39 protein-coding genes are annotated in these 53773 nt (G+C 63.9%); 16 read left to right on the top strand and 23 right to left on the bottom strand.

The genetic code is table 11. The features are described from left to right. Positions 1-248 precede the first annotated feature (248 nt). From Q0687_RS02110 to Q0687_RS02080, 7 genes are all read left to right on the top strand, one after another. Positions 249-407 (top strand): hypothetical protein, encoded by a 159-nt coding sequence (locus Q0687_RS02110; protein ID WP_298871593.1) that lies wholly within the window; start codon positions 249-251, stop codon positions 405-407. Between the two features lie 11 nt (positions 408-418). Continuing rightward, complete coding sequence (locus tag Q0687_RS02105; RefSeq protein WP_035698142.1) at positions 419-508, top strand: K(+)-transporting ATPase subunit F; 90 nt, start codon at positions 419-421, stop codon at positions 506-508. A 112-nt stretch (positions 509-620) separates the two neighbouring features. Continuing rightward, positions 621-2324 carry a potassium-transporting ATPase subunit KdpA gene (kdpA, locus tag Q0687_RS02100; protein WP_298871591.1) on the top strand — a complete coding sequence of 568 codons (1704 nt, stop codon included), beginning with the start codon at positions 621-623 and terminating at the stop codon, positions 2322-2324. 19 nt (positions 2325-2343) lie between these two features. After that, positions 2344-4458 carry a potassium-transporting ATPase subunit KdpB gene (kdpB, locus tag Q0687_RS02095; protein WP_298871589.1) on the top strand — a complete coding sequence of 705 codons (2115 nt, stop codon included), beginning with the start codon at positions 2344-2346 and terminating at the stop codon, positions 4456-4458. Between the two features lie 158 nt (positions 4459-4616). Continuing rightward, on the top strand, positions 4617-5222 hold the full coding sequence (locus Q0687_RS02090) for a K(+)-transporting ATPase subunit C (RefSeq protein ID WP_298871586.1): 606 nt from the start codon (positions 4617-4619) through the stop codon (positions 5220-5222). Positions 5223-5261: 39 nt separating this feature from the next. After that, positions 5262-7985, top strand: a complete 2724-nt coding sequence (locus tag Q0687_RS02085; protein ID WP_298871583.1) for a sensor histidine kinase KdpD — start codon at positions 5262-5264, stop codon at positions 7983-7985. Then, entirely contained in the window at positions 7982-8671 is a 690-nt protein-coding gene (locus Q0687_RS02080) for a response regulator transcription factor (protein ID WP_298871581.1), read from the top strand. Before Q0687_RS02085 ends, Q0687_RS02080 begins: the two co-directional genes overlap by 4 nt. A 128-nt stretch (positions 8672-8799) precedes the next feature. On the opposite strand, the gene Q0687_RS02075 is transcribed toward Q0687_RS02080, so the two are convergent. Beyond that, entirely contained in the window at positions 8800-9684 is an 885-nt protein-coding gene (locus Q0687_RS02075; RefSeq protein WP_298871579.1) for a Ku protein, read from the bottom strand. A gap of 118 nt (positions 9685-9802) precedes the next feature. Between Q0687_RS02075 and ligD the strand changes: the two genes are divergently transcribed. Beyond that, entirely contained in the window at positions 9803-12466 is a 2664-nt protein-coding gene (gene ligD / locus Q0687_RS02070) for a DNA ligase D (protein ID WP_298871576.1), read from the top strand. A 128-nt stretch (positions 12467-12594) separates the two neighbouring features. On the opposite strand, the gene Q0687_RS02065 is transcribed toward ligD, so the two are convergent. Continuing rightward, positions 12595-12759 carry a DUF3309 family protein gene (locus tag Q0687_RS02065; RefSeq protein WP_018318514.1) on the bottom strand — a complete coding sequence of 55 codons (165 nt, stop codon included), beginning with the start codon at positions 12757-12759 and terminating at the stop codon, positions 12595-12597. 182 nt (positions 12760-12941) lie between these two features. Here Q0687_RS02065 and Q0687_RS02060 point away from each other — a divergent pair, with 182 nt between their 5' ends. Then, a complete protein-coding gene (locus Q0687_RS02060; RefSeq protein ID WP_298871546.1) occupies positions 12942-13259 on the top strand; it encodes a polyhydroxyalkanoic acid system family protein in 318 nt (105 codons plus the stop codon). Between the two features lie 3 nt (positions 13260-13262). Here Q0687_RS02060 and treY read toward each other — a convergent pair whose 3' ends face one another. From treY to Q0687_RS02030, 6 genes are read right to left on the bottom strand one after another with little or no spacing between them, the layout of a single operon-like run. Then, the gene (gene treY / locus Q0687_RS02055) at positions 13263-16046 is read right to left on the bottom strand and encodes a malto-oligosyltrehalose synthase (RefSeq protein ID WP_298871544.1); all 2784 of its coding nucleotides are present in this window, start codon (positions 16044-16046) and stop codon (positions 13263-13265) included. A gap of 2 nt (positions 16047-16048) precedes the next feature. Then, on the bottom strand, positions 16049-17803 hold the full coding sequence (treZ, locus tag Q0687_RS02050) for a malto-oligosyltrehalose trehalohydrolase (RefSeq protein WP_298871542.1): 1755 nt from the start codon (positions 17801-17803) through the stop codon (positions 16049-16051). Further along, a complete protein-coding gene (glgX, locus tag Q0687_RS02045; protein ID WP_298871540.1) occupies positions 17800-19878 on the bottom strand; it encodes a glycogen debranching protein GlgX in 2079 nt (692 codons plus the stop codon). The genes treZ and glgX overlap by 4 nt, the downstream gene beginning before the upstream one ends. 3 nt (positions 19879-19881) lie before the next feature. After that, the gene (gene glgB / locus Q0687_RS02040; RefSeq protein WP_298871537.1) at positions 19882-22029 is read right to left on the bottom strand and encodes a 1,4-alpha-glucan branching protein GlgB; all 2148 of its coding nucleotides are present in this window, start codon (positions 22027-22029) and stop codon (positions 19882-19884) included. Further along, positions 22022-25315, bottom strand: coding sequence for a maltose alpha-D-glucosyltransferase (gene treS / locus Q0687_RS02035; protein WP_298871535.1), 3294 nt, complete (start codon positions 25313-25315; stop codon positions 22022-22024). Before treS ends, glgB begins: the two co-directional genes overlap by 8 nt. Before the next feature lie 10 nt (positions 25316-25325). Further along, complete coding sequence (locus Q0687_RS02030; protein ID WP_298871532.1) at positions 25326-27284, bottom strand: maltotransferase domain-containing protein; 1959 nt, start codon at positions 27282-27284, stop codon at positions 25326-25328. 204 nt (positions 27285-27488) lie between these two features. Here Q0687_RS02030 and malQ point away from each other — a divergent pair, with 204 nt between their 5' ends. After that, complete coding sequence (gene malQ, locus Q0687_RS02025) at positions 27489-29465, top strand: 4-alpha-glucanotransferase (RefSeq protein ID WP_298871529.1); 1977 nt, start codon at positions 27489-27491, stop codon at positions 29463-29465. A gap of 30 nt (positions 29466-29495) precedes the next feature. Beyond that, on the top strand, positions 29496-31301 hold the full coding sequence (locus Q0687_RS02020) for a glycoside hydrolase family 15 protein (RefSeq protein ID WP_298871527.1): 1806 nt from the start codon (positions 29496-29498) through the stop codon (positions 31299-31301). Between the two features lie 41 nt (positions 31302-31342). Here the strand turns inward: Q0687_RS02020 and Q0687_RS02015 are convergent, their stop codons facing one another. Genes Q0687_RS02015 through Q0687_RS01990 form a run of 6 tightly spaced genes read right to left on the bottom strand, consistent with a single transcriptional unit; the run spans position 31343 to position 38835 of the window. Beyond that, on the bottom strand, positions 31343-32155 hold the full coding sequence (locus Q0687_RS02015) for an HAD family hydrolase (RefSeq protein WP_298871524.1): 813 nt from the start codon (positions 32153-32155) through the stop codon (positions 31343-31345). Then, the gene (locus tag Q0687_RS02010; RefSeq protein WP_298871521.1) at positions 32152-32694 is read right to left on the bottom strand and encodes a gluconokinase; all 543 of its coding nucleotides are present in this window, start codon (positions 32692-32694) and stop codon (positions 32152-32154) included. The genes Q0687_RS02015 and Q0687_RS02010 overlap by 4 nt, the downstream gene beginning before the upstream one ends. Then, a complete protein-coding gene (pgl, locus tag Q0687_RS02005) occupies positions 32681-33430 on the bottom strand; it encodes a 6-phosphogluconolactonase (RefSeq protein WP_298871516.1) in 750 nt (249 codons plus the stop codon). Before pgl ends, Q0687_RS02010 begins: the two co-directional genes overlap by 14 nt. Next, complete coding sequence (gene zwf / locus Q0687_RS02000) at positions 33430-34941, bottom strand: glucose-6-phosphate dehydrogenase (protein WP_298871513.1); 1512 nt, start codon at positions 34939-34941, stop codon at positions 33430-33432. Before zwf ends, pgl begins: the two co-directional genes overlap by 1 nt. A gap of 33 nt (positions 34942-34974) precedes the next feature. Then, positions 34975-35973, bottom strand: a complete 999-nt coding sequence (gene gnd / locus Q0687_RS01995; RefSeq protein WP_298871511.1) for a phosphogluconate dehydrogenase (NAD(+)-dependent, decarboxylating) — start codon at positions 35971-35973, stop codon at positions 34975-34977. A gap of 12 nt (positions 35974-35985) precedes the next feature. Continuing rightward, a complete protein-coding gene (locus Q0687_RS01990) occupies positions 35986-38835 on the bottom strand; it encodes a bifunctional transaldolase/phosoglucose isomerase (RefSeq protein WP_298871508.1) in 2850 nt (949 codons plus the stop codon). Positions 38836-39138: 303 nt separating this feature from the next. On the opposite strand from Q0687_RS01990, the gene Q0687_RS01985 reads away from it, so the two are divergent. The 4 genes from Q0687_RS01985 (at position 39139) to Q0687_RS01970 (ending at position 44889) form a co-directional block, all read left to right on the top strand. After that, positions 39139-39813 carry an STM3941 family protein gene (locus Q0687_RS01985; RefSeq protein WP_298871505.1) on the top strand — a complete coding sequence of 225 codons (675 nt, stop codon included), beginning with the start codon at positions 39139-39141 and terminating at the stop codon, positions 39811-39813. A 300-nt stretch (positions 39814-40113) separates the two neighbouring features. Continuing rightward, positions 40114-42057: a PrkA family serine protein kinase gene (locus Q0687_RS01980; protein WP_298871503.1), complete on the top strand. Its 1944-nt coding sequence runs from the start codon at positions 40114-40116 to the stop codon at positions 42055-42057. Positions 42058-42076: 19 nt separating this feature from the next. Beyond that, positions 42077-43354, top strand: a complete 1278-nt coding sequence (locus Q0687_RS01975) for a YeaH/YhbH family protein (RefSeq protein WP_298871595.1) — start codon at positions 42077-42079, stop codon at positions 43352-43354. After that, entirely contained in the window at positions 43351-44889 is a 1539-nt protein-coding gene (locus Q0687_RS01970; RefSeq protein WP_298871500.1) for a SpoVR family protein, read from the top strand. Before Q0687_RS01975 ends, Q0687_RS01970 begins: the two co-directional genes overlap by 4 nt. 178 nt (positions 44890-45067) lie before the next feature. Here Q0687_RS01970 and Q0687_RS01965 read toward each other — a convergent pair whose 3' ends face one another. The 6 genes from Q0687_RS01965 to Q0687_RS01940 form a co-directional block, all read right to left on the bottom strand. Further along, a complete protein-coding gene (locus Q0687_RS01965) occupies positions 45068-45493 on the bottom strand; it encodes a DUF1801 domain-containing protein (protein ID WP_298871497.1) in 426 nt (141 codons plus the stop codon). After that, on the bottom strand, positions 45490-45702 hold the full coding sequence (locus tag Q0687_RS01960; protein WP_298871495.1) for a hypothetical protein: 213 nt from the start codon (positions 45700-45702) through the stop codon (positions 45490-45492). The genes Q0687_RS01965 and Q0687_RS01960 overlap by 4 nt, the downstream gene beginning before the upstream one ends. 48 nt (positions 45703-45750) lie before the next feature. Beyond that, positions 45751-46182, bottom strand: a complete 432-nt coding sequence (locus tag Q0687_RS01955) for an SRPBCC domain-containing protein (RefSeq protein WP_298871492.1) — start codon at positions 46180-46182, stop codon at positions 45751-45753. Then, positions 46179-46502 (bottom strand): metalloregulator ArsR/SmtB family transcription factor, encoded by a 324-nt coding sequence (locus Q0687_RS01950; RefSeq protein WP_298871489.1) that lies wholly within the window; start codon positions 46500-46502, stop codon positions 46179-46181. The genes Q0687_RS01955 and Q0687_RS01950 overlap by 4 nt, the downstream gene beginning before the upstream one ends. A 160-nt stretch (positions 46503-46662) precedes the next feature. Further along, a complete protein-coding gene (locus tag Q0687_RS01945; protein WP_298871486.1) occupies positions 46663-47112 on the bottom strand; it encodes a DsrE family protein in 450 nt (149 codons plus the stop codon). A 106-nt stretch (positions 47113-47218) separates the two neighbouring features. Further along, complete coding sequence (locus tag Q0687_RS01940) at positions 47219-47839, bottom strand: hypothetical protein (protein ID WP_298871483.1); 621 nt, start codon at positions 47837-47839, stop codon at positions 47219-47221. Positions 47840-48005: 166 nt separating this feature from the next. Here Q0687_RS01940 and Q0687_RS01935 point away from each other — a divergent pair, with 166 nt between their 5' ends. Then, the gene (locus Q0687_RS01935; protein ID WP_298871480.1) at positions 48006-48524 is read left to right on the top strand and encodes an STM3941 family protein; all 519 of its coding nucleotides are present in this window, start codon (positions 48006-48008) and stop codon (positions 48522-48524) included. A gap of 65 nt (positions 48525-48589) precedes the next feature. On the opposite strand, the gene Q0687_RS01930 is transcribed toward Q0687_RS01935, so the two are convergent. The 3 genes from Q0687_RS01930 to Q0687_RS01920 form a co-directional block, all read right to left on the bottom strand. After that, on the bottom strand, positions 48590-49645 hold the full coding sequence (locus tag Q0687_RS01930; RefSeq protein ID WP_298871477.1) for a 2-oxoacid:ferredoxin oxidoreductase subunit beta: 1056 nt from the start codon (positions 49643-49645) through the stop codon (positions 48590-48592). A gap of 166 nt (positions 49646-49811) precedes the next feature. Beyond that, complete coding sequence (locus tag Q0687_RS01925; protein WP_298871474.1) at positions 49812-51659, bottom strand: 2-oxoacid:acceptor oxidoreductase subunit alpha; 1848 nt, start codon at positions 51657-51659, stop codon at positions 49812-49814. Next, positions 51629-53428 carry an FAD-dependent oxidoreductase gene (locus Q0687_RS01920; protein ID WP_298871471.1) on the bottom strand — a complete coding sequence of 600 codons (1800 nt, stop codon included), beginning with the start codon at positions 53426-53428 and terminating at the stop codon, positions 51629-51631. Before Q0687_RS01920 ends, Q0687_RS01925 begins: the two co-directional genes overlap by 31 nt. Positions 53429-53773: the final 345 nt, after the last annotated feature.

Below are 53773 nucleotides of genomic sequence, written 5' to 3'. Positions count from 1 at the left end.
CGCTTGATACCGTCGCCACAACCTCCGCCGTCGTCCCGGACAAGCGCGCCCTAAGCGCGCGCCGATCCGGGACCCATCACCACAGGGAGACGTTTGGCGAAGGCTCGAGTGACCGGAGCATCGCCCGCGAGTGCCCCCGGTCTTTATGAGATTCCTATAACTTCGCCATAGCCCTCGTCTCGAAAACCTATGGCGGCGATGGCACTTCCCCGGTGTGAAAATCCCGGTCGGCGCTACGTGGATCACTTTTGATCCACCGCAAGACGCTCGTCCAAAACTACGGAATAGTTGTGCCAGGACTTGGTGCAACGAGGAGCATCCCCATGATGGATATTCTCATGCTGGCGCTGGGCTTCGGCTTCTTCGCCCTTGCGATCGGCTACACCTACGCCTGCGAACGGCTGTAACGGAGCGGACCATGATCTTTGATTATGCGCTCGCCGGCGCCGTCTCGTTCGGCCTCCTGATCTACCTCACTTATGCGCTGCTGCGGCCGGAACGGTTCTGAGCCGTGCTGCTGCTTGTCGAATTGCTGCTGGCCGACGCTCTGCTCGTCGGCTGCCTGCTTGTGGTGTTCCTGCCGCTGCTGCGCCGGGCACCAAGCCTGAAGGGGTAATGCCATGACTGTGATCGGTTGGCTCCAGATCATTCTTTTCTGCGTCATCATCGTCGCGCTCACAAAGCCGCTCGGCTGGTACATGACGCGCGTGTTCAACGGCGAGAAGACGCTCCTGTCGCCGGTGCTGCGCCCGATCGAGGCGGGCATCTACTGGGTATCTGGCGTCGACGAGAAGCGCGAGCAGCATTGGCTGACCTACACGGTCGCCATGCTGCTGTTCCACGTCGGCGGCTTCCTGGTCATCTACGGCGTGATGCGCTTGCAGGCCGTGCTGCCTTTCAATCCGGCCGCGCAGGGCGCGGTTGCCGAGGATCTGTCCTTCAATACCGCGGTCTCATTCATCACCAACACCAACTGGCAGAACTACGGTGGCGAGAGCACGCTGTCCTATCTGGTGCAGATGCTTGGCCTGACGCACCAGAACTTCCTGTCGGCTGCGACCGGCATTGCGCTCGCCGTGGCGCTGATCCGCGGCTTTTCGCGCGCCTCGATGCGCACGGTTGGAAATTTCTGGGTCGATGTCACCCGCTGCACGCTCTATGTGCTGCTGCCGATCTGCGTCGTCTATTCGCTGTTCCTGGTCTGGCAGGGCATGCCGCAGACCCTCGGCGACTATGTCGAGGCTACGACGCTCGAGGGGGCCAAGCAGACCATCGCGGTCGGGCCGGTCGCCTCGCAGGTCGCGATCAAGATGTTAGGGACCAATGGCGGCGGCTTCTTCAACGCCAATGCCGCGCACCCGTTCGAGAACCCGACCGCGCTTTCGAACTTCGTGCAGATGCTGTCGATCTTTGCGCTCGGCGCTGCGCTGACCAACGTGTTCGGCCGCATGGTCGGCAACCAGCGCCAGGGTTGGGCGATCCTGTCCGTGATGGGCGTGCTGTTCATTGCAGGCGTCACTGTCACCTATTGGGCGGAGGCCCATGGCACCTCGATGCTCCAGGCACTCGGCCTGACCGGCGGCAACATGGAGGGCAAGGAAGTCCGCTTCGGCGTCGTTGCCTCCGCGCTGTTCGCCGTGATCACCACGGCCGCCTCCTGCGGCGCGGTCAATGCCATGCATGACAGCTTCACCGCGCTCGGCGGCATGATCCCGCTGATCAACATCGAACTCGGCGAAATCGTCGTCGGCGGCGTCGGCGCCGGCATGTACGGCATGCTGCTGTTCGTCATCCTGGCGATCTTCGTCGCCGGCCTGATGGTCGGCCGCACGCCCGAATATGTCGGCAAGAAGATCGAGGCGCGCGAGGTCAAGATGGCGATGCTGGCCATCCTGGTGCTGCCGCTGATGATCCTCGGCTGGACCGCCGTCGGCGTGGTCTATCCAGCGGCGGTTGCCTCCATGGCCAATGCCGGCCCGCACGGCTTCACCGAGGTGCTGTACGCCTACACCTCGGGAACCGGCAACAACGGCTCGGCTTTCGCCGGCCTCACCGGCAACACCTTCTTCTACAACCTCACGCTCGCTTGCGCGATGTTCGTTGGCCGCTTCTTCATGATCGTTCCGGCCATGGCGATCGCTGGTTCGCTTGCGGGCAAGAAATCGATCCCGCCGTCGACGGGCACGTTCCCGACCACGGGTGGGCTGTTCGTCGGCCTTGTCGTCGGCGTCATCCTGATCATGGGCGGCCTGACCTTCTTCCCGGCACTCGCGCTTGGCCCGATCGTCGAGCACCTCGCGATGAACGCCGGCAACCTCTTCTGATTTGTCTGGAGTGACCTCCATGGATACGATGAAACTGCAAAAGCGCGCGCCGATGTCGGCAATGCTCGATCCGAAGATCGTGCTGCCAGCGATCCGCGCCTCCTTCGCCAAGCTCGATCCGCGGCTGATGGTGAAAAACCCCGTCATGTTCGTGGTCGAGGTCGTGGCCTCGCTCACCACGGCGATCTTCCTGCGTGACCTCGTCACCGGTGGCGAGCATCTCGGCTTCACGTTCCAGATCATCCTCTGGCTCTGGTTCACGGTGCTGTTCGCCAACTTCGCCGAGGCGGTGGCCGAGGGGCGCGGCAAGGCGCAGGCGGAATCGCTGCGCAAGACCCGCACCGAAAGCCAGGCGAAGCTCCTGAGCGGCGCGGGCCGGGAGTTCAAGCTGGTGCCGGGCACGAGCCTCAAGGTCGGTGACATCGTGCTGGTCGAGGCGGGAGACACGATCCCGTCCGACGGCGAGGTGATCGAGGGCGTTGCCTCCGTCAACGAGGCCGCCATCACCGGCGAGTCCGCGCCTGTCATTCGCGAGTCCGGCGGCGATCGCTCGGCGGTCACGGGCGGCACACAGGTGCTGTCCGACTGGATCCGCGTCCGCATCACGGCGGCACAAGGCTCGACCTTCATCGATCGCATGATCAAGCTGGTCGAGGGCGCCGAGCGAGCCAAGACGCCGAACGAGATTGCACTCAACATCCTGCTCGCCGGTCTCACCATCATCTTCGTGTTCGCCACTGTCACGATTCCGAGCTACGCCGCCTATGCGGGCGGCTCGATCTCGGTGATCGTGCTGGTCGCATTGTTCGTGACGCTGATTCCGACCACGATCGGCGCTTTGCTGTCGGCGATCGGCATCGCCGGCATGGACCGCCTGGTGCGCTTCAACGTGCTCGCGATGTCCGGTCGCGCGGTCGAGGCCGCCGGCGACGTCGATACGCTATTGCTCGACAAGACCGGCACCATCACCCTCGGCAACCGCCAGGCGACGTCGTTCCGTCCCGTTCGCGGCGTGACCGAGCAGGAGCTCGCGGATGCCGCCCAGCTTGCCTCGCTCGCCGACGAGACACCGGAGGGCCGCTCCATCGTCGTGCTTGCCAAGGAAAAGTACGGCATCCGCGGCCGCGACATGGCCGAGCTCGGCGCCACCTTCGTTCCGTTCACGGCACAGACGCGCATGAGCGGCGTCGACGCCGGCGGCTCGTCGGTGCGCAAGGGCGCCGTCGACGCGATCCTCAATTACATCGGCGGAGGGACTGCACAGGCCGTTGCCTCCGGCAATGCCGTCCGCGCCATTCAGCCTTCACCGAGCTCCGAGACCGCTCGGGAAATTCAGTCGATTTCCGACGAGATCGCCAAGGCCGGTGGCACGCCGCTTGCGGTCGCCAAGGACGGCCGTCTGCTCGGCGTCATTCAGCTCAAGGACATCGTCAAAGGCGGCATCCGTGAGCGCTTTGCCGAGCTGCGCCGCATGGGCATCCGCACCATCATGATCACTGGCGACAACCCGATGACGGCGGCCGCGATCGCTGCGGAAGCGGGCGTCGATGACTTCCTGGCGCAGGCAACGCCCGAGGACAAGCTCAAGCTGATCCGCGACGAGCAGGCCAAGGGCAAGCTGGTCGCCATGTGTGGTGACGGCACCAACGACGCACCGGCGCTCGCCCAGGCCGACGTCGGCGTCGCCATGAACACCGGCACCCAGGCCGCCCGTGAGGCCGGCAACATGGTCGACCTCGATTCCAACCCGACCAAGCTGATCGAGGTGGTCGAGATCGGCAAGCAGCTGTTGATGACGCGCGGCGCGCTGACGACCTTCTCGATCGCCAACGACGTCGCAAAATACTTTGCGATCATCCCGGCGATGTTCCTGGCGTTCTACCCACAGCTCAACGTGATCAACGTCATGAACCTGTCGAGCCCGCAGAGCGCCATCCTGTCGGCGATCATCTTCAACGCGCTCGTCATCATCGGCCTGATCCCGCTGGCGCTGAAGGGCGTCGCCTATCGCGCGGTCGGTGCCGGGGCGCTGCTGCGGCGCAACCTCTTGATCTACGGCCTCGGCGGCATCGTCATTCCCTTCATCGGCATCAAGGCGATCGACCTCGTGGTTGTGGCCTTGCATTTGGCTTAACGCGGTCATGCGGACAGCAATTCTCTCCGTCATTCCGGGGCGCCTCGAAGAGGCGAACCCGGAATCTCGAGGTTCCGGGTTCGATGCTTCGCATCGCCCCGGAACGGCGGCAGGGATGCTTCGCTCCTCGCAGTGACGGCAGAAATTGGAGAAAACCCATGCTCAGAGAAATCCGCCCCGCTATCGTCCTGCTGCTGGTGCTTACCGCCATCACAGGCCTGGCCTATCCGCTCGCCATGACCGGCATTGCCGGTGCCCTATTTCCCGCCAAGGCGCAAGGCAGCCTGATCGAGAAGGACGGCAAGGTGATCGGCTCTGCCCTGATCGGGCAGGAGTTCAAGGACGACAAATATTTCCACGGCCGTCCCTCGGCGACGGTCGCGCCGGACCCTGATGATTCGACCAAGACGGTGTCTGCGCCCTACAACGCGGCCAATTCCGGCGGCTCCAATCTCGGCCCGACCAGCAAGGCGCTGGCCGACCGGCTGAAGGAGGATGTGGACAAGTTGAAGGCCGAAAACCCGAACGCCGCCGTTCCGGTCGATCTGGTCACGACCTCCGCCAGCGGGCTCGACCCCGACATTTCGCCTGAAGGCGCGCAATTCCAGGTGCCGCGCGTCGCCAAGGCGCGGAATATGTCGGAAGACCAGCTCAAGCAGCTCGTCGCCTCCAACACCGAAGGCCGCTGGCTCGGCCTGCTCGGCGAACCCAGGGTTAACGTTCTGGCGCTGAATCTCGCGCTGGATCGTGCCGCCGCGAAGTAGCGTCTAGGCCGACAATATCAGGATGATTATATTGGCCTGATGGTTCAGCAGCGCCGCGATCCCGAACAACGACCATCGCCCGAGGCGCTGCTGGAGGCTGCGCGCCGGGAGGAGAGCGCGAGCGGCAAGCTGAAGATCTTCGTCGGCGCCGCCCCCGGCGTCGGCAAGACCTACGAGATGCTGCAGAGCGCCCATGCCAGGCGCAAGGCCGGCATCGATGTCGTGGTCGGCTTCGTCGAGACCCACGGCCGCGGCGAGACCGAGGCGCTGGTGCGGGGACTGGAGGTCGTCCCGCGCAAGCGGCTTGAGTACCGCGGCCAGATCGTTGAGGAGATGGACCTCGACGCCGTGATTGCGCGGCGGCCGAAGATCGCGCTGGTCGACGAGCTCGCCCACACCAACGCAGCGGGCAGCCGCCACCCCAAGCGCTACCTCGACGTCGAGGAGCTGCTGTCCCACGGCATCGACGTCTATACCGCCGTCAACATCCAGCACATCGAGAGCCTGAACGACGTCGTCGCCCAGATCACTCATGTCCGGGTCCGCGAGACCGTGCCTGATTCGATCTTCGACCGCGCCGACGCGATCGAGCTGATCGACCTCACGCCGGACGACTTGATCCAGCGCCTGCGCGAGGGCAAGGTCTACGTCTCCAAGCAGGCCGAGCGGGCGCTGGAGCATTACTTCTCGCCGGGCAATCTGACCGCGCTGCGCGAGCTTGCGCTGCGGCGCACGGCAGAGCGGGTCGACGAGCAACTGCTCAATCACATGCAGGCGAACGCCATCGCCGGCCCTTGGGCCGCGGGCGAGCGCATCCTGGTCTGCGTCAGCGAGGATCCCCGCGCGGCTGGGCTCGTGCGCTACACCAAACGGCTGGCGGACCGGCTGCATGCGCCGTTCACCGCGATCTCGATCGAGACGCGGCGCTCGCTTCAGCTCTCGGACCAGGAGCGCGACCGGCTCGCCGATACGTTGCGGCTTGCCGAGTCGCTCGGCGGCGAGGCGCTGACCATTCCAGCGGTCGGCCGGCGCATTGCCGATGACGTCATCAACTTCGCGCAAGGCAACAATGTCACCCAGATCGTGATCGGCAAGACGACGCGTTCACGCTGGTTCGAGATGACGCGCGGCTCCGTCGTGCATGACCTGGTGCGACGCGCCGGCAATATCAGCGTTCACGTCATTCCCGGTGACGAGCTGCCGGACGAGGCGGCACCGAAGACGGCGGTGCAGACCGCGGCGCGGTCCGAACCGTTCAATCCGCTGCCCTATCTGAAATCGCTTGGCGTCGTGCTGGTCGGCCTCGGCGCCGCGGAGCTGCTGCAGCCGCGGTTCGGCATCGAGAACGTGGACCTCGTGCTGCTCACCGCGGTGGTCGCGGTCGCGGTGCGTTACGGCTTGTGGCCGTCGCTGCTCGCGAGCCTGGCTGCCTCACTCGCCTATAATTTCTTCTTCCTGCCGCCGGTCTACACCTTCACCATCACCGATCCGACCAACGTCGCGGCGTTCTTCTTCTTCATGCTGATCGCGATCCTGGTCTCGAATGTCGCCGCGCGCGTGCGCACGCAGGCCGACGCCGCGATCGGCCGCATCCGGACCACCGAGCAGCTCTATGCCTTCAGCCGCAAGCTCGCCGGCACGGCCACGCTCGACGACGTGCTGTGGGCCTCGGCCTATCAGATCGCGCTGATGCTGAAGGTCCGCGTGGTGCTGCTGCTGCCGGAGGACGGGCTGCTCACGGTGAAGTCAGGCTATCCGCCCGAGGATCAGCTCGACCAGGCCGACCTTGCCGCAGCCAACTGGGCCTGGAGCAATGATCGTTCCGCCGGCCGTGGTTCGGACACGCTGCCGGGCGCCAAGCGGCTGTTTCTGCCGATGCGCACCGGGCGCGGGCCGATCGGCGTGATCGGCATCGACAACGACCGCACCGGCCCGCTGCTGACGCCGGACCAGCGCCGGCTGCTGGACGCGCTGGTCGACCAGGGCGCGCTGGCGATCGAGCGCGTGCTCCTGGTCGAGGACATGGACCGCGTCAAACGGACCGTTGAATCCGAGCGGCTGCGGTCGGCGCTGCTGACCTCGATCTCGCATGATCTGAAGACACCGCTGGCCTCGGTGCTGGGGGCGGCCTCGACCATGCGCGATCTCGCGGGTGCACTGTCCGACACCGAGAAGCGCGATCTGCTTGCGACCGTGATCGACGAGTCCGAGCGGCTCAATCGCTTCATCGCCAATCTGCTCGACATGACCAAGCTCGAATCCGGCGCCATCGTGCCCAACACGGCTCTGCACGATCTCGGCGAAATCGTCGGCAGCGCGCTGCGGCGGGCCTCGAAGATCCTCACCGCACACAAGGTCGAGCTGGTGCTGGCGGCCGATCTGCCGATGCTCGAGCTCGACGCCGTGCTGTTCGAGCAGGTGCTGTTCAACCTGCTCGACAACGCCGCGAAATATTCATCGCCCGAAACCACGATTACGATCAGGAGCCGGCGCGAGCGCGATCATGTGGTGCTCGAGGTCGCTGACGAGGGGGACGGCATTCCGCCCGACGAGCTCGAGAGCGTGTTCGACAAGTTCTATCGTGCGCAGAAAGGCGATCATGTCCGTCCCGGCACCGGGCTCGGGCTGGCCATCTCCCGCGGCTTCGTCGAGGCGATGCGCGGCACGATCTCGGCGGCCAACCGCAGCGACCGGAGCGGCGCCATTCTCACCATCCACCTGCCGGTTCCGGCGCAGACCCACGCATTGGATACCGCCGCATGAGTGCTGCCCCGATCAAGGTTCTGGTCATCGACGACGAGCCGCCGATCCGCAAATTGCTGCGGATGGGGCTATCGACGCAAGGTTACGAGATCCTGGAGGCGTCGAACGGCAAGGTCGCGCTGGAGAAGCTAGGCGAAGAGCCCGCGCTGATCATCCTCGATCTCGGCCTGCCCGACATCCAGGGCCATGAGCTGCTCCGCACCATCCGCAGCCGCAATGAAAGCGTGCCGATCGTGGTGCTGTCGAGCCGCGGCGACGAGGCGGGTAAGGTGCAGGCGCTCGATCTCGGTGCCGATGACTATCTGACCAAACCGTTCGGCATGGACGAGCTGCTGGCGCGGCTGCGCGCGGCGCTGCGGCACCAACTGCAGGTGCAGGGCGAGCGTCCGGTGTTCCGCACCGGCGATCTCTCCGTCGATCTGGTGCGCCGCATCATCAAGCTCGGCGAGCGCGAGATCAAGCTGTCGCCGAAGGAATACGACCTGCTGCGCGTGCTGGTCCAGCACGCCGGCAAGGTGCTGACCCACAGATTCCTGCTCAAGGAGCTCTGGGACGAGCTGACCGACGCGCAATATCTGCGCGTCTATGTCCGCCAGCTCCGCCAGAAGATCGAAGCCGATCCGGAGCGGCCGCAATATGTGCTGACCGAAACGGGAATCGGGTACCGGCTGAAGGCGGGGGATTAACGGCCTCTTGGGACGCGATCCTCTGCCCACATCGTCATTGCGAGCGCAGCGAATCAATCCAGAGTGCCTCCGAGGAGGCAGTCTGGATTGCTTCGTCGCAAAAGCTCCTCGCAATGACGCTGGTGAGACTACCCTGCCTTCCGATGCCGCGCCGTCGAGCGGTGTGCCTTCTTCGCCGCACGATGCCGCCCTGTCGCCCGTCTTGCATGCGCCTTCGCCGCCGTCTTCTTCCCGCCGCGCCCCTTCAGGCTCTGTTTCAGCGCGTCCATCAGGCTGACGACGTTGCTGGGGCGCTCCTCGCGTTCGGGCAATTCGATGGTCTTGCCGCTCGCCTTGCGCTTCACCAGCGCCTTGAGCGCGGTCTCGTACTCGTCCTTGAATTTGCTCGGGTCGAAATGCGCCGCCTTGGTGTGCAGGATGTGTCCGGCCAGCTCGATCATGTCCTTACTGATTTTCGGGCTCTTGATGTCGTGGAAGAATTCGTCTTCGTCGCGCAGCTCGTAAGGAAAGCGCAGCGTGGTGCCGAGCAGGCCCTTGCCGAGCGGCTCGATCGCGATGATGTGCTCGCGGTTGGTCAGCACGATCTTGGCGAGCGCGACGCGGTCCTGGTCCTTCATGGCGTCGCGGATCACGGCAAAGGCGTCGATGGCGGCCTTGCCTTCGGGCGCGATGTAATAGGGATGGTTGAGATAGCGCTGGTCGATCTCATCGCTTGGGACAAAACTCTCGATGTCGATGGTGTGGTTGCTCTCGATCTGGACGGCCTCGAGCTCCTCCGGTTCGACCTCGACATATTTACCCTTGCGCAGCTGGTAGCCGCGGCCCTTCTGGTCGCTCTCGACGACATCGCCGGTCTCGGCATCCACCATCTGCTGCTTGAGCCGGTTGCCGGTTTCGCGGTTGATCATGTGAAACCGTGTCTTCTCGGCGGCCGTGGTCGCGGGATAGAGCACGACCGGGCAGCTCACCAGCGACAGCTTCAACGTTCCCTTCCAATAGGCGCGCGGGGCCATTCCATTCTCCAGTGATTTCAAGGCGTTTTGGAACCCCAACCGCCCGCCAGGGTTTTGGTTCCGGATGGGACTTTTGCCGTGATAGGCTTCAACGCGATTAGAGGATGTGGGACCAGTCGTGCTGCAAAAACTCTCCACTTATCGAAAGAAGCGTGATTTCGAAAAGACGCCCGAACCGTCAGGCAAGTCCGCCGTGGCGCCATCGAAGCAGCGGCGCTTCGTGATCCAGAAACACGATGCGACCCGGCTGCACTACGACCTCAGGCTTGAATTCGATGGCGTGTTCAAGTCCTGGGCGGTGACCAAGGGCCCCTCGCTCAATCCGCACGACAAGCGGCTGGCCGTCGAAGTCGAGGACCATCCGCTCGACTATGGCGATTTCGAAGGCACGATTCCCGAGGGGCAATATGGCGGCGGCACGGTAATGCTGTGGGACCGCGGCACCTGGGAATCCGATAACGCCGAAGCCGGCTTCAAAAAGGGCGACCTCAAATTCACCCTGCATGGCGACAAGCTGCATGGCAGCTGGGTGCTGGTGCGCATGCGCAACCGCGGCGGCGAGAAGCGCACCAACTGGCTGCTGATCAAGCACCGCGACGACTATGCCAGCGAGGACGAGGATATCTTGGCGGAAGACAAGTCCGTGGCATCTGGCCGCGCCATGGATCAGATCGCCGGCGGCAAGGGCCGCGCGCCGAAGCCGTTCATGCTGGAGAAGGGCGCCAAAGGCAAGGCGGATGCGGTCTGGCAATCCAACCGTGCCGAGGAGACCAAAGGGCGCACGGTCAAGCCGGCGCCTCGCACGGCGCTGAAGAGCGGCAAACCGTCGAAGAAGAAGGCGACGACCGCGACGACAGCCAAGAAAGTCTCGGCGATGCCTGATTTCGTGGAGCCGCAGCTGTGCACTCCCGTGGAGCGGCCGCCCGGGTCAGACGGCTGGTGCCATGAGATCAAGTTCGACGGCTACCGCGTCCAGCTGCGCATCGAGGACGGCGAGGCGAGCTTGAAGACCCGCAAGGGCCTCGACTGGACCGAAAAGTTCGCATCGATCGCCAAGGAGGCGGGTGACCTGCCTGATGCGTTGATCGACGGCGAGATCGTCGCACTCGACCATAACGGTGCGCCGAACTTTTCCTCCCTGCAGGCCGCTCTGTCGGATGGCAAGACCGAAGACCTGATCTTCTTCGCCTTCGACCTGCTGTTCGCCGAGGGCCTCGATTATCGCCGTCTGCCGCTCGGCGAGCGCAAGGAACGCCTCAAGAAGTTGCTGGGAGCGCGCAAGAAGAAGACGAGCCAGATCCGCTATGTCGAGCATTTCGAGAGCGGGGGCGAGGCGGTGCTGCAATCGGCCTGCAAGCTCGAGCTCGAGGGCGTGGTGTCGAAGAAGCTGGACGCGCCCTATCGCTCCGGCCGCACCGAGAGCTGGACCAAGGCAAAATGCCGGGCGGGCCATGAGGTCGTGATCGGCGGCTGGAAGACGACATCAGGAAAATTCCGCTCGCTGATGGCGGGTGTGCATCGGGGCGACCATCTCGCCTTTGTCGGCATGGTCGGGACCGGCTTTGGCGCCGACAAGGTCAAGCGCATCATGCCGTCGCTCAAAGCGATGGAGGCCAGGGAAAGCCCGTTCGGCGGCAAGAATGCGCCGAAGAAGACGCGTGACGTGCATTGGCTGAAGCCCGAGCTGGTCGCGGAGATCGAGTTCGCCGGCTTCACGGCCGACGGCAATATCCGTCAGGCTGCCTTCAAGGGCCTGCGGCAGGATAAGCCGGCCGAGGAGGTCGAGGCTGAAACGCCTGTCGATATCGAACTGGCAAAGCCCTCGGCGAGGAAGCGCGCGACACCGAAGACGGCCAAGTCGAAGAGCGCCGGCACAGCCGAAGTGATGGGCGTCGTCATCTCAAAGCCAGACAAGGAGCTCTGGCCCGACGGTGGCGACGGCGAGGGCGTCACCAAGCTCGATCTTGCGCGCTATTTCGAGGCGGTCGGCGCTTGGATGATCGAGCATCTCAAGGGCCGCCCCTGCTCGATCCTTCGTGCCCCTGACGGCATCGGCGGCGAAAAATTCTTCCAGCGCCATGCGATGCAGGGCACCTCGAACCTGCTCGAGCTCGCAAAGGTCTCCGGGGATCGCAAGCCGTATTTGCAGATCGACCGCGTCGAGGGGCTCGCCGCGGTCGCGCAGATCGGCGGCGTCGAACTGCATCCCTGGAATTGCGCGCCGGATGCCTATGACACGCCGGGCCGGCTGGTATTCGACCTCGATCCGGCACCGGACGTGACGTTCGCCGATGTCGTCGAAGCAGCGAAGGAGATGCGACAGCGGCTGACTGACGTTGGCATGGAAAGCTTCTGCAAGACCACCGGCGGCAAGGGCCTGCACGTGGTGGTCCCGCTGCTCCATGGCGCGCGCGACAAGGTGGACTGGAAGGAAGCCAAGGCGTTCGCGCAAGGCGTCTGCCAGTGGATGGCTGATGACGATCCCGAACGCTACCTGCTCAACATGTCGAAGAAACTGCGCAACGGGAAGATCTTCCTCGATTATCTGCGCAATGACCGCATGTCGACGGCGGTGGGCCCGCTGTCGCCACGCGCGCGCGATGGCGCGACGGTGTCGATGCCGCTGACCTGGGCGCAAGTGAAAAGCGATCTCGATCCGAAGCGCTACACGGTACGCACGGTGCCGGGCCTGCTGGCACGGTCGAAGGCCTGGGAGGGCTATGACGATGCGGCCTCGTCGATCAAGGCGGCGATAAAGAAGTTGGCGGGGAAGGTGAAGTAGGTGCGCGCTGATGCGCAACTCCCGTAGGGTGGGCAAAGCGAAGCGTGCCCACGATCTTGTTCGTCAGAGAGGAAAGGTGGGCACGGCGCAAGAGCGCCTTTGCCCACCCTACGCGATTGTTGCTGTCGTTAGATCCGGCCCATTAGCAGCAGGATCAGCAGAATGACGATGACGAGCCCGAGGCCGCCGCCGCCGTAATAGCCGGTGCCGTAGAACGGGCCACCGCCGATGCCGCTGAAGCCGCCGAGCAGCGCGATAACCAGGATGATCAGAATGATCGTACCGATAGACATGCGAATCTCCTCCAGCCCTTTGTCGAAAGGGTCGTTGCAACCTGTCCCGTTGTGCGGAGGGCAACTTGCCGCGGGATTTAAAGTTCCGGATTTGAAACAGGGTCGCAGCTGTAACTTGCATGGAACCTTTGCGTCTCCATCCGGCATGACTATGTGAGGATCAATCACCACGGGGCAGGATCATGTCAGCGCCGCTTGTTGTCTCCATTCCGCATCGCCTCGGTCGCGAGGAAGCCGTGCGCCGGCTCAAGACCGGGCTCGGCCGGGCCGCCGCCAGCATTCCCGTGATGCAGGTCGAGGAGGAGCGCTGGAGCGGCGACACCATGAACTTCCGCATCCGCGCGCTCGGCCAGATTGCGAGCGGGCAGGTCGACGTCGCCGACGACCACGTCAAGGTCGAGGTGGTGCTGCCGTGGCTGCTGCAGCGCTTTGCCGAGATGGCGCAGGCGACCATCCGCAAGCGCGGGCAATTGCTGCTGACCAAGGATGAGGGCAAGTAGGCCTCAGACGTCCACACGCTGCCGCCGCGGCCTGATGGCAGCGGCTGTGCGCGCGCCGATGACCGCGGCGGGAAAATCACCGAACGCGTGCGCGAGCGGCAATTCGTTGCCTGAAAGGCCCGGCGCGGTGTAGCCGCTGATGTCGACGGTTGCGTCAAGAGCTTCGAGCGCAGGCCATTCGCGCCCCGCTTGTGTGAAGGGCGCGAACTGGCGCGCAACCACGACGATCGCTGCAGCGCGGCCGTGGTGGCGGACAAAGGAGATCACGTGATCGGCGTGCGCGCCGCGCACGTCCAGCGGCTGATAACCGCCTTGTGCAAACACGTCGGCGAGCCCGGTGCGGAGCTTGAGCAGGTGCCGCGTCCAGGCCAGCTTGAGTCGCCCGTCAGGCCAGGTCTTGATGAGTGCGCTCCAGTTAGGTGTCTCCAGCGAACCGAGCGCCGCTTGCCGTGCGGCAAAATCCACCGGGCGGCGGTTGTCGGGATCGACCAGCGACAGGTCCCAGTCTTCGGTGCCCTGGTAGAAATCAGGCACGCCCGGCATCGTCGCCTTCAGTGTGAGCTGGCTGAGCGAGTTCAGCGCGCCAAGCAGCGCGACGCGGCGAGCCAGCGTGGCAAGCGCATCCAGGAATTCGCCTGACAGCGCGGGATCCAGAATCCTCTCGATGAAGCTCTTGACGCCCTGTTCATAGGCTTCGTGCGGATTGAGCCAGCTCGTCTCCTCCTTGCCCTCGCGCGCCGCCTTGAGCGCATAGGCCTGGATGCGCGCGACGAAATTGGCATCCGGCCCTTGAAGCGGCCAGGCGCCAAGCAAGGTCTGGTAGAGCATGTATTCGAACGTCGCCGACGGCGCGCGCAGATTGCCGTGGAGCGCGAGGTGCGGCGCGTTCAGGACCTTCCAGCGCGAAACTGCGCTGGTCCATTCGCCCGAGATTTCGCTGAGCGCTGCGATCCGCGCCCGCGCATCCTCGCCGCGCTTGGTGTCGTGAGTGGCCGTTGCCGTCATCCCCTGCGGCCATTCCCTGGCGCGGCCACGCATCGCCTCGTGAAAGGCGGGTATGGTGAGGCCCTTGCTGGCGGGATCGCCGCCAACCTCGTTGAGCGCCAGCAGCCTGTGGAACTGGTAGAACGCAGTATCCTCCAGCGATTTCGCCATGACAGGCCCGGTGAATTGCTGCACCTTCAGCGCAAACCGGCGCACGCGCGGCGCGCTGTGCGGCGGGCGGCCGGGCTTGAGCAGGTCCATGGTCAGTGCATCGCGCAGGAAGTCGAAAATGCCTTCGTCCGCGGCGAACCATTCCGCGCGGGCGCGCGCGATGGTGTCGTCGATCAGCTTGCGGTCGAGCGCCGTCGGGCCGCTATGGGTCAAATAGGTGCGATAGACCGGGAAGTGCAGCACGTAGAGCTCGAGCGCCTGCCGCAGGCTGTCGGCGGAGAAGTCGCGGGTGGAATAGTGCCCGTTGGCGATCCGGGCGAGCAGGCGCGTCAGCACGGTGAATTCGCTGGTCAGCAGCGTCTCCAGCACGCGCCGTTTGGCGTCCTTGACATAAGGCGCCAGCCGCGGCGGCCGGTTGCTGATCTGGCGCCAGGTCTCGTCCAGCGCCTCCAGTCCCTTGGCGTCGACCAGCACCTGGGTGATCGCATTCATCCACTCATAGCCGGTGGTGCCCTGGACGCCGGCAAAGTGCGGCAGCTTTTCGTGCTCGCACAGGATCTTTTCAATGACGGTGTAGAATGGTCTTGCATTGCCTTGCGCGTCGCGCACGAGGCGGCGCAGCCGCTGGCAATATTGCGCGGGGTCGCGCAGGCCGTCGATGTGATCGAGGCGGATGCCTTGCAGCTTGCCCTCGGCGACGAGCTGCTTCACCAGCCGGTGCGTGGTGGCAAACGTACTGGCGTCCTCGACACGCAGGCCGGCGAGCCCGTTGACGTCGAAGAAGCGGCGATAGTTGATGTCGCTGGACGCCAGCCGCCAATGCCCGAGCTTGTAGTTCTGCCGCTCCAGCAAATGATGCAGCGCCAGCGTCTGTGCCGGGCGATCCTTGGCCGCGCGATAGGCGGCGAGGCCGTGGATGATGATGTCCGCTGCGCCCGTGATCTCCTTGAGCTCTGCCTTGAAGGCAGGCGCTTCCTTGCGGTTCGGCCGGCGCAAGCCCGTGTAGTGCGCGGCGAGCGAGAGCAGCCGTTTGCCGGCGACGGTATCAGCGGCATCCGCCTCCTTCACAATCATCCGCAGGATCTCGCCATAACGTTCGGGCGCGACGGGTAAGCGATGCTCGAAGTACCAGGCGGAGAAACTGCCCTCATCGGGATCGTAGCGCAGCTCGATGTCGCCGCGCTCCAGCGCCTCGCCATAGGACGTGCCGAGGATCGGCAGCAGCACGCCGCCGCGAGCGCGGAACGCCAGCTGGTCCCAGTCGATGTCGAAGGAGACCGCGTGCGGCGAGGCCTGGCCCCATTCCAGCACGTCGAGCCACCAGGGATTGTCGGCGAAATGCACGCCCACATGATTGGGCACGAAGTCGATGATGAGGCCGAGGTCGTTCTGTGTGAGCGCCTCGCTCAGCCGCGCAAAGCCGGCCTCGCCGCCGAGCTCGGGATTGAACTGGTTGTGATCGACGGTGTCGTAGCCGTGAGTCGAGCCCTTGCGGGCCTTCATCACGGGCGAGGCGTAGAGATGCGTGATCCCGAGCGCCTTGAGGTAAGGCACCACGGCGGCGGCCTTGTCGAAATCAAAATCCGCCGTGAGTTGAAGTCGATACGTCGCCAGGGGGATGGAAGGAGGCATGACTAACCTCCGAGATGCCAGACCACCGACCAGGGTGGGAGTCGCTCGCCGGCCGCGCCGCCCCAGATCGGCGTGCCTGCATCGTTGTTGGAATGCGCGATATGCTTGTCCGACAGATTGGCGGTGAGCCGCAGTTGAGTGCCATCGCCCATGCGCCAATGCGCCGTGAGCAGGCCGTTGTCTTCAGCCTCGGCATCGCCGAACCGCGCGCCCTTCAGCCGCGGCATGATCTCCTTGCGGCGAACCGCGAGGAGATCGCGCACCAGCGCCAGCCGTGCGTCCTGTTCGGGCGTGCGGCCGGCCCAGTCCAGCACGGCTGATTGCGGCGTGGCCGGATCGAGCGGATCGGGCACTTCGTCACCGTATTTCGCGTAGGCCCAGGCATATTCCTGCTTGCGCCCGTTGCGCACAGCGTCGGCGAGGCCACCCTGGAAATCGCAGAAGAACGGGAAGGGCATCTTCGAGCCCCATTCCTCGCCCTGAAACAGCATCGGCACCATCGGCGCGAGCAACGTCACTGCGAGCGCGGCCTCGATCTGCTCGGGCGATGCCAGGCTCTCCAGCCGGTCGCCGAGAGGGCGGTTGCCGATCTGGTCGTGGTTCTGCAGGAAATTGACGAAGGTCGCCGGTGGCAGCTCGCCACTGGCCTCGCCGCGTGGCTTCTTGCCCCAGAATTCCGAGATCTCGCCCTGGTAGACGAAGCCGGAGGCGAGCGCGCGGGCGAGATCCATGCGCGGGGTCTGGTAGTCGGCGTAGTAGCCGTTGAGCTCGCCGGTCAGCATCACGTGCCAGACGTGATGATAATCGTCGTTCCATTGTCCGCGATATTTGCCGCTCGGCGGCTCCTGCGCGGCGTCGAGCAGGCTGGCGCGGTTGTCGCCATTCTCCAGCACCAGATGAATGTGCCGCCCGGTGGCCTTGGCGAGTTCGCCGGTGGCGACGCTGAGGTCGTGCAGCATCGACTGCTCGCCGGGGATCGCGATGATGTGGTTGGCGGCATCCAGTCTGAGGCCGTCGAAGCGGTAGTCGGTCAGCCAGGACAGCGCGTTCTCGACAGCGAAGGCGCGCACCTGCGGCACGCGATAGTCGATCGCGCTGCCCCAGGGCGTATGCGCGTCGGTGAAAAAGGTCGGCGCGTAGCGGCCGAGATAGTTTCCCTCGGGACCGAAGTGATTGTAGACGACGTCGAGGAAGACCATCAGCCCGCGCAGATGGGCCTCGTCGATCAGCGTCTTCAGGTCTTCCGGACGGCCATAGGCGCTATCGGGCGCGTACCAGAGCACGCCGTCATAGCCCCAGCCGCGGCGGCCGGCGAAATCCGCCAGCGGCATCAGCTCCAACGCGGTGATGCCTGATGTGACCAGATGATCGAGCTTGTCGATCATGGCGCGATAAGTGCCCTCGCGCGTGAACGTGCCGACATGGGTCTCGATCAGCACCGTCTCTTCCCAGGGGCGGCCGCGCCAATCCTTCGCGCGCCATGCAAAGGCGTCGTGGTCGATCACCTCGCTCGGGCCGAACACATCCTCGGGCTGGAAGGCGGACGCCGGATCGGGCACGTCGATCTCGTCGTCGATCCTGAACTTGTAGGGGCTGCCAGCGGTGAGGCCGGCGATCTCGGCGACATACCAGCCGTCTTGCCGGCGCTGCATCGCGTGGCGCCGCGCGAGCAGCAGATCGATGCGGCGCGCGCCGGGCGCCCACAAGCGGAACGACACGCCGTCCTTGGTCGGCTTCGCCCCAAAGGATGGCCTCATAGCGCCCCCGCGAAGGCGAGCACGGAGCGCGGCGGCGCCTTGCTGTCGCTTCCGGGCATGAAATCAACGCTGGTCAGCTTGGCATCCGTCGTATTCAGGATCTGCTGCCAGCTCTTGTATTCGGGCATTTTTGGCAATTTGAATGCGATCTCTTCGGGGGCGGCGTTCAGTACGATAAAGATCGCCGCGCTGCCCGGTTCCATCGGCCCCATCACATAAGAGAGGAACCGCCCGTCCGGGAACGTCCAGTCGTTCTCCGTCATCTCGTTGCCTTCAGGCGTCAGCCATAGCGCGCCATAGGAGATGCCGTCCTTCGGCCGGCCGTCGAGCCAGCGATGGCTGCGCAGCTGCGAGAATTTCTTGCGGATCTCGGCGAGGTCTGAGACGAAATCGACCATGTCGTCGCTGTCCTTGCCGAGATTATCCCAGCCGACCCAGCCGATTTCGTTGTCCTGGCAATAGGCGTTGTTGTTGCCGGACTGCGTGTTGCCGACCTCATCGCCGGCGAGGATCAAGGGAATGCCCTGCGCCAGCATCAGGCAGGCCAGCACGTTCTTGCGCAGCTGCCGCCGCAGGCTGAGGATGTTGGGGTCGTCGGTCGGGCCTTCGACACCGCAATTGTTGCTGTGGTTGTCGTTGGAGCCGTCGCGATTGTCCTCGCCATTGGCCTCGTTGTGTTTCTCGTTGTAGCTGAAGAGATCGGCCAGCGTAAAACCGTCGTGCACGGTGATGTGGTTGATGCTGGCGCGCGGCCGGCGGCCGTCGTGATTGAACAGGTCGGAAGAGGCCGTCATGCGGCTGGAGATATCGCCGATCAGGCTGCCTTCGCCGCTCCAATAGCGGCGCATGGCGCTGCGATAGCGGTCGTTCCATTCTGACCATTGCGAGGGGAAGGCGCCGACCTGGTAGCCCCCGAGTCCGAGGTCCCAGGGTTCGGCAACCAGCTTGACGGTGGCGAGCACCGGATCCTGGCGGATCGCGGTCAGAAACGAGATGCCACGATCAAAACCATTGGGGCCGCGCGCCAGCGTGGTGGCGAGGTCGAAGCGGAAGCCGTCGACATGGCAGACCTCGACCCAGTAGCGCAAAGAGTCCATCACCATCTGCAGCACGCGCGGATGGGTCAGGTTCACCGAGGAGCCGCAGCCCGTGAAGTCGTCGTAATAACGCGGGTTCTCGCGGTTCAGCCAGTAATAGGAGGCGTTGTCGATGCCGCGGTAGCACAGCGTCGGGCCGAGGTGATTGCCCTCGGCGGTGTGATTGTAGACGACGTCAAGCATCACCTCGATGCCGGCATCGTGCAGGCGCGCCACCGTGGTGCGGAAGGAATCGAGCGCGTTGTCCTGGGCGTAACGCTGCTCCGGCGCGAAGAAGGACAGCGTGTTGTAACCCCAGTAATTGGCGAGCTTCTTCTCGACCAGGATACGGTCGTCGACGAAGCTGTGAACCGGCAACAGCTCGATCGTGGTGACGCCGAGCCTCTTCAGATGCTCGATCATCGCCGGCGAGGACAGCCCGCCATAGGTGCCGCGCAAATTCGGCGGCACGTCGTCGCGCTTCTGGGTCAGGCCCTTGACGTGGGCCTCGTAGATGATGGTGTCTTCCCAGGGGATGTTGGGCCTTATCTCGCGCCGGCCCCAGTTGAAGGTCTCGTCGACCACGACCGCCTTGGGCATGCCGCGCGCATTGTCGCGCCGGTCGAACGACAGATCCTCGCGCGCCGAGCCGGTGCGGTAGGCGAAGTGCGCGTCGCTCCACACCAGCCGCCCGGCAAGGCGCTTGGCGTAGGGGTCGAGCAGCAGCTTGTTGGCGTTGAAGCGGTGACCGTGCTCGGGCTCGTACGGGCCGTGCACGCGATAACCGTAGAGCTGGCCCGGCGAGACGTCGTTGAGATAGCCATGCCAGACGTCCTCGGTGCGCTCCGGCAGCTCGATGCGCTCGAGCTCGCGGCGCCCTTGCGTGTCGAACAGGCACAGCTCGACCTTCTGCGCGTGAGCGGAAAACAGCGCGAAGTTGGTGCCGCGTCCGTCCCAGCTTGCACCGAGGCGTGCGGGCGATCCAGCAGTCAGGCGCATCGGTCAGCTTTCAGGAACGAGGAAGATCGCGGCGAGCGGCGGAATCGTGAGGCGGAGCTCGGGCGCCTTGCCGGCAACGGTTTGCACCTCGCCGATGTTCCCGACATTGGTGCCGCCATAGTGGGCGGAGTCCGAATTGAACACCTCTTTCCACTTGCCGGCGAAGGGCACGGGGACGCGATAGTTGCGATAGACGTTGGGCGAGAAGTTGACGACCACGAGACACCGCGCGTGCTCGTCAAAGCCCTTGCGCAGCCAGGCAAAGACATTGCGGTTGGCATCGTCGGTAACAAGCCATTCGAAGCCGGCCTGGTCGCAATCCATCTGATGCAGCGCCGGCACCGCGCGATAGAGCCGGTTGAGGTCGCGGACCAGCGACTGGACGCCCTGATGATATTTGTACTCGAGCAGGTGCCAGTCGAGCGACTGGTCGTGATTCCATTCGCGGCTCTGCGCGATCTCGCCGCCCATGAACAGCAGCTTCTTGCCGGGATGGCCGAACATGAAGCTGTAATAGGCGCGCAGGTTTGCAAAGCGCTGCCATTCGTCGCCTGGCATGCGGCCGAAGATCGAGCGCTTGCCGTGCACGACCTCGTCATGCGACAGCGGCAAGATGAAGTTCTCAGAGAACGCGTAGTGGAGGCCGAACAGGATATCGCCGTGATGATGCTTGCGGTGGATGGGATCCTTGCTGATGTAGTTCAGCGTGTCGTGCATCCAGCCCATGTTCCACTTGTAGCCGAAGCCGAGCCCGCCGAATTCGACCGGGCGCGACACCTGCGGCCATGCGGTGGATTCCTCGGCGGCCGTGGTCGCCTGCGGGAAGCGCGCGAACAGCTCGGTGTTGAAGCGGCGCAGGAAGTTGATCGCCTCGATGTTCTCGCGGCCGCCATACTGGTTCGGAATCCAGGCGCCGGGCGGGCGGCTGTAGTCGAGATAGAGCATGGAGGCGACCGCATCGACGCGCAGGCCGTCGATGGCGTAGCGCTCCAGCCAGAACAGCGCGTTCGACACCAGGAAGTTGGTCACTTCGGTGCGGCCGTAATTGTAGATCAGCGTGCCCCAGTCGAGATGGCGGCCCTGCAACGGATTGGCGTGCTCGTACAGCGCCGTGCCGTCGAAGCTGCCGAGCCCGTGCGGATCGTCGGGGAAATGTCCGGGCACCCAGTCGAGCAGCACGCCGATGCCTTCGCGATGGCAGGCATCGATCAGCGCGGCAAAGTCCTCCGGCGTGCCGAAACGGCTGGTCGGCGCATAAAGGCCGGTCGGCTGGTAGCCCCAGGAGCCGTCGAACGGATGCTCGCTCACGGGCAGGAATTCGAGGTGGGTGAAGCCCATGTCGCGGGCATAGGCCGGCAGCTGCTCGGCGAGCTCGCGATAGGTCAGCCACTCATCGCCGTTCTTGCGCCGCCACGAGCCGAGATGGACCTCGTAGATCGACATCGGCGCCGACAGCGCGTTGATGCCGTCGGGCGCCGGCCGCGGACGCGGCAGATGCGCCTCGTCGAATACGATGGAGGCGGTCTTTGGCCGAACTTCACTCGCAAATGCCATCGGATCGGATTTCAGCGGCAGCAGATGGCCATGCGGTCCGATGATCTCGAACTTGTAGTGATCGCCGGATTTGGCGTGCGGGATGAACAATTCCCAATAGCCGGCGCCGCGCACCCGCATCGGATGACGCCGCCCGTCCCAGAAATTGAAATCGCCGACCACGGACACGCGCCGCGCATTCGGCGCCAGCACGACGAAGCCGATGCCGTCGATGCCCTCCAGCCGCATCGGATGGGCGCCGAGCTTGTCGTAGAGCCGCTGATGCGTGCCTTCGCCGAGCAGATAGAGATCGAAATCGGTCAGGATCGGCGGAAAGCGGTAGGCGTCCTCGAACTCGACGAGTTTGTCGCCGAATTTGGCACGAAGCTGGTAGTGCTTCGAGCCGTTCGGCAGGGCGCCGATGAACAGGCCTGATGCGTGGACGCGGTCGAGTGTCGCGACTTCGCCATGCTCACCGACCGCCTCGACATCAGAGGCTTCGGGCAGGAACGCGCGCACCACGCTCTTGCCCCCCTCGGGATGTAGTCCGAGATAGTGGAAGGGGTCGGAGTGGCGGCCCTCGATGATGGCATAGGCTTCGGCTGGCAGTTTAGGCATGGGCTTCGCTCCCGGCACCGGACAGAATGCGAAGCAGGCCGGTCAGCGGCGCATGGAGCCCCTCGGGCCGGTGGGACAGCTCGTACTCTACCTCGTCGAACGCTAGATCAAGCAGAAAAAACCTTAACATGCTTTCCGCGGAATGTGCCTCTTCCGGCCAGAGCCGCCGGTCGGTCATGGCCTCACGATAGGCGGACAGGAAGGTCGCGGTGGCATGTTCGCGCCATTCGCCGAGCGCGGCCGTGAGCCGGCCCAGTTCGTCGCTGCCGCCCGACAGCGCCCGGCCAAGCGCAGCGTTAACCGAAAGATCAATCGAGCGGACCAGGCCCGCGACATCGCGCGCGGCGGGCCGCTTGCGCCGCTTGTCGGCCAGCGTGAGGTGTGGATCGCCGTCGAAATCGATGATGAAGATGTCGTCCTTCACGATCAGAGTTTGCCCAAGGCGGAAGTCGCCATGATGACGGATGTTCAGCCCGCCGATGCCGGATGGCAAGAGCGCATTGATGTGGTCCGGCAAGGCCGCGCGCATCGCGGCCAGCTGGTCGATCAAGGGCCGGTCGGCTTCGCGCAGGCCGTCCCTGATGTCGGCGAGGCGGTCGAACACCCGTCCGGCCCGTGCCTTGAGGTCGCTCGTCCAGCGCTTGACGTCCGATTTGCCGATCGGTTCAGGGGCAAGGTCGGCGGGCTTTGCGGCGGCGAGCGCCAAGTGCAGCTCGGCGAGCCGACGGCCGATCTGCGCCACGAAGTGCAGATAGGGCGCCTGCTCCTGGGTCTCCCGGTGCGTCTCCTCCGGCGGCAGCACCCGCTGCTCGTCGATATAGCGGTCGAGGTAGCCCGTGGTGACGGCCCAACCGTCGCCCTGGTTCTCGACATAGGCATGCAGCACGCCGACCGCGCAGCGGCCGGTGCCCTCGACCAGTTCGACGCTGCCGAGCAGCGCCGGTGTATTGGGGAAGCGTGCGACCTCGGTGAGATAGTTTCCGATTTCGATCTCGGGGTTGGGGCCGCTTTCGAGCCGGCGATAGATCTTGGCGACATACTGATTGTCGACCAGCGCGGTGCTGTTCGACTGCTCGACCGTACGAATGCGCGCGGGCTCCTTCACGGTGTAGTCCGCGAACCGGCTTGTCGGCTTGAACTCGAGCCGCAGATTGTTCTCGTCCACGACGAGGTTCTGCGACAAGCCGCGCAGGAACAGCCCGATGAAGATCTGGTCGGTGGCGACGTCGAGCAGGGTGCCTTCGCGTGCGCCCTGGCGCACGGCGGCGAGCGCCTTCGGGTTGAAGCGCTCGCGGTCGAAACGAACCCATTCGATCTGCATCGGCAGCACGTAGCGCGTCGTGACGTCGTCCTGCGTCGTGTCGAAGAACGCGATCCACGGCCTGTTGTCGCCGATATCGCTGAACGGCACTGCCGACGTCAGCACGGCTTCGATGTGCTTGGGATTGTGCTCGGGATACCAGCGCGTCCGCGACAGGAATCCCGGCAGCACGTCGCGCTCGAAGACGCCGCGCTCGCGGGCGAGCGACACCCAGTTCGAGTTGACTGGGACCACCAATGTCTCGAATTCCGGCACCGCGCGCGGCACCACCGGCTCGGATTTGTCGCGCTCCTGGAGCTGGAACCAGTAGAAGCCATAGGGCCCCAGCGTGATCATGTAGGGCAATTCGCCGATTGCCGGAAAACGCGTGCGGCCGAGCATCTCCTGGGGAATGCGATCCTTCCACGGCGACAGATCGAGCTCGGTCGCCTGCGCCGCGCGCGACAGATTGGCGACGCAGAGGATGACCTCATCACGATATTGCCGGACATAGGCCAGCACGGCGCGATTGGCCGGGCGGATGAAAGTCATGGTGCCGCGGCCGAAGGCAAGGGTCGACTTGCGCACCGAGATCAGGCGCTTGGTGGCGTTCAGCAGCGAGGACAGGCTGCGCGACTGGGCCTCGACGTTGACGGATTCGTAGCCGTAGACGGGATCCATGATCAGCGGCGCGTAGAGGCGGGCGGGATCGGTGCGGGAGAAGCCGCCATTGCGGTCCGGGCTCCACTGCATCGGCGTGCGTACGCCGTTGCGGTCGCCGAGATAGATGTTGTCGCCCATGCCGATCTCGTCGCCGTAATAGATGATCGGCGTACCCGGGAACGACAGCAGCAGCGAGTTCATCAGCTCGATCTTGCGGCGGTCGTTGTCCATCAGCGGCGCGAGCCGCCTGCGGATGCCGACATTGATGCGGGCGCGGGGATCGTTGGCGTAGGTGGTCCAGAGATAGTCGCGCTCGACGTCGGTGACCATCTCCAGCGTCAGCTCGTCATGGTTGCGCAGGAACAGCGCCCATTGGCAGCTCGCGGGAATATCAGGCGTCTGGCGCAGGATGTCGGTGATCGGGAAACGGTCTTCCTGCGCGATCGCCATGTAGATGCGCGGCATCAGCGGGAAGTGGTAGGCCATGTGGCACTCGTCGCCACGGCCGAAATATTCCTGCACGTCCTCGGGCCATTGATTGGCCTCGGCCAGCAGCAGCTTTCCCTTGGAATAGGCGTCCAGCTCCTGGCGCAGGCGCTTGATGATCGCATGGGTCTCCGGGAGGTTCTCGTTCGAGGTGCCCTCGCGCTCGCAGAGATAGGGAATGGCGTCCAGGCGGAAGCCGTCGACGCCGGCGTCCAGCCAGCGCTTCATCACCTGGAGGATGGCGCTGACGACGCGCGGATTGTCGAAATTGAGGTCGGGCTGGTGCGAGAAGAAGCGATGCCAGTAGAACGCGCCGGCCTCGGGATCCCAGGTCCAGTTCGACTTCTCGGTATCGGTGAAGATGATCCGCGTGCCCTGGTACTTCTGGTCGGTGTCGCTCCAGACATACCAGTTGCGGGCGCTGGAGCCGGCCGGGCTGCGGCGCGCGCGCTTGAACCATTTGTGCTGGTCGGAGGTGTGGTTGACGACGAGCTCGGTGATGACGCGCAGGCCCCGCTTCTGCGCTTCCTGGATGAAGCGCTTGAAGTCCTTCATCGTCCCGAAATCGGGATTGACCGTGCCGTAGTCGCCGATGTCGTAGCCATCGTCGCGGCCCGGCGAAGGGTAGAACGGTAGCAGCCACAGCGCGGTGACGCCGAGATCCTGCAGATAAGGCAGCTTCTCGGTCAGCCCCGCAAAATCGCCGATACCGTCATTGTTGCTGTCGGCAAAGGCCTTGACGTGCAGCTGGTAGATGATCGCGTCCTTGTACCAGAGCTCATCCGCGATCGCGGCAGCCTCGGCCTTCTTGGTGTCGACGGAAGACAGTACATTCATGGCGTGATCCTTACGCCAGGCAGCGGAAGAGCAGAGCCGGATCGCGGTCGGGATCGATACGCAATTTGATCCCGCCCCATTCGATGCGGGACTGTTCGCCTGTCATGAGATTTTCAAGAGCGTTGACGGGGCGGCGTTCGCCGCCGACGTCGATGGTGAGGTCGCCGAGCGGCAACCAGAATTCGCGCACATGGCGCGAGAGGGCGATGGCCGCGACGATCGCGTTGGCCGGTTCGATGGCCTCCTTGACGAATGCGATGGTCTCGCCGTCCTCGATGCCGAGGAAGCGCAGATGGGTGGTCTGCTGCAGCGCCGCGTTGTCGTTGCGGATGCGGTTGACCGCGGTGATCCAGGGCTTGATGTTGCCAACCTTGTCCCAATCGCGCTGGCGGATCCCGTACTTCTCGGAATCCTGATATTCTTCGCGGCCGGGCACGGCCTCGTGCTCGAGCAGCTCGAACCCGCTATAGAGGCCGTAATTCCCTGACAGCGTTGCTGCCAGTGCGACACGTGACTTGAACATCCAGGCCTCGCCGCTCTGGAGATGATAGGGCAGCAGGTCCGGCGTGTTGACGAAGAAATTCGGCCGGTAGAAGTCGCGCTCCGGATAGCGCGTGAGCTCACCGAGATATTGCTCCAGCTCCCACTTGCCTGTGCGCCACGGGAAATAGCTGAAGGACTGCGCGAAGCCGAGCTTGGCGAGGCCTTTCATCAGCTTCGGCCGCGCAAACGTCTTCGAGAACAGGATCACCTCGGGATGGCGCTGCCTGATCTCGTGGATCAGCCACTCCCAGAACGGCAGCGGCGCGGTATCGTGATTGTCGATCGCGAAGATGGTCACGCCATGGTCGATCCAGAACAGCATGGCGTCGCGGAAGGCATTCCACAGCCCGATGCGGTCGACGGAGGCGAAATCGGGGATGACGATGTCAGAATAGGGGCCATCCTCGGTCCGAACCGAACGGTCGGGCCGCCATTTGAACCATTCCGGATGTTCTTTCAGCCAGGGATGATCCGGCGAGCATTGCACGGCGAAATCGAGCGCGATCTCGAGGCCGTATTCGAGGCAGGTCGCAACCAGCGCGCGGAAATCCTCGATGGTGCCGAGCTCGGGATGCAGCGCATCGTGCCCGCCTTCGACGCCGCCAATCGCATAGGGCGAGCCGGGCTCGCCTTCCGCGGCCACCGGTGAATTATTCCGGCCTTTGCGGCTTGTGCGGCCGATCGGGTGGATCGGCGTGAAATACAGGACGTCAAAGCCCATCGCGGCGATATCGGGGACGCGCGCGATGCAGTCGCGGAGCGTGCCGTGGTGACCGGCGGCTTGGCTTAAGTCTTGGCTCTGGCTGCGCGGCATCATCTGATACCAGGCGCTGAAGCGCGCCCTGTCGCGGTCGACAACAAGCGGGAAGTTCGGCGAGCGGGTGAGGTCGGGCCGCGCCTGGCTCTCGGCCATGGCGTCGCTCAGCTCGGTTGCGAGGAGGGAAGCGACGTCGCCGTTTTGGAGATAATCCTCGCATTGCCTGAAAATTACGACGGCTGCGTCCTGCCCCGCGCCATGCGCCTTGGTCAAAAGGCCCGCGCCTTCGATCGCATCGAGGGTGACGTCGCCGCCCCTGAGCTGCTTGCGTTCGAGCCCGTGGCGCCAGGTGGCGAATTCGTCGGTCCAGGCTTCGATGGCATAGACATATTGGCCTGCTTCCGTCGGCGTGAACGCGCCGGACCAGCGGTCGTCGCCATGATGGGTCATGGGCTCGCGCCGCCATTCGCGGTCCTGCTCGCCGCGCCAGATCAGCGCGGCGCTGATGCTGGCATCGCCGTCACGATAGATGTCGGCCCACACCTCGACCCGATCGCCCGCGATCCGCTTCACGGCGAAGCGGCCGCCATCGATCAAGGGATAGATGTCTTCGATCAGGAAAGCGCTGCCGGCGGCGGCACTCTCGACAGTTTGAATTGTCTTGTTCACGGTGATGCCATTGACAAGAAAGCAGGAGCCCGTTTCCCTTGTCGGGAACCTACGCTTGGTACCACTATAGAAAGCCGCTTGTGTGTCATTGGTTCCCATGGGAACGGCAGGCGCGGTTTGCGAGTTACCCCTGACTAACCTCTTCCGCGACCTCGTTAAAATCGATGCCCCCGGCCAAACTTTGGCCTGCAAGCTGCGTGCCGAATGGATCTTTTAGCTCAAGCCCAGATCAAGGGCGTTCAGTCCGAATTCACAGATGCCCTCGGCAAGCTGCGGGTCACCGCGCCCGAGGCGCTCAGGTCCATCCTCGATGCCCTGCCGGAAAAGCGGGTCTATCGCTTCGTCAGCGGTCCCGTGGTGGTGCGCGCGTTGGGCAATCCGCGCACCGAGCTCGCATCCGTCGGCACGGCGCCGCTGCAATGGAAGATCACCGGCAACAGCCAAATCGGCGAACCTAACGTGATCGGGCAGGGCGAGACGCGCGAGCCTGTCATCGCCTGGCCCGCCGGCCTGCCGCTCGGCTATCACCGGCTGACGCTGACGGACGCTGCGGGTGCCAGCGAAGAGGTGCCGATGATCGTGGCGCCGGAGCGCGCCTTCGGCGGCGAGTTCGATCGCGGCTGGCTGCTGGCCGTGCAGCTCTACAGCGTCCGCTCGGACCGCAACTGGGGCATCGGCGATTTCACCGATCTTGCCGGCCTGGTGAGGCTTGCCAAGCAGCTCGGCGCCGACGGCGTCGGGCTCAATCCGCTGCATGTCCTGTTCGACGATCATCCCTCTGATTGCAGCCCCTATTCGCCGAACAGCCGGCTGTTTCTCAATCCGCTTTATATCGATGTGGAGGCGATTCCCGAATATTCGGTCGACCTCATCCCGGATGCCGCCGCGACTGCCGCGCGGCTGCGCGAAGGTGATCGTGTCCCTTACGCCGACATGGCGGCGCTGAAATGGCTGGGCCTGCGCGCCGCCTTTGACAGTTTCGTGAAGTCAGCGACCGGTGTCCGGCGTAACCAGTTCGATGCCTTCCGCGCCGAGCGGGGGCCGCTGCTCTCGCGCTTTGCCTGCTTCGAGGTGCTGCGCCATCGCTTGGTATCGCCGTGGTGGGAATGGCCGGCGGAATGGCAGCAGCCGGACGATGCCAAATGTGCGGCCTTGCGCAGCGGCCCTGACAAGAGCGAGGTCGAGTTCGTCGAATTCGTGCAATGGACCGCGGATAGCCAACTGCGCGCCGCCAAGGAGCTATCGGCCGAGCTCGGCATGCGCGTCGGGCTCTACCTCGACGTTGCCGTCGGCGTGCAGTCTAACGGCTTCGATGCCTGGAACGAGCAGACGTCGATCTCCCGTCATCTCGCGGTCGGCGCGCCGCCTGATGTCCTCAATACCATCGGTCAGGATTGGGGCCTTGCCGGCTTCAATGCGGGCGGCCTCGAGGCGCAATCCTTCGTGCCCTTCGCCAACATGCTGGCCGCCTCGATGCGGCATGCCGGCGCCATCAGGCTCGATCACGTGCTGGGGTTGAAGCGGCTTTATCTGGTGCCGCGCGGCTTCAAGCCTGATAACGGCGCCTATGTGCAGATGCCGCTCGAGGCGCTGCTGGCGGCGGTCGTGTGCGAGAGCGTGACACATAAATGCATCGTGATTGGCGAGGACCTCGGCACCGTGCCCGAAGGCTTCCGCGAGACCATGCAGGATTTCGGCATCTGGTCCTATCTCGTCATGATGTTCGAGCGCGACGATGCCGGCCATTTCCGCAACGCCGACCACTACCGGCCGAACGCGCTGGTCACGCTGAACACCCACGATCTCTGTACCTATGCGGGCTGGCGCTCCTTCAGCGATCTGAAGATGAAGCTGTCGCTCGGGCTCGATCCGGGCGAGAACGAGCAGGCGCGCTGGGACGCGCTCGGCGCGCTCGACGAGATCCTGCACCAGAACGGGATCGACGCCAACGATCTCTACTCGGTGCTCGGCTTCCTGTCGCGGACACCGTCGCGGCTGCTCGCAGTGTCGATGGAAGACTTGCTCGGCGTGATCGATCAACCCAACATACCCGGCACGATCGACGAGCACCCGAACTGGCGGCAGCGGCTTCCCGTCGCACTCGATCAGATCGCCGCCAAGGTCGATCTCGCGGCTTTGAAGGCCGCGACGCGGGAACGTTCGCTCATCGGTGGGCGTTGATCTCCAGGGTTTTTCCAGGCTCGCAAAACATTGTCTCAGAAGATCGAGGACTATGCGTTGATCGGCGACTGCGAGACCGCGGCGCTGGTCGGGCGCAACGGCTCGATCGACTGGCTGTGCTGGCCCGCCTTCGATTCCGACGCCTGCTTTGCCGCGATCCTCGGCACGTCCAGGAATGGCCGCTGGCTCATTGCCCCGAGCGAGGACGTGACGGCGATTTCACGCCGTTATCTCGGCGACACGCTCATCCTGGAAACGCGCTTCGAGACCAAAAGCGGCACAGTCGCGTTGATCGACTTCATGCCGCCGCGCGGCAAGGCCTCCGATATCGTGCGGCTGGTCCGTGGCCTCAAGGGCACCGTGAAGATGCGGATGGATCTCGTGATCCGCTTCGGCTTCGGCGTCGACGTTCCCTGGGTGAGGCGGATCGATCATTCGCTGCTGGCAATCGCCGGCCAGGACATGACCGTGCTGCGCACGCCGGCCGAGACGCGCGGCGAGAATCTGACCACGGTGTCCGACTTCGAGGTCAGGGACGGCGAGACTGTGCCGTTCGTGCTGACCTACGGCCCCTCGCATCTCGATCCGCCCGAGGCGATCGACCCTGAAGTCGCGCTCCAGGAGACCCAGAAATTCTGGAAGGAGTGGAGCGACCGTTGCGATCGCGAGGGCGACTACCACAAGCTCGTCATGCGCTCGCTGATCACGCTGAAGGCGCTGACATTCGGCCCGACGGGGGGCATCGTGGCGGCGCCGACCTCCTCGCTGCCGGAAAAGCTCGGCGGTAGCAGGAATTGGGACTACCGCTTCTGCTGGCTGCGCGATGCCACCTTTACGCTGCTGGCGCTGATGAACTCGGGCTACACCGAGGAAGCCTTGGCCTGGCACAATTGGCTCTTGCGTGCGGCCGCCGGCTCGCCCGCCAACATGCAGATCATGTACGGCATCTGGGGGCAGCGCCGGCTCTTGGAGTGGGAGGCAAGCTGGCTCGACGGCTATGAGGGCGCGCAGCCGGTCCGCGTCGGCAATGCCGCGCATGCGCAGCTCCAGCTCGACGTTTACGGCGAGTTGATCGATGCCTTCCACCAGTCACGCATGGCCAAGCTCCAGCTCAACGATGAGGCGACCTGGGCGCTCGAATGCGCGGTGCTCAATCATCTCGCCGAGGTCTGGGATCATCCCGACCACGGCATCTGGGAGCGGCGCGGCCAGCCGAAGCACTACGTCTTTTCCAAGGTGATGACCTGGGTCGCCTTCGACCGCGCCATCAAGAGCGCCGAGACCTTTGGCTTCAAGGCGCCGCTGCTGCATTGGCGCGCCTTGCGCGAGGCAATCCACCGCGACGTCTGCAACAACGGCTTTGACACGGAGGAGGGCGCCTTCGTCGAATCCTACGGCTCAAAACTGCTCGATGCGAGCGTTCTGCTGCTGCCGGGTGTCGGCTTCCTGCCGGCGCACGACCCGCGCATCCGCGGCACCATCGCAGCCGTCGAGAAGCACCTGATGCGCGACGGCTTCGTGCTGCGCCACGATCCGCGCGAGATCTCCGAGGAGACCCAGCCGATCGAGGGCGCATTCCTGGCCTGTACCCTGTGGCTGGCCGATGCCCATGTGCTGGCGGGCGACCTCGACAAGGCGCAGGCGCTGTTCGATCGTATCGCAGGTCTTGCGAACGATGTCGGGCTCCTCGCCGAGGAGTATGACTCCGTCGCACGCCGCCAGGCCGGCAATTTCCCGCAGGCCCTGACGCATATCGCGCTGATCAACACCGCGCACAATCTCTCGGCGGCAAGGCACGCCAGCGAGAAGCCGGCGATGCAGCGGTCGAAATCGTGACCTGATCCAAGAGGGAGGTGCGCTCCCTCCCCGCGGCCAGTTCAACCCACCCCATTCCGCTTCAGGATCATCTCCATCGCCTCGGCGAACCCGTCCTGCTCGTTGCTCGCGGTGACGTTGGTGGCCTGGTCCTTGACGTTGTCGGTGGCGTTGCCCATGGCGATCGAGGTGCCGCTGACGCGGAACATCGCAAGGTCGTTCTGCATGTCGCCGATGGTGGCGACCGCATCCAGGGAAATGCCGAGCCGCTTGGCCATGGCTTGCACGAATGTGCCCTTGTTGAAGCCGGGCGGGGTGATGTCGAGATAATAGGTCTGGGAGCGGACCGCGGTCGCCTCGCTGCCAAGCGCCTGCTGCATCGCCTTCTCGCAAGCCTCCAGGCCCGCGGCATCGGCGCTGGCGCCGACGATCTTGCAGGCACTGGCGAGATACGGCGTAAAGTCCGTGACGATCGAGGGATCGGAGCGGATCGTGTGCTGCTCATGCGCGACGTATTTGCCGCTGGCGTTGTCGATCAGCCATTTGTCATAGGTGAAGAGCCAGATGTCGGCGCCGAACTGGCGCAGGATCTGCAGCGACTTCTCGACCGCGTCTTTGGGGATCAGGTGCTGCTCGACCGGATTCATCTCGGGATCGACGATCGAGGAGCCGTTGAACGGGCCGACCGGCAACCACAGCGCCAGCGGCTCGATCAGGAAACGCATGCCGATCGCGGGGCGGCTGGAGGTGATGGTGAAGCCGATGCCGGCCTGGTGCAGCCGCTGCACCGCGGACCGCGCCCGGTCCGTCAGCGTCTTGTCCTTGGTCAGCAGCGTGCCGTCGACGTCGGAAACGACCAGTGAGATTTTCGTCATGGCTCAGCCCTGCTCTTGCCGCCGTCGATTTTCAGCTGCCGCACGATGCCGTCGACGATCGCTTCAACGGACTCGTCGATCGACGCCGTGATGACGTGTTCGCTCGCCTCCGGGGCCTCCAGCGTGTTGAACTGGCTGGTGAGAAGCCCGGGCGGCATGAAATGGCCCTTGCGGTGCGCGAGGCGATCGGCGATCAGCTCCTGCGTGCCCTTGAGAAACACGAAGCGGACATCGTCGCGTCCGCGCAGCAGCACGTCGCGATAGGCATGCTTGAGTGCCGAACAGGCGATGATGATTCGCTCGCCGTTGCTACAGGCGCGCGCGATCTCGTCGGCAATGGCATTGAGCCACGGCCAGCGGTCCTCGTCGGTGAGGGGATGGCCGGCCCGCATTTTCTCGACATTGCTCTTGGGGTGGAAGCTGTCGCCGTCCTCGAACCGCCAGCCGAGCCGCTCGCCGAGCGCCTCTGCAATCGTGCTTTTGCCCGATCCCGACACGCCCATCACAATCAATGCACAAGGTGCTTTAACGCGGCCCACGAATTCCCTCCGGAAGCGCGGCCCTATCGACCAGCCAGACGGTCTCACCATGCGAGCGCGCGCGTAACGCCGGCAGATTCTCGCCATTGAGAAGGCGCGTCAAGATCGGCTGCTTGTCATGCCCCGATATCTCGAACAGCATCTCGTGGCACGAGGCGAGCGCGGGAAGCGTCAGCGAGACCCGCGGCACGAAGGGCGCGACATTCGCCTTGGGCACGCCGACGACCCAGCGCGCGGTTTCCTCGATACCGGGATACCCGGGAAACAGCGAGGCGGTGTGGCCGTCGGGCCCTGCGCCCATCAGGACGAGGTCGAACAGCCGATGTGCCGGATCGAGGTCTTCGGATCCGTAAAAGGCTTTTAGCTCGCGGGCATAAGCGTCTGCACTGTCGTCCGGATTCTCGGCCGTGGTCGGGATCGGGTGGATATGGCCCGATGGCGCATTGCGATCGAGAAAATTGGCGCGGGCGACGGCCATGTTGTTGAGCGGATCGCTCTCCGGGACAAAGCGCTCATCGCCGATGAACCAGTGCACACGATCCCAGGGGATCTTGCCGCGATAGGCGTCGCTGCCGAGCAACTGATACAGCTTCTTCGGGCTCGAGCCACCGGTGAGGCAGATCGCGATCCGTCCGGGATTGGCTGCGATCCGCGCCATCACCCGCTCGGCTGCGGCCTGTGCGAGGGCTTGCGCGTCCGCGACGACGATCAGCTTCGGCTCTGCGGCCGCCGCCATCACGAAAGCTTCCGCCAGCTGCGGCCCTCGCGCCGCAGCAACTCGTCGGCACATGCGGGGCCGTCGGTGCCGGCTTCATAGGTCTCGATGCCATCGCTGCCCGCGCTCTTCCAGGCGTCGAGGAACGGCTGCACCGCCGCCCAGCCGGCTTCGATACCGTCGGCGCGCTGGAACAGGATGTTGTCGCCGATCATGCAGTCGTAGATCAACGTCTCGTAGCCGGTGGAGGGATCAGCGCGGAAATAGTCGCCGTAGCGGAATTTCATCTCGACGCCATCAATCGTGATGCTCGGCCCGGGAATTTTGGCGTTGAACTGAAGCTCGATGGTCTCGGTCGGCGCAATGCCGATGGTGAGGAAGTTCTGCGACAGGCGGTCAATGTCCGTGCCCGAGAACATCGACAGCGGCGCCTGCTTGAACTTGATCGCGACTTCTGTTCGCTTGTGTGCCAGCGCCTTGCCGGTGCGCAAGTAGAAAGGCACGCCGGCCCAGCGCCAATTGTCGATCATCAGTTTCAGCGCGACGAAGGTCTCGGTGGTGCTGCCGGGCTTGACGTCCTCGGTCTTGCGATAATCGGGGATCTCGTCGTCGCCGATGCGGCCTGCGAGATATTGCGCGCGCACCGAGTTTTGCAGCGCATCCTCGTGATCCGGCCGCTGGATCGCGGTGAGCACCTCGGCCTTTTCCGAGCGAACCGAATGCGCGTCGAAGCGCGCCGGCGGCTCCATCGCCACCAGCGACATCAGCTGGAAAAGATGGTTCGGCACCATGTCGCGCAGCGCGCCGGTGGCATCATAGAAGCCGCCGCGATGGCCGACGCCGAGCTTTTCCTCCACCGTGATCTGGATGTGGTCGATGTGGTTGCGATTCCAGATCGGCTCGAACATGCCGTTGGCAAAGCGCAGCACCAGGATGTTCTGCACCGTCTCCTTGCCGAGATAATGATCGATCCGGTAGATCTGGTGCTCGTCCATGATCTTCAGGAGCTCGGCATTCAGCGCCTTGGCCGAGGTGAGGTCGGTGCCGAACGGCTTCTCGATCACAAGGCGGCGCCAGGCGCCATGCTCCTTCATCATGCCGGTGCGGCCGAGCTCGCGCGCGGTCGGCGCGAACGCAGCGGGCGGGGTTGCCAGGTAGAACAGGCGGTTGCCGCCGGTGTCCTGTGCGCATTCCAGCGAATCCAGATGTTCGCGCAGGCGATCGAAGGAGGGGGGGTCCTTGGCGTCGGCTTCGACGAAGGTCACGCATTCCAGCAGCCTCGTCGCGATGTCGTCGTCCACGGGCCGCGTCGCGAATTGCTTGAGGCCCTTGAGCAGGCTGTTGCGTAGCTCGTCATCGGACTGGCCCTTGCGGGCCACGCCGACCACGCAGAATTTTTCCGGCAGCAGGTGCTCGGCGGCGAGATTGTAGAGCGACGGCAACACCAGGCGATGGGTGAGGTCGCCGGTGACACCAAAGATGACGAAGGCGCAATTTTCCGGCTTGCGCTTGGGTTGCGGGTCTTTTGTCACGTAGGATTGGCCTTCGCTTTGTCAGGTCGGTTCTTATTTTGGCTTCGGCGCGTCCGGCTGCTTCGGCTCCTTGTGGCCGCCGAAACCCGCACGCATTGCGGAAAGAATTTTTTCGGCGAAGGTGTGTTCCCGGCGGGAACGAAAACGTGTGTAGAGCGCAGCCGTCAGCACTTCGGCCGGCACGGCCTCGTCGATGGCCGCATTCACGGTCCAGCGGCCTTCGCCGGAATCCTCCACGAAGCCGGAATATTCCGCGAGTTGCGGACTGTCGGCGAGCGCCGTCGAGGTGAGGTCGAGCAGCCAGGACGGGATCACGCTGCCGCGGCGCCAGACCTCGGCGATGTCGGCGAGGTCGAAATTGTAGCGATGGTCCGCGGGCAGGGCGTCGATATTGGCGTTCTTGAGGATGTCGAAGCCTTCCGCATAGGCCTGCATCAGGCCGTATTCGATGCCGTTGTGGATCATCTTGACGAAATGGCCGGCGCCGACGGGGCCGGCATGGATGTAGCCCTGCTCGATGCGGGCATCGCGGCCCTCGCGTCCCTCGGTGCGGGGAATGTCGCCGGCGCCGGGTGCGAGCGCCGCGAAGATCGGATCGAGCCGGTCGACGACCTGTTTCTCGCCGCCGATCATCATGCAATAGCCGCGGTCGAGGCCCCAGACGCCGCCCGAGGTACCGACGTCGACGTAATGGATGCCGCGTGTCTTCAGCGCCTTGCCGCGGCGGACGTCGTCCTGCCAGAACGTGTTGCCGCCGTCGATGATGACATCGCCGTCCTGCATCACGCCCGCGATCGTCTCGATGGTCGCTTCCGTGATGCGGCCTGCAGGCAGCATCACCCAGGCCGTGCGCGGCCGCTCCAGCTTGGAGATGAACTCTTCCAGCGTCGCCGAGCCGACCGCACCATCTGCTGCAAGGCCGGCGACGGCCTTGGCGTCCTTGTCATAGACCACGGTCGAATGGCCGTGACGCATCAGCCGGCGAACGATGTTGCCGCCCATCCGGCCGAGGCCGATCATGCCGAGTTGCATTGAGATATTCCCTTAGTTCAGTGCGTCGTTGAGCGCTGCATTCAGCGCCGCAAGACCTTTCTTGAGCGGCCCCTTCAGGTGCACGCGAAGCGCCCGCCGCCCGCGCTCGGTGAGCACGTCGAAGTCGCCGCGGGCCTGCGCCGCCTTGATCACGCCGAAGCTGGCCTTCTGGCCCGGCACGGTGAGATCCTTGGCATCATCGGCGGTGATCTGGAGAAACACGCCGCTGTCAGGCCCACCCTTGTAGGCTTGCCCGGTCGAGTGCAGGAAACGCGGGCCGAATTCGGCGGCGGTTGCCAGATGCCGCTTCTCGAGCACGGCCGTCCGCATCTGCTGAAGCGCCTCGATATTGGCCTTGTCGCGCGCGATGTAGCCGAGCACCGCAAAATAATCGCCGCGTCGCGAGCGGGTGATATGAGCCCTGAGCCACGAGGTGAGGTCGCCATTGGCGCCCATCGTGCGCAGCGCTGCGGCGTTGTGGTCGTCGGTGTAGAGGTCGGCCTCCGCGGTGCTGACGACCGGATGCTCTTTGGGCAGCGCGCCGGTCTTCTCATAGGCCGATGTCAGCTCGCGCGTCTTGATCTTGGCTGCTTCGACGTCGGGTTGGTCGAACGGATTGATGCCGAGGATGCTGCCCGCCACCGCCGTTGCCATCTCGAAGCGGAAGAACTCCTGGCCGAGATGATCGATCGACTTCATGACGATGCGCACGACCGGATGACCGGCCGCTTCGATCCCTGCAAGCGCCGAGTCATGCGCCGCATCCGTTTCGCCCTCGGTGCGGATGTCGATGAAGAAGCGGTCGTTGCCGTAAGCTGCGGACTCGACCAGTGGCTCGCCGGCGATCGGGATCAGGCCCTTGCCCTCCTTGCCGGTCGATTCCGCGATGAGCTGTTCGGCCCAGGCGCCGAAATCGGCGATCTTCTTCGACGACAGGATCGTCACCTTGTCACGGCCTTCGAGACCGGCAAGGCCCATGGCGAGACCGAGCTGCACGCCCGGGTTCTCGGCTGGCGGCACGTCCGGTCCGCAGGAGCGGGCCATCGCGAGCGCATGCTTGAGGAAGGTCCTGACGTCGATGCCGGCCGTGGCCGCGGGCACGAGGCCAAACGGCGACAGCACCGAATAGCGGCCGCCGATCGAAGGCTCGCCATGGAAGATGCGGGCGTAGTTCAGCTTCTTGGCCGCCTTCTCCAGCGAGGAGCCGGGGTCGGTCACCGCGATGAAGCGGAAGCCGGTCTTGGCCTTCGGGCCGAGCGCCTGCGCGACGCGCTCGTGAAAATAGTCCTTCATCGCGTTCGGCTCGGTGGTGCCGCCGGACTTGCTGGAGACGATGAACACGGTGTTGGCGATGTCGATCTTGGCCTCCATCGCCCGCACCTCTGCCGGATCGGTGGAGTCAAGCACATGCAGCTTCGGGAAGCCTGGCTTCCGCGCAAAGGTCTCGGCCAGCACCTCGGGGCCGAGGCTCGATCCGCCCATGCCGAGCACGACGGCGTCGGAGAACTTTTGGCCCTTCACGCGGCCGGCATAGTCCTCATAGTCGGCGACGTCGGCCTTGGCCGCGCTGTCGAGCCAGCCGAGCCATTTGTCCTCGTCCGCGCCGGTCCAGACCGACTTGTCGCGCTGCCACAACCTGCGGATCTTGGCCGATGCGCGCCATTCCTCGGTGCTCTTGGCCACGGCCTTGCCGAGGCCGTCACCGAGCGACAATTGCTGCCGGTCGATCGCGGGCCCGAGCACGGTGGCGCGCTTGTGCGCGACCGCGCCGTAGAGCTTGTCGGCGGCATCGGCAAACTGCTTGACGCCGTCCTTGACGAGTTCCTCGGTGATGGCGTCGAGCGACACGCCGGAGCGCTCCAGCTCTTCCAGCACGCGATAGGCGTCCTCGACATTCTCCTCGAGACTGTCGCGCGGCTTGCCATGATCGCGGAACGCATCCAGCGTTGCCGGCGGCACGGTGTTGATGGTGTCGGGGCCGATCAGCTCCTCGACATAGAGCACGTCGCTGTAATCCTTGTTCTTGGTGCCGGTGGAGGCCCACAGCATGCGCTGCGGCTTGGCGCCCTTGGTGGCGAGCTTCTCCCAGCGCGGACCCGAGAACAGGCGCTTGTAGTCCTGATAGGCGACCTTGGCGTTGGCGATCGCGACCTTGCCCTTCAACGCGGCGAGGCGCTCTTTTTCGGACGGGTCGTTGGCCCGTGCGATCTTCTCGTCGAGCTGCTTGTCGACGACGGAATCGATCCGGCTGACGAAGAAGCTCGCCACGCTCGCGACATGCGAGGGGTCGCCGCCGCCGGCGACGTATTTTTCGAGACCGGCGAGATAGGCCTCGGCGACCTGGAGATAGACCGCTTTCGAGAACAGCAGGGTGATGTTGATGCTGATGCCGTCGCCGATCAGCGTCTGGATGGCCGGCAGGCCCTCAGGCGTCGCCGGCACCTTCACCATCAGGTTCTTGCGATTGACGTCCTTCCAGAGCCGGCGCGCCTCGGCGACCGTGCCCGATGTATCCATGGCGAGATAAGGCGAGACCTCGAGGCTGACATAGCCGTCGCCGCCCTTGAGGCGGTCATAGACCGGGCGCAGCACGTCGGCGGCGTTCTGGATGTCCTCGACCGCGACCGCCTCGAACAGATCGGCCACGGTCCGGTCGCCGCGCTTCAGCGCCTTGCCGATCGGGGCGTCGTATTCGTCCGAGCTTCCGATCGCCTTCTCGAAGATCGAGGGATTGGAGGTGACGCCCTTGACGCCGTCGGTGTCGATCAGCCGCTTCAGGTCGCCCTTGGCGATGAAGCCGCGGGCCAGGAAGTCCAGCCAGACGGCTTGTCCGTGCTTTTCCAGTTCTTTGACGGGATTCATGATGCTTATTTATCTCCAAGCCTGCGGGCGGAGGGGGTTTCCGCGCCGGTCCTGACGCGCTATCCTTTAGCCCACATGCTCCCGGGAGGGAACCGATCAAGGGTGTGGGCGTCATACTCTAGGTGTAACTCCGTCGCGATCATGACGATCCAGGCGGCAGTTGCAGTTTTGCGTAGTAATAATTTGGCCTGTGTGCTCGGCCGGGTCTGTTGCGTCAGGCATGTTGCGTGAGGTCGATTTTGTCGCGTCGCGGAGTGTCGTCAGGGGGAAAGGGCCGCCTGATCGCCATGGGCTCGGTCGCGAATGGCCATGCTGGGGGAACGCATGCACACTCGTCCTGATGGTGTTGCCGTCGCCGATCATCGGCCATCGATTGCGCCGGCGGCCTGCATAGACTCGTTTCATGATCTCGAAATCGGCCAATGCGGCACACGCCTGCGGCTGCTGGTCGCGGCGGGCTTCGCGGTGACGCTGTTCAGTGCCAGCCTTGCTTTTGGATGGTGGGGCGAGATCGCCGCTTACGATACGACGATAGGCTATCTCGGTGTCGCGCTGTTCGGCCCTGTCACCGCCTGGCTGATCTGGATGCTGCCGGCCGAGCGCGGCCCTGTCGTGATCGTCACCCCCTTCGGCATCCGCGACCTGCGGATCGGCAATGAATTTCTGCTCTGGGAGTCCGTTGCGGATGTCTCGGTTGAGGACAGAAGCGGGCGCAAGGTGATCGTGCTGACACCGACACCCGCCCTGCAGCAACAGCTCTCCTCCATCCGTGCCGTCGCGCGCAGCGCGCGGGGTGAACGGCAGGATGAACGGATTGTCATCCGCCCGGACGGGTTGGCGACCGATTTTGACACATTGCTGCGCGCTTGCCGGGATTGTCACGCTGCAGCCAACCCGGCCGCTGCGAGCAACCAGGCCATCGCATTGCAGCAGGAAGATGAACACGGCACCCACGGGATCGCCCTGCAAGCGTCATAAGTTTGCCGCTCGCAAATCGTCATGTTGCAGTGCCGGAGAAGACGCGCCCCGGTATTCGCCCGGATGTGGCGAGCCAGTGACAATTTCTGGAAATACGCCAAGATGGATAGAGATTCGCACAAATTACAGGCAAGTGCCTGTTCGTAATTCAGCGAGTGCCTACCTTGTGCGTTGCGTCGTGTCGGCACCCGGGTGTCCAATGATCGTCATGTGCTCACGCTGATTCGAGAAGCGGCCTGAGGAACGGTCTAGTAACTGCTTTCGTTTCAGCTTGTAGCGGAACTCACGCGGAGAGGGATCATGTACAACGATTCTCTATTCAACGCTTTCGCTCGGTCGTTCGAGGCGAGAAGCCAGCACGACATGTCGATGGCGGAATATCTGGAATCGTGTCGAAGCGATCCCATGAAATACGCGAATGCGGCCGAACGACTACTTGCAGCGATCGGTGAACCTCAGACGATTGACACGGCCAAGGACCCACGCCTTGGCCGTATTTTTTTGAACCGCACCATCCGGACCTATCCGGCCTTCGCCGGCTTTTACGGCATGGAGGAAACCATCGAGCGCATCGTCGGGTTCTTCCGCCACGCGGCGCAAGGTCTCGAAGAGCGCAAGCAGATCCTCTATCTGCTCGGCCCCGTCGGCGGCGGCAAATCCTCGCTCGCCGAGCGGCTGAAGTCGCTGATGGAAGTGCATCCGATCTACGTGCTCAAGGCCGGCGATGAACTCTCGCCGGTGTTCGAGAGCCCGCTCAGCCTGTTCGATCCCGATCAGCTCGGGCCGATGCTGGAAGAGAAATACGGCATTCCGCGCCGGCGCCTCACCGGCCTGATGAGCCCGTGGTGCTACAAGCGGCTCGAAGCCTTCGGCGGCGACATTTCCCAGTTCAGGGTCGCGAAAATCCAGCCATCGCGGCTGCGCCAGATCGCGATCGCGAAGACCGAGCCCGGCGACGAGAACAACCAGGACATCTCCTCGCTGGTCGGCAAGGTCGATATCCGCAAGCTCGAAACCTACGCGCAGAATGACCCCGATGCTTACAGCTATTCCGGCGGCCTCAACCGCGCCAACCAGGGCGTGCTCGAGTTCGTCGAAATGTTCAAGGCGCCGATCAAGATGCTGCATCCGTTGCTGACGGCAACGCAGGAAGGCAACTATATCGGCACCGAGAATATCGGTGCGATCCCGTTCACCGGCGTCATCCTTGCGCACTCCAACGAAGCAGAGTGGGCGAGCTTCAAGTCGAACAAGAACAACGAAGCGTTCATCGACCGCATCTGCGTCATCAAGGTGCCCTACTGCCTGCGGGCTACCGAGGAGCAGAAGATCTACGAGAAGCTGATCCAGGGCTCCGAGCTCGCGGCTGCACCCTGTGCACCCTCGACCCTGGAGACGCTGGCGCGGTTCTCGGTGATGTCGCGTCTGCGCAAGCATGAGAACTCGACGCTGTTCGGCAAGATGCGGGTCTATGACGGCGAGAGCCTGAAGGAATCCGATCCGAAGGCGCGCAGCGTCCAGGAGTACCGCGATGCCGCTGGCGTCGACGAGGGCATGGACGGCGTCTCCACCCGCTTTGCCTTCAAGATCCTGGCCGCGACCTTCAACCACGATCCGCAAGAGGTTGCCGCCGACGCCGTGCATCTGATGTACGCGCTGGAGCAGTCGATCCGCCGCGAGCAGCTGCCCGAGGAAGTCGAGAAGCGCTATCTCGAATTCATCAAGGCCGACCTCGCGCCCCGCTACGCCGAGTTCATTGGCAACGAGATCCAGAAGGCCTACCTCGAATCCTACTCGGACTACGGCCAGAACCTGTTCGACCGCTACGTCGACTACGCCGATGCCTGGATCGAGGATCAGGACTTCAAGGATCCCGACACCGGCCAGCTGCTTGATCGCGAATTGTTGAACCAGGAATTGACGAAAATCGAGAAGCCGGCGGGCATTGCCAACCCCAAGGACTTCCGCAACGAGGTCGTCAAATTCTCGTTACGCTCCCGGGCCCAGAACGGCGGCAAGAATCCGACCTGGACCTCCTATGAGAAGATTCGCGATGTGATCGAAAAGCGGATATTCTCTCAGGTCGAGGACCTGCTTCCGGTCATCTCGTTCGGTTCGAAGAAGGACGGCGAGACGGAGAAGAAGCACGGCGAGTTCGTGGCACGCATGGTGGAGCGCGGCTACACCGAGCGTCAGGTTCGCCGGCTGGTCGAGTGGTACATGCGCGTGAAGCAAGCCGGTTGAGGCGGATGAGAAAGTGGCCATTCACATTATTGACAGGCGCCTGAATCCAGGCGGCAAGAGTCTTGAGAACCGCCAGCGGTTCTTGCGTCGGGCCAAATCCCTGGTGCAGGGCGCCGTCAAGAAGACCTCGCAGGAACGCGACATCAAGGATGTCCTGGAGGGTGGAGAGGTCACAATCCCGCTCGACGGCATGCACGAGCCGCGTTTCCGCCGTGAAGGCGGGACGCGCGACATGGTTCTGCCGGGCAACAAGAAGTTCATCGAGGGCGACTATCTGCAGCGCTCCGGCCAGGGCAGCGCCAAGGATTCCGGTCCCGGCGAAGGCGACAGCGAGGATGCGTTTCGCTTCGTGCTGAGCCGCGACGAGTTCGTCGATCTCTTCCTCGACGATCTCGAGCTGCCTGATCTCGCCAAGCGCAAGATCGCGCAGACCGAAAGCGAGGGTATCCAGCGCGCCGGCTACACCACCTCGGGCTCGCCTGCCAACATCTCGGTCAGCCGCACCGTGAAGCTGGCGCTTGCCCGCCGCATCGCGCTCAAGCGCCCGCGCAAGGACGAGGTCGAGGAGCTGGAAGCCGCGATCGAGGCTTGCACCGACGAGGAGGAGCGCGCCGAGCTCGTCGCCCGGCTCGAAAAGCTGAAGGCGAAAACCAAGCGCATTCCCTTCATCGATCCGCTCGACATCCGCTATCGCCGCTACGAGAAGGTGCCGCGGCCGGTCGCCCAAGCCGTGATGTTCTGCCTGATGGACGTCTCGGGCTCGATGTCCGAGCACATGAAGGATCTGGCAAAGCGCTTCTACATGCTGCTCTACGTGTTCCTGAAGCGGCGCTACAAGCATGTCGAGATCGTCTTCATCCGCCACACCGACCGCGCCGAAGAGGTCGACGAGCAGACCTTCTTCTATGGCCCGGCCTCCGGTGGCACGCTGGTCTCCAGCGCGCTGCAGGCGATGCACGAGATCGTGCGCGAGCGCTTCAGCCCGGCGGACTGGAACATCTACGCCGCGCAAGCCTCCGACGGCGACAACTCCTATTCCGACGGCGAGCTCACCGGCCTGCTGCTGACCGAGAAGATCCTGCCGGTCTGCCAGTTCTTTGCCTATCTCGAGGTCGGGGAATCAGGCGGCAGCGCCTTCGATCTGTCCGATTCCTCGCTCTGGACCCTCTATGAGCGCCTGCGCAACTCTGGCGCACCGCTCTCGATGCGCAAGGTCTCCGAGCGCAGCGAGATCTTCCCGGTGTTCCACGATCTGTTCCAGCGCCGCGAAACTGCCCAGGAGAAAGCCGCTCCATGACGGAACGCTTGTTCGAAGGCGCTGATTGGGATTTCCACACCTTGCAGCGCATTACCGATGCCTGCGAAGAGGTGGCGCTGAAGGATCTCGGGCTCGACGTCTACCCGAACCAGATCGAGGTCATCACCGCCGAGCAGATGCTCGATGCCTATTCCTCGGTCGGCATGCCGCTGTTCTACAAGCACTGGTCGTTCGGCAAGCAATTCGCCTATCACGAGGCGTCCTATCGCAAGGGCCTGATGGGCCTTGCCTATGAGATCGTGATCAACTCCTCGCCCTGCATCTCCTATCTCATGGAGGAGAACACGGCGACGATGCAGACGCTGGTGATCGCGCACGCCGCCTTCGGCCACAACCACTTCTTCAAGAACAATTATCTGTTCAAGCAGTGGACCGATGCGGAAGGGATTTTGGACTATCTCGATTTCGCCAAGAACTACGTCATGCAATGCGAGGAGCGCTACGGTCGCATCGAGGTCGAGCGCACGCTTGATGCTGCGCACGCCTTGATGTCGCACGGCATCGATCGCTATCCCGGCAAGAAGACGCTGGATTTGCGCGAGGAGGAGAAGCGGGCAGGGCGCCGCCGGCAGCACGAGGAAGAGGTCTTCAATGATCTCTGGCGTACCGTGCCGGCCGGGAAGAGCAAGACCCGCTCCGCGATCTCGCTCGAACGCCGCCGCAAGCTGCTCGGCCTGCCGCAGGAAAATCTGCTCTATTTCCTGGAGAAGAGCGCGCCCCGCCTGGCGCCCTGGCAGCGCGAGCTTTTGCGCATCGTTCGCCACATCGCGCAATATTTCTACCCGCAGAGCCAGACCAAGGTGATGAACGAGGGGACGGCGACCTACGTCCATTATCGCATCATGACCCAGCTGCATCAGCAGGGCCGCATCAGCGACGGCAACTTCCTCGAATTCCTGGGCTCGCACACCAATGTGGTGTTCCAGCCCGAATTCGACGACCCGCGCTTCTCGGGCTTCAACCCCTACGCGCTTGGCTTTGCCATGATGCAGGACATCGAGCGTATCGTCACGAATCCGGCGGACGAGGATCGCGAGTGGTTCCCTGACATCGCCGGCAAGAACGACGTGATGGGCGTACTGCGCGACGTCTGGGCCAATTACCGCGACGAGAGCTTCATCGGCCAGTTCCTGAGTCCCAGATTGATGCGGCACTTGCGCATGTTTCATCTGCACGACGATCCGGAGGAGCGCGCCGGCATCCGGGTCGACGCCATCCACGACGAGCGCGGCTTCCGCCGCGTCCGGCGCGAGCTGGCGCGGCAGCACGATGTCGGCTACATCGATGCCAATATCGAGGTGGTCGATGTCGACCTCGCCGGCGACCGCCGGCTGATCCTGCATCACCGCGTCATCAAGGGCTCGCAGCTCAACGAGACCGACGCCAAGCGGGTGCTTCAGCATCTCGCCGATCTCTGGACCTACGACGTCGCGCTGATCGAGGTCGATGCCAACGACAAGGTGCTGCGCGAATACGTCGTCAGCCCGCGTCCGATCGCAGCAGCGGTGGCCTGAGGCGGCCGGCGCCCGCGGCCCATCCTTCGAGACGCCCGCCTTTGGCGGGCCCTCAGGATGAGGGCGGAGCGTGTTGCAGCAATTTCGACAACAGCGATGCTGATGAGCCTCATCCTGAGGAGGCCGCGAAGCGGCCGTCTCGAAGGACGAGGCGCTTGCTCCGGTCCCAACCAAGAATTTACTTCCCCGGCTTCTTCTTCGCCTTCGACCCATTCAGCTCCACCGCCGCGCGGATCAGGGCCTTCAGCGCCTTCTCGTTGATCTTGGCGCCTTCACCAATGTCGATCGCGCGCCGCACATTGCCGTCGAGGCTGGAATTGAACAGGCCGGCCGGGTCGTCCAGCGCCGCGCCCCTGGCGAAGGTCAGCTTCACCACCGCCTTGTAGGTCTCGCCGGTGCAGATGATGCCGTCGTGCTCCCACACGGGAACGCCGCGCCATTTCCATTCCTCGACGACCTCAGGGTCGGCCTCCTTGATCAGCGCGCGGATCCGCTTCAGCATCTCGCCACGCCAGTCGCCGAGCTCCTTGATCCGGCCGTCGATCAGTTTCGAGGGCGAGGGGCCGTCCGCCTCTTTCGCCTTTGCGGTCGCGACCTTCTTCATGATTGCGCCTCGCTGCGGCGGCCGAGATAGGGCAGTGCGAACAGATAGAGCCCGGTCGCGAGCAGCGGAATCAAGGGCACGAAAGCCATCAGGCCGATCCACGTCGCCTGAACCTGCATCGTCAGCGCCACGATGTTGGCGATCACGGCAAGTGTGAAGGCGATCGACAGCCAGCGATGGATCTGCCTGATCCACATGTTCGAGTTCATTTCAATCTCCTGTCGGAAAAAGGTTGGGAATGGATGTGCTTGGCTAGGCTATTCGGGCCGCGCCAGCAGCTCGTCCAGTCTGGTGAAAAACTGCTTCCAGCCGGCATGCGCGCCGCCATAGGCCTGCTTCTGGCTGGGGCGGAAGCCCGCCTGCTCGACACGCAGATGCGTGCCAGATCCCTGCGGGGTCAGCGTGAAGGTCACCACGCTCTTGAGGTCGTAGGCCGCGTCCTCATGCGTGAAATTCCAGGTATAGGCGAGGGAGTGCTGTGGCTCGATGGCGAGCACCTCGCAATCCAGCACGCCGCCCCACTCGCCGCGCAGATTGAAGCGGTGGCCGACCTGAGGCTTGAAGTCGTTCTTCATCAGCCATTCCTCGATCAAATGCGGCTGCGTCAGCGCGCGCCACAGCCTTTCGGGTGGGTAGGCGAATTCGCGCTCGATGACCACGGAACGTGTTTCAGTGGCAGCTTCAGTCATTGGTCCATCCTCTTCAGCAGATCGTCGAGCGCATCGAGCCGGTTTTGCCAGAAGCCGGCCATCTGGCTGGTCCAGTCGATCAGCGGATCAAGCGCGCCCGGCTGCGCGCTATAATGGGTCTGGCGTCCTTCATGACGGTCGCGCACCAGGCCCGCCTGCTTCAGCGCGCCGAGATGCTTTGAGACCGCCGGCTGGGAAACACCTGACAGCGCCGTCAGTGCCCCGACCGTCTGCTCGCCCTCCCGGCACAGCCGCTCGAAGATCGCGCGCCGCGTGGGGTCGGCGAGCGTCCGGAACAGGAGGTCGGGAGTGGCAGACATGCAAGATCCATAACCAGGAAGTTATGGATCAATTCATAACCATGGAGTTATGGATAGTCAAGTGCCTCTCCGCCGTCATTGCGAGGAGCCCTCGCGAGGAAGCAATCAGACTGCCTCCTACGCTCGCAATGACGGAGGATGGAGCAGGAGCCCTTGCGCCTCACGGCCGCAGGTACAAATACCCCTGCGACTGCAGTTCGGCCAACCGCACCACGCCGCCCTTCTCAGCACTTACGAATCCCGGCAGCAGATCCGTCAGCGTGATGTTTTGCGCCTTCATGGTATTGCCGCAGGCGGCGAGCTCGACGCCGTCCTTGGCGAAATTGCTGACCCGCCCGCTGATGTCGGGGTTGGCCTGCGCCGAATGGAACGCCTTCAGCGCCGGCCCGTGGATCACCAGCGCGAGGGTGACATGGTCAGGGCCGCCGACGCCGTCGATGTGGTTCTGGATGTTGCCGAGCACGAAATTGACCTTGTCGGCGTCGCTGAGATGGTAGACGACCTTCAGCTTGTTCGAGGGCGGAGCCTCAGTCGCCGCATTGACGCGCGAGGCGGCAAAGGCCGCGCCCAGCGCCGAGACGGTGCTCCACAAGATGTTCCGGCGGTTCATGGTGATCTCCTTCGCATGATCCGGACCCGAAGGGCCGCGTCAGCGCAAAGTGTGAAGCGGTTTTCCGGAAAGATCATGCGCAAATAACGACTTTGCCGGAGAGATATCATTTGTGGCGGAGCGCGGCGAGCTCCTTGCGATCGGTCGCCAGGGCGGCGCAATCGCTGTTGTCGGTGCGGTCCAGCCGAAAAACGCCGTCGTCGCTGCCCGCGACCAGCGTTCGGTCTTCATCTTCAGTCGGCTGGTTGTGCAGCCAGATCCTGACGCTCTCGAGCCGTATGATGGCCGACTTGTCGTCCTTCGAGAGCGCGATCCCGATGCCGCCGCCCTCGCAGTCGACACCACAGCCGAGCCTGACCTCGTCGCCTTCCTTGGTGAGCACCGTGTGGTGGCAGGAGCCGCTGGAGTCGAAATCGCCGCTGCGGTGGCGATAGCGGAAGCCGATCCTGAACGAGTTGTGGAGCTGCTTGTCCTCGCTGTCGGTCTCCGCCGAGACCAGCAGCTTCATGGAAGCGACCTTCTGCTTCGGATGCCGCGCCAGGTGCTCGGCATCGTAGCGGCGGATGAAGCAGGCATAGGCCGTCTTGCCAGGCGAGCCCGCATACAGGCGAGCGTTGAAGGTCTCGGCTTCGATCTTGTTCGCCTCGCGAAAGTCGTCGGTCTCCTCGGCCCGGGCGACGCCTATGAAGGCTGCAAAGGCGAGCGGAAGGATGAGGGCAAGCTTCATGATCACACCGGGCGCTGGAGCCAATTGGCGGTTAGTCGCAAGCCGCGCGCCGCGCGTTCAACCGCCACCCGGCCGGCAGCCTCGCGCAAGGTTCCAGGCTTAACCCTTTGCAGGGAGGGGCGCTGATAAACCCCGGACTGTTGCAAATGGCTGGTGGCGGTCGAACATGTCCGTAAGTCAGAACTTGCCCAATCTTGCGATCGGCTATTCCAAGGTCCGGCTATTGAAGATGCTGGGCGCGGGCCTGTTCCTGACGCTGATCTGTGCCGCGGTCGCATTCAACTGGTTTCACGCAAAGAACATCACCGAGTTCCAGACGGTCGCCTGCTATTCCGGCGTCGCGCTGTTCGGTTTTGTCACCTGCAGGACGCTGTGGAGACTGGTCTCGACGCGGGAGCCGGTTCTCTTCGTTACGCGTGTCGGCATTCGCGACACCAGGATTGCCGACGACACCATCTCCTGGAGATCCGTGCGGGAGATATCAGTCTGGCAGTATCGTAGTCGAAGTCAGAAAATCGTGGTGCTCAAGCTTGATCCTCTCATCGCCGAACGGTTCGCCGGAGGGTTCCTGCGGCATGTCATGTCGCTGATGAACAGGGCCGTCGGCGCGGACGGCGTGCTCGTCAACCCCGGTGGCCTGACCATGGACGGCGAGGCGCTGTTCGAGACCTGCAAGCAATACTGAGCTGCAGGCCGACTGGGTTACCAGGGCCGCTCAGTGCCGGAAGCCGAGTCCGTCAGCTAGATATCTCAGCGCAAACTGGCGTTGATCTTGTCCAGCACCGCCGAGCCGGGGCAGAGCGTATCCGCTTCCAGCGTGTTGAGCGGTGTCTCGACCGTGTTGAGATGGGCGTGGAGATCGTCCGCATCGGGGTCGACGTACAAGAGCCCGGTGACGATCTGGCCCTTGGCAGCGTGCTTGGCGAGGAAGGTCTGGGCCCCTAACCGGTCATGCGGATCGTAATCGGCGTCGATCTTGCGCAGCGCGATCTTGCTGCCGTCATGCTGCTCGACCACCTGCACCGTGCCAGGCGCGTAGTCGACTGCAATGGGATCGCGGCCGACCAGCACGTCGAGCCGGTTCACGGCGTCATTGTGCTCGCGGACATAATCAAAACTCTTGGTCGAGCCGGCGTGGTTGTTGAAGGCGATGCAGGGGCTGATGACGTCGATGAAGGACGCGCCCTTGTGGCCGATCGCCGCCGCGATCAGCGGCACCAGCTGGTTCTTGTCGCCGGAGAACGAGCGGGCGACGAAGGTGGCACCGAGCTGCAATGCGATCGCGACCAGGTCGATGGCGTTGTCGGTGTTGGTCACGCCCTTCTTCGACTTCGAGCCGCGGTCGGCGGTCGCCGAGAACTGGCCCTTGGTCAGGCCGTAGACCCCGTTGTTCTCGACGATATAGGTCATGTTGACGCCGCGCCGGATCGAATGCGCGAACTGACCGAAGCCGATCGAGGCGCTGTCGCCGTCGCCGGAGACGCCGAGATAGATCAAATCGCGGTTGGCGAGGTTGGCCCCCGTCAGCACGGACGGCATGCGGCCGTGCACCGAGTTGAAGCCGTGCGAATTGCCGAGGAAATAGTCCGGCGTCTTCGAGGAGCAGCCGATGCCCGAGATTTTCGCGACCCGATGCGGCTCGATCGAGAGCTCGTAGCAGGCCTCGATGATCGAGGCCGTAATCGAGTCATGGCCGCAGCCTGCGCACAGCGTCGAGATCTTGCCCTCGTAGTCGCGATGCGTGTAGCCGAGATCGTTCTTCTTGAGGCCGGGGTGATGAAACTTTGGCTTGGCAATATAGGTCATGAAAGCACCTGTGATCCCAAGGCCGTCATGGCCGGGCTTGTCCCGGCCATCCACGTCTTGGCGGCACGGAAGAAAGGCGTGGATGCCCGGGCATAGGCGAGCGGAAGCGACGCCGTTCTTCGAACGGCTGTGTCCGGGCATGACGACGGAGAGAGTGACGCGCTGGTCATGACACGGCCTTGCGGAGCGGGGTCACCTTGAGGTGATCCTGGTGGTCGCCAATGGCTTTTGCGATGTAGCGGGCGGTAATGGGTGTGCCGTCATAGTGCACGATGGGAACGAGGCGGACCGGATCGATGCCGTTCTCGTTGACGATGAGCTGGCGGAGTTGGCTGTCGCGGTTCTGCTCGACCACATAGACGAAGTCGTGCTCGGCGAGGAAGCTCGCGACACTCGAGTGGAACGGGAAGGCGCGGATGCGCAGGCGATCGAGCTGATGCCCGCGCGCCTCCAAAAGGCCGATCGCCTCGTCCATCGCCGGCGAGGTCGAGCCGAAATAGATCACGCCATATTTGGTCGGCCGTTCGGCGTTGGCCTGGAGCGGCCGCGGCACCAGGTCCTGCGCGGTCTCGAACTTGCGCACGAGCCGCTGCATGTTGTCGGCGTAGACAGAGCCTTCCTCGGAGTAGCGCGCATAACGATCACGCGAGGTGCCGCGGGTGAAATAGGAGCCTTTGGTCGGATGCGTGCCGGGATAGGTGCGATAGGGGATACCGTCGCCGTCGACGTCGAGATAGCGACCGAAGTCGCGGCCTTCTTCCAGCATCTCCGCGGTCATCACCTTGCCGCGGTCATACTGCTTGGCATCGTCCCACTTCAGCGGGCGGCAGAGCCGGTGGTTCATGCCGATGTCGAGATCGAGCATCAGGAAGATCGTGGTCTGGATCCGCTCGGCGAGATCGAACGCGGCCGCCGCGAACTCGAACGCCTCGGCCGGGTCTTCCGGGAATAGCAGTACATGCTTGGTGTCGCCGTGCGAAGCATAGGCGCAGGCGATGATGTCGCATTGCTGGGTGCGGGTCGGCATGCCCGTCGAGGGTCCGGCGCGCTGGATGTTCATGATCACGGCCGGGATCTCGGCGAAGTATGAGAGGCCGATGAACTCGGTCATCAAGGAGATGCCGGGGCCCGACGTCGCAGTGAAGGCGCGCGCGCCGTTCCAGGAGGCGCCGATCACGATGCCGATCGAAGCCAGCTCGTCCTCGCCCTGAATGATGGCGTATTTCGCCTTGCCCGTTTCAGGATCGTGCCGGTACTTCTTGCAATGGGCGGTGAAAGCCTCCGCCACGGACGAGGACGGCGTGATCGGATACCAGGCGCACACGGTGGCGCCGCCATAGACGGCGCCGAGCGCAGCCGCGCTGTTGCCTTCGATGAAGATGCGGTCGCCGACCTTGTCGGATTTCTTGACCCGCAGCCCGATCGGGCATTTCAGGTTCTGCAGCGCCCAGTCTCGGCCCAGATGCAGGGCGTGGACGTTGGAGGAGAGCAGCTTCTCCTTGCCCTTGTACTGCTCGCCGATCAGCTGCTCGATCAGCTTCGGGTCCATCTCGAGCAGGGCACTGAGCGCGCCGAGATAGATGATGTTCTTGAACAGCTGGCGCTGGCGCGGATCGGTGTAGGTCGAGTTGGTGATCGCGGTGAGCGGCACGCCGATCACGGTGATGTCGTCGCGGAATTTGGTCGACGGCATCGGCTTGGTGGAATCGTAGAACAGATAGCCGCCGGGCTCGATGCCGGCGACGTCCTTGTCCCAGGTCTGCGGGTTCATCGCGACCATCATGTCGACGCCGCCGCGGGCACCGAGATGGCCGGCTTCGGTGACGCGTACCTCGTACCAGGTCGGCAGGCCCTGGATGTTGGAGGGGAAGATGTTGCGCGGGCTCACCGGCACGCCGTGGCGCAGGATCGCACGCGCGAACATCTCGTTGGCGCTGGCCGAGCCCGAGCCGTTGACGTTGGCGAAGCGGACGACGAAGTCGTTTACGCTGCTGATCGGCTTTTTGTCGGACATGTCGAACCTGCGTGAGTCATCTCGATGAAATATTTCTGCATGTCCCAGGCACCGGTGGGACACCGCTCGGCGCACAACCCGCAATGTAGGCAGACGTCCTCGTCCTTGACCATCACCCGTCCAGTCTTGAGGTCAGAGGACACGTAGAGGTCCTGGTCCGGATGCGGCGAGGGCGCTTTCAGGCGCGTGCGCAGATCGTCTTCCTCGCCGTTATCGGTGAAGGTGATGCAATCCATCGGGCAGATGTCGACGCAGGCATCGCACTCGATGCAGAGCGAGGTCGAGAACACGGTCTGGACGTCGCAGTTCAGGCAGCGATGCGCTTCGCCGAGCGCCAGCTTGACGTCGTAGCCGAGCTCGACCTCGGTGCGGATGTCCTTCAGCGCGATCACCTTGTCGCGATGCGGCACCTTGAAGCGCTTGTCGACGGAGATGTCGTTGTCATAGCTCCATTCGTGGATGCCCATTTTCTGTGAGGAGACCTGCACGTCCGGCAGCGGTCGTTCGGTGATGTCCTCGCCCGAGAGCAGCTTGTGGATCGACAGCGCGGCATCGTGCCCCTGCGCCACGGCCCAGATGATATTCTTCGGCCCGAACGCGGCGTCGCCACCGAAAAACACTTTCGGGTTGGTCGAGACGAAGGTCGTCGGATCGACCTTGGGCATATGCCATTTGTCGAATTCGATGCCGCAATCCTGCTCGATCCAGGGGAAGGCGTTCTCCTGGCCGACCGCGACCAGCACGTCGTCGCACTCGAAGGTCTGGTCGGGCTCGCCCGAGGGCACGAGATTGCGGCGGCCCTTGGCGTCGTATTCGGCCTTCACCTTCTGGAAGGTGACGCCGGTGAGCTTGCCGTTGTCGTGGATGAAGGTAACAGGGACGAGGAAGTTGAGGATCGGGATGTCCTCGTGGATCGCGTCCTCCTTCTCCCAGGGCGAGGCCTTCATCTCCTCGAAGCCGGAGCGCACGATCACCTTGACGTCCTCGCCGCCGAGGCGCCGCGCGGTGCGGCAGCAATCCATTGCGGTGTTGCCGCCGCCGAGCACGATCACGCGCTTGCCGATCTTGTCGGTGTGGCCAAACGACACTGAGGAGAGCCAGTCGATGCCGATGTGGATGTTGCTGGCTGCCTCTTTCCGGCCGGGAATGTCGAGCTCGCGGCCGCGCGGCGCGCCGGAGCCGACGAAGATCGCGTCGTATTTCTCGGCGAGCAGCGCCTTCATGCTCTCGATGCGGTGACCGCCTTTGAACTCGACGCCGAGACCCAGGATATAGCCGGTCTCCTCGTCGATGACGGAATTGGGCAGGCGGAATTTCGGGATCTGCGTCCGCATCATGCCGCCGGCCTCAGGGTCGCCGTCGAACACGGTGCAGTGATAGCCGAGCGGCGCAAGATCGCGCGCCACCGTCAGCGAGGCCGGACCGCCGCCGACGAACGCGACGCGCTTGCCGTTCTTCGCAGCCGGATGTGGCAGGCGCTGCTTGATGTCGTCCTTGAAATCAGCGGCGACGCGCTTGAGGCGGCAGATCGCCACCGGCGTTTCCTCGACGCGTCCGCGGCGGCATGCCGGCTCGCATGGACGATCGCAGGTGCGTCCCAGGATTCCGGGAAACACGTTCGATTTCCAGTTGATCATGTAGGCGTCGCTGTAGCGGCCTTGCGCGATCAATCGGATGTATTCTGGAACCGGGGTGTGCGCAGGACAGGCCCACTGGCAATCGACCACTTTGTGAAAGTAGTCGGGGGCCGCGATATCGGTCGGTTTCATTCCTACCCTCTCCGCGCAGGCTCAAAGACCCGGCGGCCTTTTCTTTGAGCTTGTCGACGCTTAACGCGCGGCGATCTGGTTTCTGAATGACGTCATTGGGTTAGCTTATTAGAACCGCTCCGGAGTACAACGGCAAAGTTTCGCGCGTCCCCGCTTTCATGGGAGCCAAGCGTGCACAGCATTAACGGCCGTACGCGTTCATGCGGCGGTGCAGCATGGACGTGAGAGGCACACGCCTGCCTCAAGCAATCCAGTCTGCCGCCGGGAGAGATTCTGGATTGCTTCGCTGCTGTTTAGCCCGGACACATAGCTTACACTTGTTCGGAGACATGGTTGACACTTTTG

Source organism: uncultured Bradyrhizobium sp. (assembly GCF_936928535.1).
In the GTDB taxonomy this organism is placed as follows: Bacteria; Pseudomonadota; Alphaproteobacteria; order Rhizobiales; family Xanthobacteraceae; genus Bradyrhizobium.
This window is presented reverse-complemented; position numbering and strand designations above follow the sequence as displayed.

What these genes read in the sequence shown, in the direction of transcription:
- Q0687_RS01960 (WP_298871495.1), bottom strand. Translation starts at nt 45,702, where the DNA reads ATGAACTCGAACATGTGGATCAGGCAGATCCATCGCTGGCTGTCGATC.
- kdpB (WP_298871589.1), top strand. Translation starts at nt 2,344, where the DNA reads ATGGATACGATGAAACTGCAAAAGCGCGCGCCGATGTCGGCAATGCTC.
- Q0687_RS01935 (WP_298871480.1), top strand. Translation starts at nt 48,006, where the DNA reads ATGTCCGTAAGTCAGAACTTGCCCAATCTTGCGATCGGCTATTCCAAG.
- Q0687_RS01940 (WP_298871483.1), bottom strand. Translation starts at nt 47,839, where the DNA reads ATGAAGCTTGCCCTCATCCTTCCGCTCGCCTTTGCAGCCTTCATAGGC.
- Q0687_RS01920 (WP_298871471.1), bottom strand. Translation starts at nt 53,428, where the DNA reads ATGAAACCGACCGATATCGCGGCCCCCGACTACTTTCACAAAGTGGTC.
- Q0687_RS02090 (WP_298871586.1), top strand. Translation starts at nt 4,617, where the DNA reads ATGCTCAGAGAAATCCGCCCCGCTATCGTCCTGCTGCTGGTGCTTACC.
- Q0687_RS01970 (WP_298871500.1), top strand. Translation starts at nt 43,351, where the DNA reads ATGACGGAACGCTTGTTCGAAGGCGCTGATTGGGATTTCCACACCTTG.
- Q0687_RS02075 (WP_298871579.1), bottom strand. Translation starts at nt 9,684, where the DNA reads ATGGCCCCGCGCGCCTATTGGAAGGGAACGTTGAAGCTGTCGCTGGTG.
- treS (WP_298871535.1), bottom strand. Translation starts at nt 25,315, where the DNA reads ATGAATGTACTGTCTTCCGTCGACACCAAGAAGGCCGAGGCTGCCGCG.
- Q0687_RS01950 (WP_298871489.1), bottom strand. Translation starts at nt 46,502, where the DNA reads ATGTCTGCCACTCCCGACCTCCTGTTCCGGACGCTCGCCGACCCCACG.
- Q0687_RS02060 (WP_298871546.1), top strand. Translation starts at nt 12,942, where the DNA reads ATGTCAGCGCCGCTTGTTGTCTCCATTCCGCATCGCCTCGGTCGCGAG.
- Q0687_RS02080 (WP_298871581.1), top strand. Translation starts at nt 7,982, where the DNA reads ATGAGTGCTGCCCCGATCAAGGTTCTGGTCATCGACGACGAGCCGCCG.
- Q0687_RS02085 (WP_298871583.1), top strand. Translation starts at nt 5,262, where the DNA reads ATGGTTCAGCAGCGCCGCGATCCCGAACAACGACCATCGCCCGAGGCG.
- pgl (WP_298871516.1), bottom strand. Translation starts at nt 33,430, where the DNA reads ATGGCGGCGGCCGCAGAGCCGAAGCTGATCGTCGTCGCGGACGCGCAA.
- Q0687_RS01955 (WP_298871492.1), bottom strand. Translation starts at nt 46,182, where the DNA reads ATGACTGAAGCTGCCACTGAAACACGTTCCGTGGTCATCGAGCGCGAA.
- kdpA (WP_298871591.1), top strand. Translation starts at nt 621, where the DNA reads ATGACTGTGATCGGTTGGCTCCAGATCATTCTTTTCTGCGTCATCATC.
- Q0687_RS01990 (WP_298871508.1), bottom strand. Translation starts at nt 38,835, where the DNA reads ATGAATCCCGTCAAAGAACTGGAAAAGCACGGACAAGCCGTCTGGCTG.
- Q0687_RS02105 (WP_035698142.1), top strand. Translation starts at nt 419, where the DNA reads ATGATCTTTGATTATGCGCTCGCCGGCGCCGTCTCGTTCGGCCTCCTG.
- malQ (WP_298871529.1), top strand. Translation starts at nt 27,489, where the DNA reads ATGGATCTTTTAGCTCAAGCCCAGATCAAGGGCGTTCAGTCCGAATTC.
- Q0687_RS01965 (WP_298871497.1), bottom strand. Translation starts at nt 45,493, where the DNA reads ATGAAGAAGGTCGCGACCGCAAAGGCGAAAGAGGCGGACGGCCCCTCG.
- Q0687_RS02015 (WP_298871524.1), bottom strand. Translation starts at nt 32,155, where the DNA reads ATGACGAAAATCTCACTGGTCGTTTCCGACGTCGACGGCACGCTGCTG.
- glgX (WP_298871540.1), bottom strand. Translation starts at nt 19,878, where the DNA reads ATGCGCCTGACTGCTGGATCGCCCGCACGCCTCGGTGCAAGCTGGGAC.
- Q0687_RS01985 (WP_298871505.1), top strand. Translation starts at nt 39,139, where the DNA reads ATGGCCATGCTGGGGGAACGCATGCACACTCGTCCTGATGGTGTTGCC.
- Q0687_RS01930 (WP_298871477.1), bottom strand. Translation starts at nt 49,645, where the DNA reads ATGACCTATATTGCCAAGCCAAAGTTTCATCACCCCGGCCTCAAGAAG.
- glgB (WP_298871537.1), bottom strand. Translation starts at nt 22,029, where the DNA reads ATGCCTAAACTGCCAGCCGAAGCCTATGCCATCATCGAGGGCCGCCAC.
- Q0687_RS01945 (WP_298871486.1), bottom strand. Translation starts at nt 47,112, where the DNA reads ATGAACCGCCGGAACATCTTGTGGAGCACCGTCTCGGCGCTGGGCGCG.
- treY (WP_298871544.1), bottom strand. Translation starts at nt 16,046, where the DNA reads ATGCCTCCTTCCATCCCCCTGGCGACGTATCGACTTCAACTCACGGCG.
- Q0687_RS01980 (WP_298871503.1), top strand. Translation starts at nt 40,114, where the DNA reads ATGTACAACGATTCTCTATTCAACGCTTTCGCTCGGTCGTTCGAGGCG.
- gnd (WP_298871511.1), bottom strand. Translation starts at nt 35,973, where the DNA reads ATGCAACTCGGCATGATCGGCCTCGGCCGGATGGGCGGCAACATCGTT.
- treZ (WP_298871542.1), bottom strand. Translation starts at nt 17,803, where the DNA reads ATGAGGCCATCCTTTGGGGCGAAGCCGACCAAGGACGGCGTGTCGTTC.
- Q0687_RS01925 (WP_298871474.1), bottom strand. Translation starts at nt 51,659, where the DNA reads ATGTCCGACAAAAAGCCGATCAGCAGCGTAAACGACTTCGTCGTCCGC.
- Q0687_RS02065 (WP_018318514.1), bottom strand. Translation starts at nt 12,759, where the DNA reads ATGTCTATCGGTACGATCATTCTGATCATCCTGGTTATCGCGCTGCTC.